51 protein-coding genes (2 of these 51 running past the window's edge) are annotated in these 57,088 nt (G+C 70.0%); 17 read left to right on the top strand and 34 right to left on the bottom strand.

The annotated features are described in order from the left end of the window. Both GA707_RS06615 and mobF read left to right on the top strand, forming a co-directional pair. Window positions 1-1,694, top strand: the 3' portion of a protein-coding gene (locus tag GA707_RS06615) for a tyrosine-type recombinase/integrase (RefSeq protein ID WP_152177591.1). The gene continues 349 nt to the left of window position 1, outside the view; 1,694 of the gene's 2,043 nt are visible here — the last part of the coding sequence; the start codon falls outside the window, past its left edge; its stop codon occupies window positions 1,692-1,694. A 332-nt stretch (window positions 1,695-2,026) separates the two neighbouring features. Then, a complete protein-coding gene (gene mobF, locus GA707_RS06620; protein ID WP_226963569.1) occupies window positions 2,027-4,648 on the top strand; it encodes a MobF family relaxase in 2,622 nt (873 codons plus the stop codon). A 427-nt stretch (window positions 4,649-5,075) separates the two neighbouring features. Here mobF and GA707_RS21750 read toward each other — a convergent pair whose 3' ends face one another. Then, window positions 5,076-5,300, bottom strand: a complete 225-nt coding sequence (locus tag GA707_RS21750; RefSeq protein WP_226963599.1) for a DapH/DapD/GlmU-related protein — start codon at window positions 5,298-5,300, stop codon at window positions 5,076-5,078. Window positions 5,301-5,405: 105 nt separating this feature from the next. On the opposite strand from GA707_RS21750, the gene GA707_RS21165 reads away from it, so the two are divergent. Then, the gene (locus GA707_RS21165) at window positions 5,406-5,690 is read left to right on the top strand and encodes a hypothetical protein (protein WP_226963605.1); all 285 of its coding nucleotides are present in this window, start codon (window positions 5,406-5,408) and stop codon (window positions 5,688-5,690) included. Between the two features lie 35 nt (window positions 5,691-5,725). On the opposite strand, the gene GA707_RS21755 is transcribed toward GA707_RS21165, so the two are convergent. The 4 genes from GA707_RS21755 to GA707_RS06645 all read right to left on the bottom strand — a co-directional run bounded on the left by GA707_RS21755 (window position 5,726) and on the right by GA707_RS06645 (window position 8,964). Beyond that, the gene (locus GA707_RS21755; protein ID WP_226963600.1) at window positions 5,726-6,316 is read right to left on the bottom strand and encodes a histidine phosphatase family protein; all 591 of its coding nucleotides are present in this window, start codon (window positions 6,314-6,316) and stop codon (window positions 5,726-5,728) included. Between the two features lie 131 nt (window positions 6,317-6,447). Further along, window positions 6,448-7,227, bottom strand: a complete 780-nt coding sequence (locus GA707_RS21760; RefSeq protein WP_152177594.1) for a class I SAM-dependent methyltransferase — start codon at window positions 7,225-7,227, stop codon at window positions 6,448-6,450. A 2-nt stretch (window positions 7,228-7,229) separates the two neighbouring features. After that, the gene (locus GA707_RS06640) at window positions 7,230-7,880 is read right to left on the bottom strand and encodes an NUDIX domain-containing protein (protein ID WP_152177595.1); all 651 of its coding nucleotides are present in this window, start codon (window positions 7,878-7,880) and stop codon (window positions 7,230-7,232) included. Window positions 7,881-7,896: 16 nt separating this feature from the next. Further along, window positions 7,897-8,964 (bottom strand): hypothetical protein, encoded by a 1,068-nt coding sequence (locus GA707_RS06645; protein WP_152177596.1) that lies wholly within the window; start codon window positions 8,962-8,964, stop codon window positions 7,897-7,899. Window positions 8,965-9,714: 750 nt separating this feature from the next. Here GA707_RS06645 and GA707_RS06650 point away from each other — a divergent pair. Together GA707_RS06650 and GA707_RS06655 are read left to right on the top strand one after the other, a co-directional pair. After that, on the top strand, window positions 9,715-9,945 hold the full coding sequence (locus GA707_RS06650) for a hypothetical protein (protein WP_152177597.1): 231 nt from the start codon (window positions 9,715-9,717) through the stop codon (window positions 9,943-9,945). After that, window positions 9,942-10,154: a helix-turn-helix domain-containing protein gene (locus GA707_RS06655; protein WP_152177598.1), complete on the top strand. Its 213-nt coding sequence runs from the start codon at window positions 9,942-9,944 to the stop codon at window positions 10,152-10,154. Before GA707_RS06650 ends, GA707_RS06655 begins: the two co-directional genes overlap by 4 nt. 38 nt (window positions 10,155-10,192) lie before the next feature. Here the strand turns inward: GA707_RS06655 and GA707_RS06660 are convergent, their stop codons facing one another. After that, window positions 10,193-11,374, bottom strand: a complete 1,182-nt coding sequence (locus GA707_RS06660) for a site-specific integrase (protein ID WP_152177599.1) — start codon at window positions 11,372-11,374, stop codon at window positions 10,193-10,195. Window positions 11,375-12,046: 672 nt separating this feature from the next. On the opposite strand from GA707_RS06660, the gene GA707_RS06665 reads away from it, so the two are divergent. Next, window positions 12,047-12,553: a hypothetical protein gene (locus tag GA707_RS06665; RefSeq protein ID WP_226963570.1), complete on the top strand. Its 507-nt coding sequence runs from the start codon at window positions 12,047-12,049 to the stop codon at window positions 12,551-12,553. Window positions 12,554-12,830: 277 nt separating this feature from the next. Here GA707_RS06665 and GA707_RS06670 read toward each other — a convergent pair whose 3' ends face one another. From GA707_RS06670 to GA707_RS20755, 4 genes are all read right to left on the bottom strand, one after another. After that, window positions 12,831-16,310 (bottom strand): S8 family serine peptidase, encoded by a 3,480-nt coding sequence (locus GA707_RS06670; protein ID WP_152177601.1) that lies wholly within the window; start codon window positions 16,308-16,310, stop codon window positions 12,831-12,833. 197 nt (window positions 16,311-16,507) lie between these two features. After that, window positions 16,508-17,308 carry a bifunctional 2-polyprenyl-6-hydroxyphenol methylase/3-demethylubiquinol 3-O-methyltransferase UbiG gene (locus tag GA707_RS06675; protein WP_152177602.1) on the bottom strand — a complete coding sequence of 267 codons (801 nt, stop codon included), beginning with the start codon at window positions 17,306-17,308 and terminating at the stop codon, window positions 16,508-16,510. Between the two features lie 20 nt (window positions 17,309-17,328). Further along, entirely contained in the window at window positions 17,329-19,950 is a 2,622-nt protein-coding gene (locus GA707_RS20750) for an MFS transporter (protein ID WP_193315198.1), read from the bottom strand. 3 nt (window positions 19,951-19,953) lie between these two features. Further along, a complete protein-coding gene (locus GA707_RS20755) occupies window positions 19,954-20,376 on the bottom strand; it encodes a Crp/Fnr family transcriptional regulator (RefSeq protein ID WP_193315199.1) in 423 nt (140 codons plus the stop codon). A 115-nt stretch (window positions 20,377-20,491) separates the two neighbouring features. Here GA707_RS20755 and GA707_RS20760 point away from each other — a divergent pair, with 115 nt between their 5' ends. Next, window positions 20,492-21,142 carry a VTT domain-containing protein gene (locus tag GA707_RS20760; RefSeq protein WP_193315200.1) on the top strand — a complete coding sequence of 217 codons (651 nt, stop codon included), beginning with the start codon at window positions 20,492-20,494 and terminating at the stop codon, window positions 21,140-21,142. A gap of 30 nt (window positions 21,143-21,172) precedes the next feature. On the opposite strand, the gene GA707_RS06690 is transcribed toward GA707_RS20760, so the two are convergent. The 4 genes from GA707_RS06690 to GA707_RS06705 are packed head-to-tail and all read right to left on the bottom strand — an operon-like array spanning window position 21,173 to window position 28,185. Further along, the gene (locus GA707_RS06690) at window positions 21,173-22,264 is read right to left on the bottom strand and encodes a DUF917 domain-containing protein (protein ID WP_152177604.1); all 1,092 of its coding nucleotides are present in this window, start codon (window positions 22,262-22,264) and stop codon (window positions 21,173-21,175) included. Window positions 22,265-22,302: 38 nt separating this feature from the next. Then, window positions 22,303-26,022, bottom strand: a complete 3,720-nt coding sequence (locus GA707_RS06695) for an AAA family ATPase (RefSeq protein WP_152177605.1) — start codon at window positions 26,020-26,022, stop codon at window positions 22,303-22,305. Next, window positions 26,015-26,887, bottom strand: coding sequence for a hypothetical protein (locus tag GA707_RS06700; protein ID WP_152177606.1), 873 nt, complete (start codon window positions 26,885-26,887; stop codon window positions 26,015-26,017). Before GA707_RS06700 ends, GA707_RS06695 begins: the two co-directional genes overlap by 8 nt. Beyond that, window positions 26,884-28,185 carry a ferritin-like domain-containing protein gene (locus GA707_RS06705; RefSeq protein ID WP_152177607.1) on the bottom strand — a complete coding sequence of 434 codons (1,302 nt, stop codon included), beginning with the start codon at window positions 28,183-28,185 and terminating at the stop codon, window positions 26,884-26,886. The genes GA707_RS06700 and GA707_RS06705 overlap by 4 nt, the downstream gene beginning before the upstream one ends. Window positions 28,186-28,353: 168 nt before the next feature. On the opposite strand from GA707_RS06705, the gene GA707_RS06710 reads away from it, so the two are divergent. Then, window positions 28,354-29,073: a metallophosphoesterase gene (locus GA707_RS06710; protein ID WP_193315201.1), complete on the top strand. Its 720-nt coding sequence runs from the start codon at window positions 28,354-28,356 to the stop codon at window positions 29,071-29,073. A gap of 20 nt (window positions 29,074-29,093) precedes the next feature. Here GA707_RS06710 and GA707_RS06715 read toward each other — a convergent pair whose 3' ends face one another. The 6 genes from GA707_RS06715 to GA707_RS06740 all read right to left on the bottom strand — a co-directional run bounded on the left by GA707_RS06715 (window position 29,094) and on the right by GA707_RS06740 (window position 34,557). After that, window positions 29,094-29,588, bottom strand: coding sequence for a cyclic nucleotide-binding domain-containing protein (locus GA707_RS06715; protein ID WP_193315202.1), 495 nt, complete (start codon window positions 29,586-29,588; stop codon window positions 29,094-29,096). Window positions 29,589-29,758: 170 nt separating this feature from the next. Continuing rightward, complete coding sequence (locus GA707_RS06720) at window positions 29,759-31,504, bottom strand: vWA domain-containing protein (RefSeq protein WP_152177610.1); 1,746 nt, start codon at window positions 31,502-31,504, stop codon at window positions 29,759-29,761. A 198-nt stretch (window positions 31,505-31,702) separates the two neighbouring features. Next, window positions 31,703-32,662, bottom strand: a complete 960-nt coding sequence (locus GA707_RS06725) for a RimK family alpha-L-glutamate ligase (RefSeq protein WP_152177611.1) — start codon at window positions 32,660-32,662, stop codon at window positions 31,703-31,705. 101 nt (window positions 32,663-32,763) lie between these two features. Then, window positions 32,764-33,042 (bottom strand): HU family DNA-binding protein, encoded by a 279-nt coding sequence (locus tag GA707_RS06730; protein WP_152177612.1) that lies wholly within the window; start codon window positions 33,040-33,042, stop codon window positions 32,764-32,766. A gap of 127 nt (window positions 33,043-33,169) precedes the next feature. Beyond that, entirely contained in the window at window positions 33,170-33,898 is a 729-nt protein-coding gene (locus GA707_RS06735; RefSeq protein ID WP_152177613.1) for a haloacid dehalogenase type II, read from the bottom strand. Then, window positions 33,895-34,557 (bottom strand): thioredoxin domain-containing protein, encoded by a 663-nt coding sequence (locus tag GA707_RS06740; RefSeq protein ID WP_152177614.1) that lies wholly within the window; start codon window positions 34,555-34,557, stop codon window positions 33,895-33,897. Before GA707_RS06740 ends, GA707_RS06735 begins: the two co-directional genes overlap by 4 nt. Window positions 34,558-34,730: 173 nt before the next feature. Between GA707_RS06740 and GA707_RS06745 the strand changes: the two genes are divergently transcribed. Continuing rightward, window positions 34,731-35,588 (top strand): cytochrome c biogenesis CcdA family protein, encoded by an 858-nt coding sequence (locus GA707_RS06745; RefSeq protein ID WP_193315203.1) that lies wholly within the window; start codon window positions 34,731-34,733, stop codon window positions 35,586-35,588. A gap of 13 nt (window positions 35,589-35,601) precedes the next feature. On the opposite strand, the gene GA707_RS06750 is transcribed toward GA707_RS06745, so the two are convergent. Further along, entirely contained in the window at window positions 35,602-36,960 is a 1,359-nt protein-coding gene (locus GA707_RS06750; protein ID WP_152177616.1) for an NAD(P)/FAD-dependent oxidoreductase, read from the bottom strand. Window positions 36,961-37,140: 180 nt separating this feature from the next. Here GA707_RS06750 and GA707_RS06755 point away from each other — a divergent pair, with 180 nt between their 5' ends. Beyond that, a complete protein-coding gene (locus tag GA707_RS06755; protein WP_226963571.1) occupies window positions 37,141-37,683 on the top strand; it encodes a sigma-70 family RNA polymerase sigma factor in 543 nt (180 codons plus the stop codon). Further along, the gene (locus GA707_RS06760; RefSeq protein ID WP_152177618.1) at window positions 37,680-37,958 is read left to right on the top strand and encodes a zf-HC2 domain-containing protein; all 279 of its coding nucleotides are present in this window, start codon (window positions 37,680-37,682) and stop codon (window positions 37,956-37,958) included. Before GA707_RS06755 ends, GA707_RS06760 begins: the two co-directional genes overlap by 4 nt. A 6-nt stretch (window positions 37,959-37,964) precedes the next feature. Here GA707_RS06760 and GA707_RS06765 read toward each other — a convergent pair whose 3' ends face one another. From GA707_RS06765 to GA707_RS06795, 7 genes are all read right to left on the bottom strand, one after another. Next, entirely contained in the window at window positions 37,965-39,506 is a 1,542-nt protein-coding gene (locus tag GA707_RS06765) for an MFS transporter (RefSeq protein WP_152177619.1), read from the bottom strand. A gap of 104 nt (window positions 39,507-39,610) precedes the next feature. Next, window positions 39,611-40,363 (bottom strand): SGNH/GDSL hydrolase family protein, encoded by a 753-nt coding sequence (locus tag GA707_RS06770; RefSeq protein ID WP_152177620.1) that lies wholly within the window; start codon window positions 40,361-40,363, stop codon window positions 39,611-39,613. Between the two features lie 26 nt (window positions 40,364-40,389). Further along, entirely contained in the window at window positions 40,390-40,764 is a 375-nt protein-coding gene (locus GA707_RS06775; RefSeq protein ID WP_152177621.1) for a hypothetical protein, read from the bottom strand. 497 nt (window positions 40,765-41,261) lie between these two features. Then, a complete protein-coding gene (locus GA707_RS20765; protein WP_193315204.1) occupies window positions 41,262-41,420 on the bottom strand; it encodes a hypothetical protein in 159 nt (52 codons plus the stop codon). Window positions 41,421-41,488: 68 nt separating this feature from the next. Next, window positions 41,489-42,334, bottom strand: a complete 846-nt coding sequence (locus tag GA707_RS06785; protein ID WP_370460012.1) for an NAD-dependent epimerase/dehydratase family protein — start codon at window positions 42,332-42,334, stop codon at window positions 41,489-41,491. Window positions 42,335-42,782: 448 nt separating this feature from the next. Next, a complete protein-coding gene (locus GA707_RS06790) occupies window positions 42,783-46,073 on the bottom strand; it encodes an MFS transporter (RefSeq protein WP_152177622.1) in 3,291 nt (1,096 codons plus the stop codon). A gap of 115 nt (window positions 46,074-46,188) precedes the next feature. After that, entirely contained in the window at window positions 46,189-46,869 is a 681-nt protein-coding gene (locus GA707_RS06795; protein WP_152177623.1) for a DedA family protein, read from the bottom strand. 193 nt (window positions 46,870-47,062) lie between these two features. Here GA707_RS06795 and GA707_RS06800 point away from each other — a divergent pair, with 193 nt between their 5' ends. Further along, window positions 47,063-48,364: an aspartate aminotransferase family protein gene (locus GA707_RS06800; RefSeq protein WP_152177624.1), complete on the top strand. Its 1,302-nt coding sequence runs from the start codon at window positions 47,063-47,065 to the stop codon at window positions 48,362-48,364. A 109-nt stretch (window positions 48,365-48,473) separates the two neighbouring features. Here GA707_RS06800 and GA707_RS06805 read toward each other — a convergent pair whose 3' ends face one another. The 5 genes from GA707_RS06805 to GA707_RS06820 all read right to left on the bottom strand — a co-directional run bounded on the left by GA707_RS06805 (window position 48,474) and on the right by GA707_RS06820 (window position 52,123). Then, window positions 48,474-49,322: a trypsin-like serine protease gene (locus tag GA707_RS06805; protein ID WP_226963572.1), complete on the bottom strand. Its 849-nt coding sequence runs from the start codon at window positions 49,320-49,322 to the stop codon at window positions 48,474-48,476. A 192-nt stretch (window positions 49,323-49,514) separates the two neighbouring features. Then, window positions 49,515-49,667 carry a hypothetical protein gene (locus tag GA707_RS20770; RefSeq protein ID WP_193315205.1) on the bottom strand — a complete coding sequence of 51 codons (153 nt, stop codon included), beginning with the start codon at window positions 49,665-49,667 and terminating at the stop codon, window positions 49,515-49,517. A gap of 112 nt (window positions 49,668-49,779) precedes the next feature. Beyond that, window positions 49,780-50,658: a biotin-dependent carboxyltransferase family protein gene (locus GA707_RS06810; RefSeq protein ID WP_152177625.1), complete on the bottom strand. Its 879-nt coding sequence runs from the start codon at window positions 50,656-50,658 to the stop codon at window positions 49,780-49,782. Then, complete coding sequence (pxpB, locus tag GA707_RS06815) at window positions 50,655-51,338, bottom strand: 5-oxoprolinase subunit PxpB (RefSeq protein ID WP_152177809.1); 684 nt, start codon at window positions 51,336-51,338, stop codon at window positions 50,655-50,657. Before pxpB ends, GA707_RS06810 begins: the two co-directional genes overlap by 4 nt. A gap of 20 nt (window positions 51,339-51,358) precedes the next feature. Next, on the bottom strand, window positions 51,359-52,123 hold the full coding sequence (locus GA707_RS06820) for a LamB/YcsF family protein (RefSeq protein ID WP_152177626.1): 765 nt from the start codon (window positions 52,121-52,123) through the stop codon (window positions 51,359-51,361). 69 nt (window positions 52,124-52,192) lie between these two features. Between GA707_RS06820 and GA707_RS06825 the strand changes: the two genes are divergently transcribed. The 3 genes from GA707_RS06825 (at window position 52,193) to GA707_RS06830 (ending at window position 54,334) form a co-directional block, all read left to right on the top strand. After that, window positions 52,193-53,782, top strand: a complete 1,590-nt coding sequence (locus GA707_RS06825) for an LLM class flavin-dependent oxidoreductase (RefSeq protein ID WP_152177627.1) — start codon at window positions 52,193-52,195, stop codon at window positions 53,780-53,782. Between the two features lie 138 nt (window positions 53,783-53,920). Further along, window positions 53,921-54,055, top strand: coding sequence for a DLW-39 family protein (locus tag GA707_RS21170; protein WP_226963573.1), 135 nt, complete (start codon window positions 53,921-53,923; stop codon window positions 54,053-54,055). A gap of 36 nt (window positions 54,056-54,091) precedes the next feature. Continuing rightward, complete coding sequence (locus tag GA707_RS06830) at window positions 54,092-54,334, top strand: hypothetical protein (protein WP_152177628.1); 243 nt, start codon at window positions 54,092-54,094, stop codon at window positions 54,332-54,334. Between the two features lie 305 nt (window positions 54,335-54,639). Here the strand turns inward: GA707_RS06830 and GA707_RS06835 are convergent, their stop codons facing one another. Then, a complete protein-coding gene (locus GA707_RS06835; RefSeq protein ID WP_152177629.1) occupies window positions 54,640-55,767 on the bottom strand; it encodes a hypothetical protein in 1,128 nt (375 codons plus the stop codon). A 271-nt stretch (window positions 55,768-56,038) separates the two neighbouring features. Between GA707_RS06835 and GA707_RS06840 the strand changes: the two genes are divergently transcribed. Next, a complete protein-coding gene (locus tag GA707_RS06840) occupies window positions 56,039-56,557 on the top strand; it encodes a peptidylprolyl isomerase (protein WP_152177630.1) in 519 nt (172 codons plus the stop codon). A 49-nt stretch (window positions 56,558-56,606) separates the two neighbouring features. Then, on the top strand, window positions 56,607-57,088 hold the 5' portion of the coding sequence (locus GA707_RS06845; protein WP_152177631.1) for a rhomboid family intramembrane serine protease. 388 nt of this gene lie beyond the right edge of the window; 482 of the gene's 870 nt are visible here — the first part of the coding sequence; its start codon is at window positions 56,607-56,609; its stop codon lies beyond the right edge, outside the window.

A 57,088-nucleotide genomic window follows, 5' to 3' on the forward strand; every position in this document is an offset into this window, starting at 1 on the left:
TGCTCGTCATCAAGGCCAAGGGCGCCCACTTCACGACCTGGGCGAGCCTGCACCAACGCGACGTCGACCGGGCGATGGCCGCGTCCCTGGCGCTGGGCTGGTGCGAAGAGTGGTGCCAGCAGGTCTCGGTCGCCGGGCTGGCGCTGGTGTGCATGACCCGCGGGATCGTCCTGGAGCAGCTCACCGAGGAAGACCTGCGGGCCGTGTGGGCCACGATCGAGGACTCGCCGATCCTGGCCGAGGTGACCCGCAAGCCACTGCGCGGCAGGCTTTATGGGCTGTCCATGCTCGGCTACCACCTCGGGCTCCTCCCGCACCCGCCGAGGCACCCGAACCGGCGCGCCACGACCCTGGCCGACCGTCTCGCGCCGGTGCCGCAGCCGCTGATCCGTGCCGCGATGCTGCGCTACCTGAACGTCCTGTCCACCACCCGCCGGCCCAAGACCGTCATCGAGCGGGCCGCGTGCTTCGTGGTCTTCGCCCAGTGGCTGGCCGAGCATGACCCGCAGGTGAACAGCCTGCGAGCCCTCACCCGCGTCCACCTCGAGGACTTCTTGGCCTGGCACGCCACCCGGGGCTGGCTCGGGCGAGTCGCCCGGGACCAGCACATCTCCAAGGCCAGGCACCTGTCCGCGGTGGTCAACCTGCGCGTCTTCTTCGACGACATCACCTTGTGGGGCTGGTCCGAACGGCCACCCACCCCGGTGCTGCTGCGCTCGGACCTGCCCCGCCTGCCCGCAGCCCTGCCTCGAGCACTCACCGCCGACCAGGACCGGGCCCTGATGGCCGCGGTGCACGAGCTGGAGGACATCCCGGCCCGGGTCGGGGTCATCCTGCTGCGCGGCAGCGGGATCCGCATCGGCGAGCTGCTCGACCTTGAACTCGACTGCCTGTGGGAACTTCCCGGGCACGGCACCTGGCTCAAGGTGCCCCTCGGCAAGCTCGACACCGAACGCGTCGTTCCGCTCGACGAACCCACCCTGGCCGCCCTCCACGAATGGCTCGCCGTACGCGGAGCCCACCGCAGCCTTCCCCACCCGCGCCAGCCGCGAGACGCCGACTTCCTCTTCGTCACCGGCGGCCACCGGATGGCCGCCGCCCGGATCCGCCGCGGCCTACTCGACGCCGTCACCGCCTCAGGACTGACCGGCATCGACGACACCCCCTTGACCGTGACCCCGCACCAGCTGCGGCACACCTACGCCACCGAGCTCATCAACGCTGGCATGAGCCTGCAATCGCTGATGATGCTTCTCGGACACGTCACCCCGGAGATGACGCTGCGCTACGCCCGCCTGGCCAACTCGACCCTGCGCACGGCCTACGACGACGCCCTGGCACGCATCCACACCAGCACGCCGCTGCCGCTGGTCATCGACTCCCGACCACCGCTGCCGGAGCCCGGTCAGTGGCTCCAAGCCGAGGCCATCAAGACCCGGCTGTCCGGCGGCTACTGCACCCGGCCCACCGCAGCCGGCGCGTGCCCCTACGCCAACATCTGTGAGCAGTGCGACAACTTCACCACCAGCGCCGCCCTGCTGCCCGTCCTCTCGGAACAGCTCCGCGACGAGCACGCCCTCCGCGACGACGCCCACCAGCGAGGCTGGACCAGCGAGGCCAAGCGACACGAGCTCGTCATCCAAGCCCTCAACGGACACCTCGACCGGGCACCCCACCTCCACCCGAACCCTTGACCCCGACGACGAGGGCCGGTTAATCGCCCGCGGCTTCCGCAACCGAGACAACTACCGACTCCGCATGCTCCTCATCGGCGGCGGACTCACCCTAAAGCCCCACACTCAACGGTGAAGAGCCCGTTAAGTTCTACGTGCGAAGCATCCAATGCGCCCCAAGTAGTCCGGGGCGCGGATCAGAGCAGTCCAGTGCCGACCGTTGACGAGTCCGCGAACGCATCCCCCGACATCGCCGAAAGCCCTTCAAACCCTGCGGCACGCATGCTACGAATTTCCGTAGGGATGTCCCCCTGTGGATGAAAAACACTGATCCACAGTGTAATTGACGAGTAGTGACGGGCGGTGACGAGGTGCACGGCGGGGTCAAGTTCTACCGTGGCAACGCCGCCGCAGCGCGCAACTACGTCGAAGCAGATCGCTCCCGGGTCGACGACTACTACCTCGCCGAGGGGACCGGCCTCGCCACCCACATAGTCGCCCTCAACAACGGCGACGGCGTCACGATTACGGACGCCGGCCAGCTCGACGGACCGGCCTACGAGCGATGGGTCGCCGGCTACGACGTCGCCACCGGCCTGAGGAAGGGCCGGCTCCGCCAGGACGACAACGCCCTGCGCTTCGTCGAGGTCGTCGTCAACGGACCCAAGAGCTGGTCCCTCGCCGCGGCGATGCACCCAGCAGTGGCCACCGCATACGACGCCGCTCAGGACCGCGCGGCTGGCGAGATCATCGCCTGGCTCGCCGGGCACGCCACCACCCGGATCGGCCCGCGCGGCCGCCAGGTCCAGATCCCAGTCGAGCGGCTCGAGGCCGCGATCGTGCGGCACCACACCTCCCGCGCCGGTGACCCGCATCGGCACCTGCACCTGCAGATCAACGCCCGCGTCTTCGCCGCCGGCACCTGGCGAGGACTGCACTCGGTCGGCGTCGTCGACTCCATCAACGCACTCAACGGGATGGGGCGGGCCGCGATGCAGTGCGACCCGCAGTTCCGACAGGTCCTCGCCGACCACGGCTACACCCTCGACCCGAGCACCGGCGAGGTGAAGCAGCTCGCCGACTACATCGGCCGGTTCAGCGCCCGCGCCGAACAGATCACCCGCAACGTCGACCGCTACGAGGCTGAGTGGCGAGCCGAGAACCCGGGCCGCGAGCCCGGACCGAAGCTGCGCGCTGCCTGGGACCGCCGCGCCTGGGCGCAGGCGCGCCCCGACAAAGTCGCCCCCCTCGACGGTGCCGACCTCACCCGCCGCTGGAACCAGGAGCTGGCCGACCTCGGCTACGCCCCCCCGAATGCCCCCACCCCCCTGAAGAGCGTGCCGATCGCGGCGCTCAACCGCGACGCCGTCGTCGAGGTCGCCATCTCCCGCCTGGGCGCGAAGCGCTCGAGCTGGAACGCCGCTGACATCCGCGGCGAGGTCGAACGCCTCATCGCCGACGTCAACGTCATCGCGTCCGGTCCGGTGCGTCGTGAGCTCGCCGAGGACCTCACCTCCCGTGCCCTCTCTGTATGCGTCCGCCTGCTCGAGCGGGACGACGTGCCTGAGCACGTGCGCGCATTGACCTCGAAGCGGGTCGTCGACGTCGAAGAGGCCATCACCGCCAAACTCATCGAACGGGGAGGTTGGATAGTCGCCCAGGCGGCCTACGGTGCGACCAACTTCCCTGAACTCGACCCGACCCAGCTCGACGTGGCCCGGGTGCTCGCCGGCTACGCGCAGTTGCTGGTGGTCGAGGGCGCAGCCGGGTCGGGCAAGACCACCACGTTGGCCGCGGCGCAACAGATGCTCACCTCTCACGGCACGCGGATGGTCGTAGTGACGCCGACCCTGCAGGCGGCCAGCGTCGCCGCCGCCCAGGTCGGCGCCGAGGCCCACTCGGCAGGATGGCTGATCCATCAACACGGCTTCCGTTGGGACGACGACGGGTTCGGGTGGCGGGTAGCCAGCGATCCCCAGCCGGAAGCGCAGCTCAGGAACGGCGACCTCCTTCTGATCGACGAGGCCGGCATGCTCGATCAGGACACCGCACTCGCCCTGCTGATGATTGCCGACGAGAACCACGCTCGGGTCGCGTTCGTCGGGGACCGCCACCAGCTCCCGGCGGTCGGACGCGGAGGTGTGCTCGACCTCGCCGCAACATGCGCGGGACCACGAGGTCGTTGGTCCCTGGAGACCGTGCACCGCTTCCGCGACCCTGAGTACGCGGACCTGTCTCTGCTGATGCGGTCAGGCGATCGTGCCGGCTACGTCTTCGACACGCTCCTGGACCGCGGTGAGGTCGTCATCCACTCCTCGATGGCTGAGGCGCTGCAGTCTCTCACCCGTGAGGACGGCCTGGTCGTCGCTGACCGACGCGACCTCGTGTCTCACCTCAACTCGACCATCCAGGACACCCGCCACTCCGCCTCCACGGGAGGACTGCAGCGAGTCGGCACCCGGGACGGCCGGATCTTCGGGATCGGTGATCCCATCAGCACCCGCCGCAACGACCGCGAGCTCGACGTCGCGAACCGGGACACCTGGGTCATCACCGGATTCGATGCCGACTTCACGGTCCACGTCACCGGCCGGCGCGGTCACCGGGCCCTGCCTCCCCGGTACGTCGATCAGCATGTCGAGCTCGCCTACGCGACCACCGCATACGGAGCTCAGGGACAGACGGTCGACACGGCCCACCTGCTCCTCACGGAGACCACCGGCGCTGCCAGCGCATACGTCGCGATGACCCGAGGGCGCCATCGCAACACGGCCCACCTCGTCGCCAAGGACGTCGCCACAGCGCGCCAGCAGTGGGTGCAGGCCTTCAGCCGCGATAGGGCCGACCTCGGCCCGAACCGCGCCGCCACGATCGCCGAGCGCGACATCGAGCGGTACGGCGGTGTGCGACGTCCTCGGCCCGAGGATCATCACTACATGCAACCGGATTCGCAGGGCTACGGGATAGGACGGTGAGGACATCTTGGAGCCCTCCGAAGTCGCTGAGGGGCGCCCCTTGACCTTCGCAGACGTAAGGTCCCTTCCCAACGTCCCGATACGCCACCGGGGACCATGCGCTTCGATCGGCCGATCAGTGGGGCTGGGGCAGTAGCTTCTCGCGACCGACTCTGCAGTAGCTTCGTTGTGTGCCGCAGCCGGTGTGGAGCCCACTGCCCCAGGAACTTACGACCTCCGCGTGGGTCAACGACCTCGTCGCCACCGTCACTGGGGTATCGCGCACCAACTAGACGGTGGAGCAGCGAACCGGCCCGAAGAGACGATGACGTTCTCCTTGAGTCCTCACGGGGGCTGACATCGCTTGGCTACGTCGTCGAATCAGGAAAGAGCAAGGTCGCTAAGCCTGAGACCTACCTCCGGTCTAAACAGCGACAGCGACAGGGCGCTACTCCCAACTCATCAGCCTGCCCATAGAGCCGCTCGGCGGCGGCATCGATGCCTCTCGGATCGGCCTCGCGGGACTCCCCGCGTACAGCGTGTGGGGCGCCAGCTCTCCACTCACAAAACTCTGGGCGGCGACGACCACTCCGTCACCAATGATGGATCCTGCCGAGACGACGACATTAGATCCTAACCAACAGTTCCGACCGATACGCACTTCCGAGAGCATGTGCTCAAGATGCTCGATTCCGCTCGGGCGCCAATATGCGAGTGTGGCGCTGGCTATCACGACATTCGGCGAAAGAACCGTGCCAGTTCCAATGACCACGCCACCGTGACCCTGCACCACAGTGGCCGGGCCAACAAGAACCCCGTCACCAAGGTCAATCGACCCACCATAAGAGACCAGCCACACGTTTCGCTTGAGCCGAACACCTTCGCCGATAGAGATCCGTTCACCGGGGTAGGAAAGCGTCTCAATCACCGTGCCCGACAAGGCTTCGAAGTTGCTTCCAACTTCGATGGCACTCCCAACGAACTGGACGTGTCTATCAACCCTGCTGCCGGACCGAATGCCGGACGCGCCAAGATTTCGTACATGACGCAGGCTAGTGATTAAAGCAGGCCTAGCCCTCGGACTCCGGGGTCGCTTGCTCAACGCGTACTCCTTCCCATCGGCAGTCTGTCCCTTCCGAAAAGTCCAGAGCAGTGTCCCCATTCCTCATGAAAGAACGTCTCCAAGTCGAAGATTCCTTCCGACCTAACAATGTTGGCGCAGAGGATCAGGATCGACCGCCCGACCACGAACAAGGGGTTGGGGTATCGTCGCAAGTCAGCCACGAGGCAGCCTAGGACCCTTTCGGCAAATGAAGTTCCCGACTCCTTGCCCGCAACAACGAACTCACTCATTGCGATCTCACGCCGATCCCAAGCTTGGAAAACAGCCCAGGCTCGAGGTTGCTGTATAGCCATCTCAGCCTCCGTCAACCCAGCAAGGACACCCAAGTCAATACCCGATAGGCAATCACTCACTATCGACCTGAGCGCCAATTGCTTCGAGACGATTTGACTCGTCGACACGACGTGTTCTCCGGGCCCAGTTATTACAACGTCCCAATGGTGTCCACTCACCAAGAGAACATGAGATACATCGAGTGCTTGAGCTTCCCCCCGCGCGGTCAATGGACGGCCTGGTCCACCTCGTTGAGAATCAATATTCTTGATTGATTCTGCGTGCCTAATCATTACGGGAGCAGGAGCCTCAGTCCAGCGCTCGTAAAAGCACCGCGCGAACTCATGGGCTGTCACGAGGGCCCCCTATTCTTCTCAACGTGGACATCTGACTACTCGCCGAGTAAACGTCAAGGTCTCCAGTATCAGGACCGGATCTTCCGAGCAAGGATATACGTGTGATGGTGCAGAAGCTCGTAGGTGTCTTGCCCTTCAAGGGCGGCAACGAGTCGTGCGTAGCCTTCTTCGAACTCAGTGTCCGCAACAAACGACAACATTGTGTTGCCGCGACCTTTTACGCGTTTAAGGTATTCGCTCGTCTGATAGAGGTCCCGTGTTTCTCTATACGTCACTTCGGAAGTGAATCCGCACTCAGTCAGAGTCTCAGTAAGGTCAGTAATGGAGTGGTATCGCTTCTCGTTAACGGCCCTGGTGCTCGGAAAGAATGGAATCAGAGGTCTGCGCTCCAAATCCCAGGAACTAGATGTCTTGACGAACAAGACACCTCCAGGTGTTAGGACGCGATGGGCCTCCAGAAGAAGTGCGGGTACATCGGGGCGTGGTACCTGATGAATCATCATGATCGCGAGGTAGGCTGCGAGTGAACCTGCTGCAATCGGGAGTTGAAGTGCTGTCCCGCAAGTCGCTGGCAGGAAGCCGCTGGGGCGATGACGAAGTTGGTCAATGTTGAGGTCAACGGCCACATATCGCCCCGGACGATTCAATTCAATTTCGGATATGTAGCGACAAGTTCCTGCACCCACCTCCGCCACCACGCTCTCGGTGGTCCACTCAAGATGATCCAAGAGCCATTCAACCGTGCTGGATACCTCATGGTCCGAGTCGAAGCGAAGCTCGTCGTACGACTGAGCATGAATAGAGTAGTAATCCTTATAGTGCCGCATTCTGGGTGCACCCGTCGTCATGATTAGCCCAGTGCAATCGGAGACTCCCCGGCCAGAACTCGAACGGCTGAGAGCAAACTGGCTAGATAGTAGCGTGGAATACGCGGAACGAAATCCGGTCGGGCTACTTCGATATCATGCCTATGGGTCCCCTTTCCGTCGACGATGACGGCCTCGCAAGTGGTCGAGCGGATGGCGTCGCTAAAGAGCTCGATACCCGAGGCAATCGGTAGCCAAAGCAACCCTTCAACCTCATTAAGGTCAGGTCGAAATTGCTCAATTGGAGAATCGTAGCGAAGAAAGAACACCGATTGGTACTCCCGATTGCGGATACCGCCCGGATCATCGGCTACCTCAATCCGCTCTCCCGCGAAGATTAGGGAATCTAAGTCGAATTGAATGCCCAATTCTTCCGAGATCTCGCGAGCCGAGTCCAGAATACTTTCTCCTGCCAAGACATGCCCTGCAGCGGAGACGTCCCATTGACCCGGGTAGTCACCCATTTTGGTCGAGCGCAACTGAAAGAGCATGGCAGGGTTTGGGCCGCCTCGCACAACCCAGCAGTGAAAAGTTCGGTGCCAGTCGCCGTCCAGATGTGCTTGACGGCGATTCTTACGGCCTAATGGCCGCAAGGAGGCGTCGTAGATGTCGATAAGCTCATCGTCGATTTCCATAGCTATTTTCTCCAAGCTATTGCTTCTTGCTCGGGCCCAGAATGCTCTGGATGCCGTCCGGTTCTGCCCAGGGTGAGGCCCTTAAGGATTGCTCGGCGAGGGCTTTCGAGGCCTTGGCATCGATTGAATCTCCGAGCGCTTCTAGGACTCGGGTCCTCAGCAAGTAGACCTTGGGCAGCCTTGAGTCGTCGCTTAGTTTCCGGAAGATCTTCTCAGCCTTTCTCAACGACTCAAGTGCGCCTGCCGCCCGGCTCCGGCCTTCTGTGTCGGTAGGGCTAATGGTGCCAGAGCGGTTCACCCCCAGGTAGGAAACTGTCGCGAACGCCCTAGAATGGTGGATCTGGGCAATTTCTTGTCTAATGATATTCTCGTGCTGCCAATCATCATTAGTTAGAAGCTTTTGCGCGTTGTCGAGATCTGATATCCACCGGTCAATGGGCCCATTGTTGCCAGCTGCGCCAATTACTGCTTGATGTCGAATGCCGCGCGCTTCAAGAATACTGGCGTCTTGGTAGTCTGGATGTCCGACTCGGGTTGTGCGCCGTACGTTCTCAGCGATTGAAGTACCTTTTGCCATGTTCGCGAGGGCGGTTTGGGTGTCGCCGAGCAGGTAGTTTGCCCACCCAAGGTCATCGATTAGGATCGCGGCTTTGTCTAGATCCCTGTTGAGGGCCCCAGCCGATTGGAGTGCGAGGTCTCCGAGTTCTCGGCGTTCCTCGTGCCTACCCAGGACATGAAGCCTCAGGCTCTCGTCGCCCCGTAGTCTAAGTAGAGCGGTATGGCGGTGGTCTCGGTGGAGACGCCGAGCATGTGCTAAGACTGCGTGTGCAAAAGCCTGCGCCTCGCCTTCTTCGTCATGACTGTGGCGATTTAGCAGTTCCCGCGTAAGCAGAGCGGCGAGGACGATCACCGCCGCGAGCGCCGCAGGTCCGAGCCACCTGTAATAGGTATAGGGCAGCGCTGCTTGAGTGGCATCTATGGAGTTCTGACAGATCTCGAAAGCGACGAGCGTTGCGCCGGCACTCAACACCCAAGCGACAAGTGTCGAGAGCCGGGCACGGAGCCACGACCAGAGTTTGCTCAAGTCCGTGGCCGCCTCGCGTCGCCCCGTTCGCCAATTCATTGCCGGGTAATCTAGCAGGTGTCGGACCTTCAGGCTGCTTGCTCTCGAGCGCAGCCACGCAGCCCTCCTCGACCTCGGCTTCGGTGCTGTTCATTAATCAACGGTGTGATCGGGCACTGACGCCGGCCAAGCCCGCGCGCAGCGATGCATCGGTATCGTCGTCCGTTCGCTGGCCTGCGTGGGCCACCAAGCGGGGCATGGGGGTGCAGGGTTCCGGACGGTTGATCCGCCACTCTCCGACAGTCATCACGAGGCAGCGGACACACCCTCGCCACGTCTCGTGCCGCAGGTTCGGTGGCGTCACGGGATGGAGGCCCGTTGTCAGGCGTCGTATTGGCGCTACGAGTCGCCTTTGGCCGAGCCGAATTCCGGGGGCGACCGTGCGTGTCGGTCGCTGGTGATCTAGTTGGAGGTTTTGACTGCACCCGACCCGGTCCGGCCTGGATGCCTTGGGGCTTTCGCCGGCCTGGATCTCCATTGAATCGCACATTCCCCGCACGTGCGGATTTCCGTTTGTCGGCCGGCAACGATGGAAGGCAGACCGGCCCCCTGTCGCGCCAGAGTCTCGGTCGAGGGTGAACCCCCAGAGCGAGTTGAGCGGCTTTAGAGATGTGACATCAGTTTCCTCTGATGTCGACCTGTGGCCGCGCTCGTGACTCCTCATCGGGTCATCGGGTGCGTATGGAGCACAGCACCGAACAGGAGGAACCCGTGAGACCCATTGAGATCCCTACCGACTGGAGTGACGACGCGCTCCTGCACTTCGAGGAGTTCTGCTCACTCATCCGCACGCCGCAGCGCACCGTGCGCGACTGGCGACGCCGAGGAGTGGGGCCGCGCTGGACCCGCATCACCGGCGTCGGCCGGCTCTACATCACTGTCGGCGAGGCCCGCCGGTTCCTTCGATCCGCAACCACCGAGCCCAGGAGGACCAACCCATGAGCGAGCAACCCACCACCCGCGCCATCTACGTCAGCCTCCCCGAGGCCGCCAAATCCCTATCGGTGTCGGTCAAGACCGTGCGCAGGCTCATCGCCGACGGCGTCATCGCCGGCTACCGCGTCGGACCGAAGAGCCTGCGCGTCAAGGTCGACGACCTCGAGAACGTCGGCCGACGCATCCCCTCGGCGAACTGGCACCTCCTCCGCTGACCATGCCGACCAACCCGGTACGGATGCGCGGGCTCGAGTTAGGACGTCGACCGGCCCTCCATCCACGCCTGGTAGGTGGCGCCGATCTGGTCGGCGAGCAGCTTGTCCCTGTCCAGGGTGGCGTGCTGGTAGATCGCCATCGCGGCCTGGGAGGCGTGACCGGCGCGGGCCTGCAGCTCGGCGGCGGTCGCGCCGTGCTGGCCGGCCATTGTCAGGGCCGTGTGCCGGAGATGGTGGATGGTCAGGTCCGGTCGACCGGCGGCCTCGCGCGCCTCGCGGAACCGGTCCATGAGGAAGCGCGTGCTCATGTGGTCGGTCCGGTCGCCCGGGAAGAGCAGACCGTCCTCGCCGGGGGCGGCGTACTCGAGCAGGTGCCGCTGGAGCATCGGGAGGAACGGTGGCGGGACGTGCACGACCCGGGTGCCGCTCCTCGTCTTCGGCGGGCCGACCCCCCGGCCGCAGTTCGGGCACGGGTTCGAGGCACCGGGAAGGGGCTCCTTGTCGACCTTGCGAGAGACCGAGACCCGCCCCGCGACGCCGTCGATGTCCGAGCGCCGCAGCTCGAGCAGCTCACCCTCGCGCAGCCCGACGAACGCCGCAAGCACGACGAACAGCCGCAGCCGCGGCGGCATCGCGTCGACGATCGTGCTGATCTCCTCCAGCGTCGCCGGCCTGACGATCCGCTTGACCCGCGACGAGCCGGCCCCGCGGATCTTCGGCGGAGCGCGGAAAATCAGCTCCTCCTCCTCGGCGGCGACGAGGATCGCGCGCAGCACCCGGTACGCGGCGGCGTTGCTCGACTCGGTTTCCGGGTCCAGCGCGGCGCGCCACCGTTTGATCTCCGAGAGGGTCACGTCGACCAGCGGCATGTCGGCGAACCACGGCAGGATCCGGGTCCTCAGCAGGATGCGGTAGCCCCTGACCGTCGTCGCCCGCAGGCCGCGCTCGGCGAGGAACCGTTCGGCGTACCCGCCGACGGTGTTGTACTCCGCCTCACGACGGCGCTTCTCCTCCGCCACCTTCCGAGCCGCGGGTGGTGTCCACTCGTCCTTGTCGATGAGCCACCGCTCAGACGCAAGCCACGCCTCGGCGTCCATCTTCGTCCAGAACGTGCGCGAGTGACGGGTGCCGTCCGGCATCGCGTAGCGGGCGCGGTAGCTCACCTTGCCCGTCGCGGCAACCCGTCGCTCGACCTCTCCAAATCCTCGTCGCCTGGCCATCTGGACCTCCGTTTCTATCCCCTTGCTGCGTTAGCATCGGGAGTCCCTGTGGGGGACTGGTGGGGGAAAGAATGTCATCTGATGGGCTATTCTGTCTATATCTGTCCCTCGAATCCCCTTGGTACACAACAAGTTTCGCATGTTTCGGGGCAGTTTGCAATCATAGGCCTTTGGGGGCTGGTCCCCCACAAAATGAATACGGTTCGCAAATGCCGTGGAGCGTCGTAGCAATGTACGAGCAACTTCCATTCTTTGTATTCTTCGCAATTGCACACGAGTAGCGTCAGACGTCCACCTCTTGGTGTGCCGGCATGCCCTTGGGGTTGCGCGACAGCCCGAGGCTCTGAGCGTTCACTCGCAGGACGAGGACGGGCCGGGCAAGGTCCTCACGGTTGGCTCGCCGATCCAGGACTCTGCTACTCCGCAGCCCTGTGCCATCTGCCGGACCGGGGCTCGAGTGGGGCGCCGACCAGACTGGCCCGTCGCCCGGCTGGAAGCGGTGCAGGTGCGAGTCGGTCCAGCCCACCACGGCTTGCACAGATGGAGCAGGCCGACAGGCATAAGGTCGTCGGCATGCATGTCGACCAACCGGGCCTTTTCGACGTGCCCGACCCCGTGACAAAGGTCCCTCCCGACCCGCCGAAGCGGGGGAGGAACAAGGAGGTGTGGTCCATGACCGCAACCGCCGAGGTCGTCATCACAGATGCCTCTGCTCTGCGGCAAGCCGCGGCGCGGCAGTACGAGGATGGGGCGATCAGCACCGTGGATGCAGACCCCGGCACCTCGGAGCCCCAGGACGAGGCGCCGGATGGGGCGCCTGTCGATGACCCTTTTGACGCACTGGCCTGGCTGATCTGGCCCACTGAGGGTCTGGAGGGGGCGCTGGAGGTGGGCGCCTTGCGCATCCTCTCTGTGGAGAGCGAGGCCGTGCCAGTCTCATCCGACCGCGGAAGGGCCACCTGGCGGGTCACCGCCAAGCTGACCAACGTCGATCGGTTGCGCCATGTGGCCACTCAGGCCCACCCGGACCAGGCGGCCGAGATCTCCAGCAGCCTCGCGATCGCGTGGCAGCGCGCGGCAGATCCGTTCTCCCCGCTTCGCTCGATCGACGGAATCGCCTGGATGCCCGGACCCGTTGTCGTCGAGCACATCCCCGCAAGAGCCGCTGGCAACCGCTGATGCAAGAACGAGTAGTCTTCGGCCACAGGCGGCGACCTCACATGCCGTGTCGTGCGCACGACAGAAGGACCTGACCGCAGCGCGGCTTCCACGTTCACGCCCAGATGACCGCGGCGCACGAGGAGCCCGATCACCAGAGGGCACTCGCCTTTCCTCCGACGATCAGGTATGCGTCGCCACCCGGGCGAGAACCGCATACGACTCCTCGACAGAGTCGACAGACGATCGCCGTTCTCGGTGTATGCGGTCGTCGACCCGGTCCTTCGGGTGCACCCGGCTACCGAAGGGCGAAGGCGTCGATGACCGTGTCTGTGACCCGGGCAGTGCGGGTCCATGCTTCTGCCTTGAGCGAGATCGAGGTGGCGCCCTTGGGTGCGACGACGTTGATCTTGCGGGTGACGCCGGATCGGGGCACCGTGACTTCCTGCCAGGTCCGGCCCTGGTCGCCGGAGATCCACAGCCGAATCCCACGAACACCCGCTGCGGGCTCGCCGGTTCCGTCGACGACGGAGAGCTCGAGCCGCGCGGTCCGCTTGGTGCTGTTGTAGTCGTCCAGCCCTGTGGCGCCGTAGCGGATGTTGACCACCTCGGCCTGGGCGATGCCGTCCTCGCCCGCCACCGGCGGGGCGAGGTAACGCCAGTCGGTGCTGTATGCGGACGAGCGCGCCCATTCGGGGTGCTGGAAGGCGGTCTCCACGAGGGCGCGAACCGGCGTGCCGGGCTCGGGAATCTCGGTCGTGACCGCGGCCGCCCCTGGCTCGTCCGCGACGAGCTGGCCGTCGAACCAGAGCCGAGTCCTGGACTGCGCGACGCTCTCGTCGAAGACGGCGAACATGCCGTGCCCATGGTCGTCGCTAGCCGTGGCGACAGCGTGCGCGAAGATCTCGCCGAAGAGGGCTCCGACGAAGCCGTCGACCGTGCTGTGGTGGTGAACCTGGTGCAGCCATCGCTCGGTGATGCGCCCGCCCGGCTCAGTCGTCCACGGCTGCGGGGTCTCGATCACCGCTGCCCCGCTGAGCACGTCGAGCAGCCCGAACCACTGGATGTCAGGGCTGCTGCTCACGTACTCGTCCCGCTCGATGGGCAGGCGCACGGGCAGGGCGGTCGCGAACGCCCACCCGCTGGGGTCCATCGCCAAGCGACCGGAGAAGGCCGTCGTCGAGGCGTCGCTCATCACGTTGTAGTCGGCCATGACCTGCGTGGTGGTCTTCTTCGTGGCCTCGTATCGGAGCCGGGCCGGCAGCCGATCACGCTCGACATAGGCGAGATCGTAGAGGTAGCGGTAGTCGCCGGAGTCCAGCGAGGCACTGGGAGGCAACCGTAGGTGACGGTGCATCCAGAAGAGCTCTCCGATCGTGACGGCCTCGCTCGGCACTGCGCCGACCGAGACCGGACCGAAAGCGCCGTAGCCGAGAGTGGTGCCGCTCTGCTCGCCGAGGCGGGTCAGCTGCTGGTCGACCATGGTCTGCTCGCTCGGTCGCTGGGTGCGCACCTGGACCGGCACGGCGCGCGTTGCGTCCAGGTGCACCGTGGTCTCGGCGGTCAGGTCCACCTCGGGCACGCTCACCGCATCGAGTGCGGAGATATCGAACGTCTCGAGATCGATCTGCGGCACGATGCCCGTCACGCCGTACGGCCCGACCGGCAGCCGGACGGTCGCGGTGCCGTCCTCGTCGAACACGGGGAAGAGCTGCTCGAAGGTGCTGGCCTCCTGGTCCGCGAGCGGGGTGACGGCCGCCGTGGCGGCGAAGCCCGGGTTGCTGCCGTCGCGGGAGGTGGCCCGGATCGTCAGGTTGTACATCTCCGGCTCGTTGACCGACATGACCGCGGTGCGCACCGTCTCGCCGCCGCCGTCCGTGGCGATGACCGTGCCGCCGATGCGTCCGGCTGCGACACCAGCGACGGCAGGATCGACCGTCACGGTCACCTCGGCGGAGCCTCCGCCGGGCACGGTGACGGAGTCGGCGCCGAGGGTCAGCGTGCCCGCCGGTGCCGGGGTGCCGTCCTGGAGGGCCGCGTCGGCGGTGAGCGAGAGAGTCACATCAGCGCTGGAGAGGTTGGTGTACACCAGTGTCTGGGTGACCGCCTCGGTCTCGGTCTGGGGGTAGGGGAAGATCCCGAACCCGAGTGCGGACGGGGTCGCGTAGACCTGCTGGTCCAGAGCCGACGGTGCGAACACCCGACCCGACCCGACGTCCAAGACGGAGGCCGCGACATCCTCGGCGGAGCCGACCAGCACAGCCTTCAGCTTCTGGCTGTCCAGCTGCGGCCTGGCCTGGGCGAGAAGCGCTGCGACGCCGGCCACATGCGGGGCGGCCATCGAGGTGCCGCTCGCCGACAGGTACGGCTCGGGAGCGTCCGGCCAGCCGACCCAGGGGGCGAGGATGTCCTCCCCGGGAGCGGCGATGTCGGGCTTGGCGCCTCCGTCGGAGCGGGGCCCGCGGCTGGTGAACCCGGTGGGCTCGTCGGCGGAGTTCACGGCGGAGACCGTGAGCGCGAGGGCAGAGCTGCCGGGGGTGGTGATGGTGCCGTAGCCGCCCTCGTTCCCGGCGGCGATGACGAAGAGCACGTCATGCGCAGCGGAGAGCTCGTCGACCGCCATGGCGAGAGGGTCGGTGCCGTCGGTGTATCCCCCCGGCAGGCCCAAGCTCATGTTGACCACGTCGGCCCCTTCTGCGGCGGCCCACTCCATGCCCGCGATGATCTGGCTGTCGGAGCCGAAGCCGGAGTCGTCGAGAACCTTGCCGTTCATGATCACCGCGTCCGGGGCGACGCCGACGATCTCGCCGTTGGAAGCAGCTCCGTTGCCGGTGATGATGCCGGCGACATGGGTGCCGTGACCGTAGATATCGTCGGGGTTGGGCTGGTCATCGGGGTTCTCGGGGTCGTCGACGAAGGAGAAGTCCTGCGCCGCGACGACCGCGTCGGCGAGATCCGGGTGCTCGGCGTCCACGCCGGTGTCCAGGACCGCGACCATCACACCGTCGCCGGTGGCTCCCGCGGCCCACGCCTGCGGTGCCCCGACCTGCGGGGTGCTGGTCGCATCCAGGGCGCGTACGGGTCCGTCGAGCCAGACCTTGCTCACCGCGGGCCGGTCGACGCGGCGGGCCGCCGGGCTCTCCGCGTTCTCGCGAACCGCCTCCACCAAAGCCTCGCCACCCTCGGCCTTGGGCACCTTCCCGGCCACCGAGCCGATGCTCTTCAGGCTCTTGCCGCGGGCGACGCCGAGCCCCCGCCAGTCCACACCGGCAGCGGGATCGGTGCTCGTGCCCGGCTCACTCGTCTGCACCAGGACCGGCACACTGTCCACCTCGGCGTCGTCGAAGCCGGCCGCGATCAGGCCGGTCACGTCGAACAACCTCCGGTCCAGCTGGGCAGGGACCAGGGCCGAGACGTCGTGCGGGATCACGTAGAAGTGGCCCTGCCACGCCATCCGGCTGAAGGTCGGCAGGCTGCCGTCGGCGCGCGCGGCAGGGGTCACGGCAACCGAGGTCTGCCCGTCCCTGGACCGTGTGACGGTCACCCGGTCGCCGGTGATGAGGGTGACGGTGTACGTGCCCTCGTCGATCTCGGGCGGTTCGCTCGCGGCGGCGGCACCGGGCCCCGGTTGCACCCACGGGGGAGGGGCCGAGAGCGAAGCCGTCCCAGATGGCCCGTCCTGTGGCGAGGGCGTTGGCAGGCCCTGCGCTGCGACGGGAGCCACCCCGGCAAGAACGAGTCCCAGACCGCCGCCGATGAACCTTCGAAGCCACCGCATCGCCCCACGCCCCTATCACCCGGACGTTCGTCGTCGACCGTCCTGCGCCTCAGGGTAGGGGTCAATCGCGCCAGCCGCTAGATGGATTCAGCCACGACTCTGGCCTAGGTCCCGTTGCCGGCGGTCGGGGCTGCGCAGGCACCCCACCCGCGCCTAGGGCGGCGAACGACGCGCCGGTCCGAGAAGGGCGGGCGACTTCAGGGCCGCCTGGCGAGATAGACGAGGAACGCGTCGTCCGCGGTCGGCGGTTGGTCGTTGTATGCGCCGCGCACCTCGACGTTCGCGAACCCTGCACCTTCGAGCATCATCACGATCTCGCCCATGAAGTACAGGTTCGACGTGAGCAGGTGGGTCTCCTCGGCGACGAGCTCACCGGCTCTCCACCGGTAGGCGTTGATCTCCCAGGACTCCTGCTGCAGGAGCGGATCCAGGCTGAGCAACCTGGACTGGAGCGCATACTCGTCACAGTCGGGACCGAGCCGGCGGTCACCGGGTGCCTGCACCGGCTCCGGCAGTGATCCACGCGTGCCGCTCGGCCACAGACCCCAGTGGGCCGAGTCGGAGTAGGGCACCTCGTTGTCCAGAACCAGCAGGCCCCCGGGCTCGAGGTGCTCGTACAGCCGACGCAGCGCCTCCTGGTCCTGTTCGCGCGTCGACCCCAGCCCCAGGCCACCGCATACATAGACGGTCCGGTAGCGACGCGGGAGGTCGAGCTCGTGCATCGCCTGACAGTGCAGGTCCGGCGACGCCCCAACCGCCTCCGCAGCCGCTGCGCAGAGCGCGATCATGTCCGCCGACACGTCGCACCCGTCGACGTCGAGGCCCGACTCGACGTACGGCACGAGCAGTCGCCCCGTCCCGCAGGCGACGTCGAGCGCCGGCCGCCCGGCCTCGACGAACCGCCTGAAGTACTCGACCTCCGGGCCGCCCACTCGGAACAGAGACCACCACCGGGCGACGAGACCTCGATGCCAGCTCTGCGGCTCGATCGGCATCATCCCCTCACCGTAGCCTCGCCTCAGCCGCGCGCCCAGTGCGCCGTCTGAGCGAGAACCGGATCGAGATCCGGTCGTCGTTCGAGCTCATCGGCCACCCGGTGCGCGACGTCGGGGGCGATGTCGGGCAGGGCTCGCAGCGCCGAGGCCTGCAGCCACGTGCTGCCCCACATCCCGGAGCCGTCGAGTGCCACGTCGCCGAGCCAGGTGGCCAGGTCCGCCCCGTCGGGTGCGCACGTCACACCAGCGGCCTCCAGCTCGGCGATGCGGGCCTCGTCCTCCAGGGTGGGGTCGAGGACGGCGACGACGAGCGGGCCGTGGCGACGCCCGAAGGTCGCCTCCGCGAGCTCGATCGCCGTCGCCCGCAAGGCCGAGTCCTCGCCGCGCAGGGCTCTGATGAACCAGGCCGTCCCCTGAGGAGCAGCGGTCGCGCCGAAGAGGGTCTCGACATGACGCTGGGCCTCGACCAGCTCGTCCCGGAACGCCTCCCGCGCGATCACCAGACCGAGAGGGCCGCCCGCCCCCTCACCACTTCGCACGGCAGGCTCGGGCCGGTCGAGCCGTCGGAGCCCACGCAGGGCGGCGAGCACGCGGGCGGCCTCGAGGTCGATGCGCCCGGACACCGCCGAGGTGGGGACGGCGGCGCTGGGTCGGCGCGTCCACGACGTCGGACGGAGGCCGTCGACGACGAGTCGCAGATCGGAGCGGGACAGGCGGGGGTCGTCGAGGCGGGCCAGGAGGGCCGCCCGGGCGGAGCTGCGTCCCGCGCCGGCGACGGCGCGCACGACGATGGCCCGACGGCGGCGGTCCGACTCCGACGCATCCCCTGGGAGCTCCCACAGCGACGCAAGGGTCGAGTCGAGCAGCGCTACGTGCGCCGCCAGTGCTTCGACGATCGACACCGGCGGGTCCGCGTGGCCCGCGACCTCGAGCAGGACGGGCAGGTGGGACGGGTGCGGCGCCCGCGCCGCCCCCGCGACGGCGGCCTCGGCGAGCGTCGGGTCCGGGCCCGTCACCGCCGCGGACCACAGCTCGCGGCTGCGCGGCCCCACGTCGTAGTCCCGACCCACGATCGCCGCCGCGGCACGCACCCCCGCCGGGGTCTCGCCGAGCAGGTCGACCAAGGAGTCGCGCACCGCCGGCCGGCGTCTCAGGTCGTCGGGACCGACGAGCTCGAGGGCCAGCAGACAGACGCGTTCGTCCTCGTCGTGCAGGGCGCGAGCCAGCTCGGTGTCGAGCGCCGTCGAGCGCGAGTCGGCGAGCGCCTCGAGGCCGGTCACCCTCTCCCGCGGATCCTCGCTCTGCAGCAGCCGGCGCACCGCCTCCTCGGTGGCCGGCCCGTCGACGCGCAGCGCCCGCGGGTCCCATTCGCGGTGGCGCAGCACGTCGGCCAGCCGGCTGGCGTAGGCGCGGTAGGTCGTCGTGGCGAGGACGACCCAGACGACCGACATGACGAGGACGAGCCAGGCGACGGCCAGGACGCTGAGATCCAGGGCCTGGATGACCAGGAGCAGCACTCCGGCGAGACCGATGGAGATCGGGGTGCCTGCCCCCTCCGCGATCGCTTGGGTCCGCAGCCGCCGGTCGGGCGGCAGAGCCTGGTACGTCGCCGCCACGGAGGTCCGGGTCAGCCCGTCCGTGGTCATGATGTCGGCGATCTGGGCGATGCAGGCGCCGGCGAGGAACGCATACCCCACGATTCCCGGTCCGGATCCGATCGCGACCAGGGCGACGCAGGCGACGACGATGAGGGCGGGGTTCGCCGCGAGCCCCACGCGAACGCCGTAGCGCCTTAACAGCCACGAGGCCACGAGGAAGACGAACAGGATGCTCGTGATGTTGAGAACGGCGCCGTAGAAGCCCTGGAAGCGCGCGAGCGGCTCCGGCTCGGGGAAGGCGGCGACCGCACGCTCCCAGACCATGTAGTCGAGCAGCTGGGTGACCGACCCGGACAGGATCTGGTAGCCGAGGACGCCGAGGACGAGTGTGTCCCGCAGCGAGCTCCACCGCGACGTCCGGTCGCCGGAGTCCTCCGGCTGCGACGCCACCGGGGTGGCCGGCTCGGGACGGGTGAGCAGCTCGGCCGGGAACTGCCGGGCCGTATAGAGGATCAGCCCGAGCATGCCGAGGGCGCACCCGGCCCCGACGAGCAGCAGGTGGGCGACGTCCGCGAACAGCCCGGTCAGCAGACCGGCGGTCAGGCCACCCAGCGCGAAGCCGGCCGGGAAGCCGGCCACCGCCTTGGGGAACTGGGCCTTCAGCTGTCGCACATCCCAGAGCCGAACCGCCTGCGAGCCCACGATGACGAAGCCGACGGGGATCGTCAGCGGGAAGAGCACGACGAGGGCGAAGGTCGTGCCGAGGGCGTCCCAGACCTGGATGGCCAGCCAGCAGACGACGACGATCACGATGTATGCGGTGACCAGGACCGCGCCGAGGCGCCCCAGGGATATGGTGCGGCTCAGGCGACCGACCAACGCCGAGACGAAGACCCCCGCGATCGCAACGACGATGTAGGCCCACGGAAGGAGCCCGGCGCCGTAGGTGCTGAGGAACAGCGCGCTCGCGGGCACGACGAGGAAGGCGGTCAGCAGACCCAGCGCGACGGCCTGTCCGCCGAGGAGTACCAACCGCGACCGCAGCATGGGCTACCTCTGACGCATGTCGCGCAGCCGCCGGGCCAGAGCGGTGACGATCCCCGCGGCGATCTCGGGTCGCAGCCGGAGCGCCTCGTCGAAGTCGTCCTTCACGAGCTTCAGTGCCCACCCGTCGGTGGTGGCGACGACGTCGGCGATGCGGGGTGCGGGATCGAGCACGGACAGCTCACCGATCGTGTCGACCGGACCTACCCGCACCCGGCCGTCGGGACGGACGATCTCGACTTCGCCCTCGACGAGCACGAGCAGCCACTCCTCGACGGCTCCGGCGGTGATGAGCACCTCGCCCGCTGTGAACGGAACCTCCTCCAGCCGGGAGGCGACTCCGGCGAGGACCCGGGCGGGCGTCGTGGCGAACAGGCCCGTCCGACGCAGGATGGCGACCCGGTCGACGATGAGGTGGGGTGACCACATGGGTGTGGGCTCCGGCACATCGCGAGTATTGCAGAAACGCCCCAGGCCCCGGAGGACGAGCGCCCGCCCGACCCGTCGGTTGACGCCCCCTGAGCCCACCCTCGACGATGGAGCGATGCGGCTGCGGCGGGTGCGGGCATGGACGGTCGTCGCCGGCCTCGCGTCCGTGCTCCTCGCGCTGTTCGCCGTCGTCGAGTGGGCGGGCGTGCCGGTCCTCGTCGACCCCACCCCCTGGCTGCGGTCGGTCTCCCTGGTCGCGGGTGTGGTCGGCGTCGGCCTGCTCGTCGTCGACGCCTTCGTCCCCGTCCCGTCGAGCGTCGTCATGGTCGCCCTGGGCGCGACCTTCGGCCTCGTCGGCGGGATCGCCCTGTCCGTCCTGGGCAGCGTCGGCGGCTTCGCGCTCGCCTACGCCGTCGGCCGCCGCTCCCGGAGCACGCTCGAGTCGGCCGTGGTCCTCGGCGACGTCGAGCGCGGGTCCGGACTGGTCCGGCGCTGGGGACTGCTCGCCATCGTCGCGAGCCGGCCGGTGCCGCTCGTCGCCGAGACGGTCGCGATCTCCGCAGGCGCGTTCGGCCTGCGCCCGACACCGGCGTTCGCGGCCGCGCTCGCGGGCGCCGTCGCGCCGGCGACCGTGTTCTCCTACGCCGGCTGGCGTGGGGCGACCACCGGCGACGGCGTCGCGCTCTTCGCCGCCGTCGTCGGTGCCTCGGTCCTCCTGTGGGTCGCCGGCCGCCGGTGGTCGGCCCGGACCGAGGGGTATGCGTGACGCACCCCGCTCACGATCCTCACCGATGTCTCATGCAGGGGCAGGCATCAGCTGCAGCGGCCCGTAGTAGCCGACCGACCTGAGCACCGCCTCGAACCCGTCGAGGAGGTAGTCCGAGCGCATCTGCGGTGACGACGGCACGAGGATCAGGGCCACCTCGGCCTTGGAGTCGGCGTAGGTCTGGGCCTCGGCGTTCGAGAACGCCTGTCCGTCGGTCGTCATGAAGCAGAGCAGGTCCGGGGCAGTCGCGAGAACCGTCGCCGACTGGCCGGAGTACGCGATGAGGTTCTCGTTGACGTTGACCACGGTGACCGAGTCACCGCCCGACCCGGACGCGGTGATCGTCACGTGCCCGGTGTCGAACCCTCCGCCGGTCACCTCACCGATCTCGGTGATCGTCCCGCGGATCAGAACCGACCCGCCGAGATAGCTCACCACCGCCTGGACGGGGTCGGTCGGGTCCTTGAGGAGCTTCCCGACCTGGAGGGCACGGCTCGTCGTCCCCCGGATGGCACCGGCACCGATCTGCTGTCCGTCCATCGCCCAGAGGGCCGAGCCGGCGTCCTCGTCGAAGACCCCCCCGCCGAGCAGCGCCCGCATCGCGCCGTCGGCCACCGCCGGGTCCTGCGTCGCGAAGCTCAGGACGAGGTCGCTGTTGCCGAGGACGACGGTGCCGAGGGGGACACCGGCCGCCGCATACGTGCACAGCTGCAGCGCCGGGACGGCCCGGTCCGCCCCCGCGCCGTCGATGACCGGCAGCCGCGTCTGGGCGGAGAGCAGGAACGGGATGAACGTGTTGCCGGCGCCGATCTCGGCGGGGACGAGGTAGCCGAGGGAGTGGCCGACGATCCGCTCGAGCTCCTTCCACGCGACACCCGGCGCGTCGGAGGGGAAGCCGGACGCTGCCGCGGTCGGCGACCCGACACCGGCTGCGATGGCACCCGTCGCGTCCGCCGGCACGCTGGCCACGTCGACGACCCGCACGGGGTTGCCGGTCTTGGCGATGTCGTCGATGAACTGACGCCCGAGGTCGAGCGGGCCGCCGCCGCCGGAGCCGAGGAAGCAGGCGCCCTGGAGGATCGACTCGAGGTCGTCGGAGGACAGGGTCAGAGGGTCCGGCATGGTGGTGCTCCTTCGAATCGATGTGTTCTCTAGGTGATTCAGTCCTGGTGGTTCAGTCCGTGCGACTCACGGTCCAGCTCGGCTCGACGACTCGTCCGCCCGGCGTCCCGGCCCGCTCGAGCCTCCGAGTCGACGAGCGCGACGACGTGGCGCTGTCCCATCCCCTCCGCCAGCGAACGCGCCTGCCGGAGCTCGTCCTCACGCTCGGCACCGCTCGATGCCCGGGCCCGCAGCAGGTGGAGCATGGGTGTCATGACCGCCTCGCCGGTGCGCTCGGCCCGCCGCAGGCCGGAGTCGGTGGCGCGCAGCGCGTGGGCCGGGTCGCCCGCGGCCAGCGCGGCGTCGGCGTGGAAGCACTCCATGAGCGTCTGTCCGAGGATCACCCGCATGCCCGCAAGCTCGTGCACGGCGCGGCCGACGTCGTCCGCCGCACCGGGGGAGCGGTCCGAGCTGCATCCCTCCCAGCCGAGGACCGCCCGCGCCATCTGCGCATAGACCGGGAAGGGCTCGGACTCGGCGAGGTCGAGCAGCTCCGTGCCGTGCCGCCGCGCCCGGACGACGTCCCCGTCCAGCACCGCCAGGAACGCCGCCGTCTCGAGCGTGATCGCCTCGCTGAACCGGTGGGCGAGAGCGCGCGCCTCCGCAACGCCCTGCTCGGCGACCTCGACCAGGCCCGGGTCGCCGGTGACCAGCCACTGCGAGAGCAGCAGTGGGAACAGCGCCGTCAGCCGGCGCTGCTGGACGAACTCGCCGTGGCTGGCGGCGACCTCTGCCTGCCGCACCTGACGCAGGGCGTCGATCGCCTCGTCGAGCCGGCCGTGCCAGAACGCCGTGTTGCCGATCATCAGGGTCGCCTCGAGGATCAGGTCCTCGTCCCCGATCTCCTTGGCCATTGCGAGGGCATGCTGCCCGAGCGCGCCCGCGCCCCGAAGGTCGCCGCGGAAGGCGGCGGCCATCCGCAGGCCGAACACGGCCTGGAAGCTCTGCCGGGTCGGCGGGAGCGACTCGGTGATGCGGCGTGCTCGCTCGTAGGCCTCGTACGTCTCCGGCGCCGACTGCCCTCGCGTGATCATTCGGCCCGAGCCCAGGGCGAGGAGGAGGGTGAGCTCGAGATCGGCCGGACGGTCGGCACCGGACTTCGCCATGGTCTCCAGGTCGTGCAGTCCAAGCTCGGCATGACGCTCGGCGTCGGCGTAGGCGCCGAGCAGCAGCGCCTGCTCGGACGCCCGGCTCTCGTAGCGTGCGCTCTCGCCGAGGTGCCCGGCCTCGCGGTGGTGCACAGCCAGCCGCCCGACGTATCGCCCGGTTCCCTCGTCGGAGACGTCCTCGAGCGCGGTGGCCGCCGCGGCGTGCAGCGACCGCAGGGTCGACGTGAGCGGCATGTCCGTCGCCGCCGTCCACAGGAACTGGTGGGTGAACGCGACGTTGTCCTGGTCCGCGGTCCACAGCCCCGCGGCGAGCACCTCCTCCTCGGCCTGCCGGGTCGCCTCGACCCCGACGACTGCCAGGGTGCGGCGCAGAACGTGCCGCTCGAACCGGCGGCCGAGCACCGCCCCGGTCTCCAGCGCCGAGCGGGCCGGGCTCGACAGCCGGTCGAAGCGGGCGACGATGATCCCGCGCAGGTCGGGCGGGACCGCGACGTCCGCGGCCGGCTCCGGGGCGTCAGGGGCGAGCAGTCCCTCGCCCGCCAGGTAGGTGACGAGCTGCTCCGCGAACAGCGGGTTGCCCTCGGTGCGCCGGGCGAGCCAGCCGCCGAGCCAGGGCGGGGGCGCGTGCCCGAGGAGGGACCGGGCGAGCTGGTCGAGCTCCTCGACGCCCAGCGACCCGATCCGCACGACGAGCCCGTCGCCGTCCACGGGCGACGGAACCTGCTCGCCCTCCTGACATGTCGCGATGACGGTCACCGGCGAGTCGGCCAGCGCCTCGAGCACCCGGTCGAGCAGCTCCCGCGACGTCGGGTCGAGCCACTGAACGTCCTCGAGGACGACGACGAGCGGGCCCGTCGCGACGAGCCCGACGAGGAGGGTGGAGACGGCGTCGACCATGCCCTCGAACCGGTCCTCGGGCGGGGTGGCCGCCCACGTCGAGCCCGGGACCGGCAGGTCGAGCAGGGCAGCGAGGAACGAGGCACGGTCGCGCAGCCGGTCGCCGAGGTCGGTGGAGAGGGCGTCGGCGAGCTCGTCCAGCCGCGCCGTGAAGCGCGCGGAGTTCGCGGCGACGCCGTCGACCCCCGAGACCCCCGACCACCGGCCCACGAGGTCCCGCACCGGTTGCAGCCACCGCACGCCGTGGCTCTCGCTGCGGCACACGAGCCAGTGCAGGCCCTGAACGCCCTCCTCCCGCCGGCGCAGGAGGTCGAGCAGCGCGGACTTCCCGCACCCGGGCTCTCCGACCAGCGAAACCCGATGCAGGCGCCCCACTGCGGCGGTCCGCGCCACGGCCTCGTGCAGGGTCGCCAGCTCCGCGTCGCGTCCGACGATCCGGTGTTCGCGGGCGACGACCCCGCCGCCGAGCGCCGCGAGCTCGAAGACCTCGACCGGTGCCCCGACCCCCTTGAGCTCGCGCATCCCGAGGGAGGTGCACGTCGCGACGCCGGCCGCGTTGCCGAGGACACTCCCGTCGACGAGAACCGAGCCGGCGGTGGCGAGCCCCATGAGCCGCGCGGCCAGGTTGATGTGCGAGCCGTAGCAGGTGAACCCGACCTGCACGGGCGCACCGACGAACCCGCTGAACGCGGTGCCCACGGTCGCTCCGGCCCGAAAGCGCACCGGACTCTGCGCCCGGAGCGCGAGCAGCAGGCTCAACGCGCGTTCGACGTCCCCCGGGAAGGACACCGGAGTCCCCCAGTACAGCAGGATGACCCAGCCCTTCTCCGCCCGCTCGATCTGGTGCAGGACGCCGCCGTAGGTCTCCGTCAGCCGGAAGATGTCGCTCACGAGCCGGCGGACGTCCTCGATCGGCGCATCGTGGGCCATGCCGAGGAAGGCCGTGAGGACCGGGCGCAGCTCACCCCGGCGGTCCCAGGTGAGCAGCCGGTCCGGGGCGAACCGCGCGGCGAGCGGGTGCTGCGGCTGCGGCAGGGCCGGCAGCGGCCGGGCCGGCCGGGCCAGGTCGGTGGTGAGGAACAGGTGCCGGCCGTCGCGGTCCTCGATCGGGAGCGACTGCCGGAGCAGGTATGCGGTGGCCGGGTCGACGAGCACCTCACCCGGCCTGCCGGTGGCGGCGAGCTCGGCCGCCTCCTCGACCGCCCGGCCCCAGGCGACGTAGGTCGACCTCGAGCCAGAGTCGTCGTCGAGGACGTCCCACCGGACCTCCCCCGCGACGAGGGCCACCTTCACGCCCACCTCGAACCGGCCGAACCGGGTGTGGATCGGACCGCGCTCGCCGGCCGCATCCGAGATCGCCAGCGCCGCGGCGGCGGCGTCGAGCACGGTGCCGTGGTCCGGCTCCGGGTCGGTGTCAGGGTCGGCGTGGTGGGCCATCTCGTTCGGCCCGGGCGGGAAGATCGCGAGGATGGCGTCCCCACCGAACTCGGCGACGTAGCCGCCGTAGGTGTGCACGGCCTCGACGATCGGGCCGAACACGGCGTCGGCGATGTCGGCCAGCGCCTCGGCGCCACGGTCGCCATTGGCGGCGAGCGTCCACGCCATCGAGGTGAAGCCGACGAGGTCGATGCTCAGGACCGGTCCGACGGACCGCCACGAGTCGGCCCCGGCGGCGACCGCGTCGAGGAGTGGGCGTGGGACGAGCTCATGCACGCGGAGGTTCCGGATCCGCGACGAAGGGCACCGTCAACGTCCCCCGCACGTATCCGCAGAGCGTGTCGACGTCGTAGCCGCCCCACCACATGGTCAGTCCCCAGGGCTGCGACGTGCCGACCGTCCCGCCGAGGACGTCGGTGCCGTCGACGACCTCGGGTGTCCCGTTGAGGAGGAAGTCGTAGGTCACCTGCATCCCGAGGAACTGCTCGGACGCCAGCCGCACCCCGGTGAGGATGGCGTCGTCGTCGAGGGCGGTGATCCGGCGCTCGAGTGCGGCCTGCTCGACCGGGTTGGTGACGGTCCGTCGTCGCTCGGTCAGGGCTGCGAGGCGCTCGCGCCGGTATCCCGGGTAGTCGAGGATGCCGGTCGCCTCGGCGACCTCGGCGGACTGGATCGCGACGGTGTTCATCCGCGGCGTGATGAGCGCCTCGTCGAGGAAGACGTCCTCGATCGTGAGGTCCGGCCGGGTGAGGTCCCAGAGAGCGGCGCGGCGCAGCAGGACAGACTCCGGCGTGCCCACCTGCAGGTCGAAGGGGTCGATGAGCACCTGGAACGGCTGGTCCACGAGGACGAGGTTGCGCTGGGTGAACTGCGGGCCGCCGAGCAGGTCGACGGGGCGGCCGATGAGGGCGCTCTCCCGATGGTCGACACCGGCGATCGTCACCGCCCGGACCGTCACCCCGATCTTCTCGTCGAAGGGCCACCGGGGTGCGACGGGGTCCTGGAACCGGATGACCCGGTCGAACACCGGCTCGCCGGGCGTGATGAAGGTCGGTCCGCTCACGCCGCGCGGGTCGTCGGTGGGGTCCGGGTCCGTGGCGAACCGGCACTGCCACCAGCCCTCGAAGTGGATGTCCATCATGAGCCGGCCCCCGCAGCCGAGGACGACCCCGACGGTGACCCAGCACCAGCGTTCGCGATCCGAGCGGAGAACCGCAGGCCGACGAGCTCGATGGTCCGGGCGATGTAGCCGAGCCGCGCGGGTGCGCCCGGCATACCGGCGACGTCGTGTGCGAGGCGTGCGAGCTCCGAGAGCTCCTGCTCGAGCACGGCCCAGGCGGCTTCGCGGTGGGGCAGGAAGCCGACCGAGCCGTCGAGCGCGAACGGTGGGCCGGCCCGCCACCCGTCGTCCGGACTGTGAGCGGGCAGTGCGGTCAGGACCTCGGCGAGCGGCCGGATGACCATGGTCATGAGCGGGAAGAACGCGACCGCGGTCAGCGCACTGGACTCCTCGGGCGACTCGTCCGTCGACATGAGCAGGCGCAGCAGGAAGCGGAGCATGCTCCGGTAGGACGCGTCGAAGAGCCCGGCGCACGCGACCGCCATCGGGTCGGTCAGCGTGCTGACCCCCTGGCCGGCGTCGGTCGTCGGGTTGTCGACGACCTTTCGGGCGGGCTCGAACGTCGGGTCCTCCGCGCGCAGCGTGGAGTACTCGTCGAGAATGCCCTTGAAGGCGAAGAAGTGCCCCTCGTCGCCTTCGGTCGTGGCGGCCTCCCCCTGCTCGATGATGAGGTCGACGGCCGCCAGGGCGCTGGGGAGGTCCGTCACCGTGGACATGAACACGTCGTAGCCGCCACCCATCGCCCCGACGCGCGGGAAGTCTGTGCCGAGCGCCCTGCCGCCGAGCTGGTGGTCGGCGCCGACGAGGAAGAGCGGCTCCGGCTGGGCGGCCAGGGTGCAGAAGCCGTCCCGGATCGCGGTGTAGAGCTCGACGATGCTCGCCGGTCCCGGATCCGACGGGTCCGGCGGAGAGGGGCACGTGATGACGTCGTCGCCCTTCTGCGGCATCTCGAAGCAGGCGAACTTGTGCACCGCCTCCTGCGAGAAGCGGGTCAGCGCCATACGGTGGCCGTACAGCGACGTCGCGTAGGGGAAGTTCGGTCGCGTGAGGCTCGGTGCGGCGCCGATCGCCGTGAGGAGGTTGGCCACGAGGCCGAGGTGCTCCATCTCCTGGCGGGCGACGGCGAGCACCTGCTTCTCCCAGTGCGCGACCCGGATGAGCTGGTGCTCGGTCAGACCCTCATCCACGCCCTCATCGGTGCTCTGCTTCATCGTCAGCGCGGCGAACAGGTACTGCACCATGAGCGAGTGCTCGATCTCGGCCGCGGTGGTGAGCAGCGAGACGAGGTCGGCTCGCGTGCGCACGGTCTCCTCGGACATCGGGGTCCTTCCGTCGAGGTCCGGACGGTCCACTGCCGCAGACACCGGATGAGGCCCGATTATCGCGGAGATCGGCTCCCGTGTCCCCCCCGGACACCTCGGATCGCGTTCCCGCGATTCCGTGGATACGCGCCCGGGCCGTCCCTGCCGGTCCCGTACATTCACCCTGTGCGGATCCTGTCGGTGTCGGACCTGCACTACCGGCTGCCCCACTACGACTGGCTCGTCAAGGCCGCCGACGACGTCGACGTCGTCGTCCTCGCCGGGGACCTCGCGGACGTGGTGAGCCCCGTCCCCCTGGACGTGCAGTCGGTCGTGCTCACCGCATACCTCACCTCTCTCGCGGACAAGGCGCTCGTTGTCGCCTCCTCGGGCAACCACGACCTCGACGGCCCCGGTGCCACCGGTGAGCAGGAGGCGGGCTGGCTGCAGCGGGTCGAGCACGAGCGGGTGGTCGTCGACCGGGCGAGCGTGGACACCGGCGGCGTCCGGTTCACGGTCTGCCCCTGGTGGGACGGTCCACTGACCCGAGACGAGGTCGGCGCGCAGCTGGCCGAGGCCGCGGCCGACCGCCCGGACCTGTGGGTGTGGGTGTACCACTCACCGCCGGCGGGGACGGTGCTCGTGCGCGACGGGCGGCGGGAGTTCCCCGACCACGACCTCGCCGCCTGGATCGAGGAGCTCCAGCCCGACGTGGTCATCTCCGGCCACATCCACCAGGCGCCGTGGGCCAAGGGCGGCTCCTGGCACGCCCGGCTCGGCCGGACCCAGGTGTTCAACGCAGGCAAGCAGATCGGACCCGTGCCGCCGCACATCACGTTCGACACCGAGGCACGCACGGCGCACTGGTTCGGCGTCTTCGACAGCGAGACGATCGCCCTGGGCTGACCCGCGCGGGTCAGTCCGGCTCAGTGGTCGTCGTGGTCGCCCTCGGGGTCACGGGCCGAGCCGGTGCGCGGACGCGGTGCCTGGTGGTGGACGAGGGAGTCGACGATCTGCCCGATCATGCCGGAGTGGTCGTCGTTGCCGGCGAACTGGCGCTTGACGTCGACGAGGTACTGGGTGAGGCCGTCGAGCCGCGCCGACGTCATCCGCAGGACGCTGACCGCCGCGTCGGGCCGCTCACGGAAGAACGCGCCGGGGTCGGCGATCCGGTGGACGACGATGTCCTCGGTGGCGCGTGCGGTCGCCGTCGCGGGCCGGTCCAGGACCCAGGACATCTCCCCGAATATCGCGCCGGGGTGGTCGATCTGGGCGAAGGGCGTTCCGTCCCGCTCGACGACGACCGTCCCGGACACGAGGACGAACATGTGCCCCGGAGCGGAGCCTTCGGCGATGAGGACCTCGCCGGCGGCCAGGCGCTCCTGCGGCAGGTCGGCGCAGAGCTCGAGCAGGTCGTCCACGGGAGCCATTATCGACGGTGAGGAACCCGCTGCGGGACGTGTGCTCGCTAACCGCGGGAGCCGAGCGGCCGATCCGCTCGCACACCTGACCCCGCTCGGGTGCGACGCTCGCGCGAGGGGCCCAGCCGGTGGCTGGGCCCCTCGAGGCTAGGCAGGGAGAACGGCGCGGTCTACTGCGGTGCGGGCGGCACCAGGCAGTCGACCGGGTCGCTGACGTTGCCGGATCCGTCCTCAGCGGTCAGGACGGCGTCGCCCTTGCCCTTGAGGTTCCAGTCGACGGCGCCCGAACCCGCCTTCTGGGCGGGCTCCGCTCCCGGCGCCTGGGTGTACTTGATGTTGGACGGGTTGTCGAAGGCGCCGAACACGTGTCCTGAACCGTCATCCGTCACGAAGAGGTCGACGTCGACCGCTCCCCAGACGTCGTCGACGGCGCTGATCGTGTAGAAGCCGTCCGGGTTCTGGGCCCGTCCGCCCGATCCGGGGGCGGCCGGGATCTGCCCGCCCGGGTTCGGACCCGGGACGCACATCGCCACCGGCGGTGTGGTGTCGTCCCAGATCTTCTCGACCTCGAGGCTGCCGGTCTCGTCGTCGATCGTCACGGTCGCACCGATCATGTCCGTGCCGAGGCTGGACGGAGCGACCGGGACCTCGTAGGTGAAGGTGACCTCACCGTTGGCGTCCGTGGTGCAGTCCGCCGGCGAGCAGGTGCCGGTCGCGCCCGCATTGTTCCCGGTCACCGCGAAGTCGACCGGCCAACCCGCGAGCATCCCCGCAGGGCCGTCGACCGTCGCCGTCACCGTGTGCTCGTTGTCCACGCCGAGCTCGTTCGTCGCCGTGGCGGGAGCAAGCGAGAAGGCGAAGACGTGGACGTCCTCGCAGGCCTCGACGGTCTGCTCGGAGGTCGCGTCGCTCTTCGGGCCGAGGCCGGTGGCCTCTGCGCAGACCTCGTGGGTCCCCGGTGTCAGGTCCGCCGCGGTCGCCGAGAAGTTGGCCGTCACGGGACCGTCCACGGGAGGGACCGGCGCGATCGAGTCGAGCGTGGCACCCGTCAAGGTGACCGACGACAGTTCGGTGGCCGTGACATTCTGCACGATGTCGGGCAGGTTGGCCGGGTTGGCCACGTTGGTGCATGTGCCGCCGGTTGCGTCGGCCATCGCCTGGAGCGTGCCGTCCGATCCGGTGTTGCATGCCGCGCCTGCCCCGACCGCAAACGAGAAGATCGTCGCGTCGGCGTTGACCAGGCTCGTCACTGCAGCGTTGAACCCGCCGCCGCCGGTGTTGGAGGCACCGTCCGAGAGGAAGACGACGTTCTTGCTGACCGCCGCAGAGGCGTTCACACTCGTCGACGCCGCAGTGAGCCCGGCCGTGTAGTTGGTCGAACCGCTGCCGACGGCCCGTGGCATGAACAGGTTGACCCCGCCGATGACGACGGAGCCGATGACCGTGTTCACGTCCGGGCTGCTCGGGGCGTTGATCGGTTGGTCTCCGCCAGCCGAGGACATGTCGGCGCTGGCGCCATTCGTGCCGAAGACCGCCAGCCCGACGTCGAGTGCGGACCCGTCCGACACGATCGTGGTGTTGAGATTGGTGACGGCGGCCTTCTCACAGTCGAGGATGGTGCCCAGCCCGCCGCCGCACGCGTTTCCGGCGCTGCCGCTGACGTCGATGACATAGGTCCAGTGGACGTTCGGTTGGCCCTCGCCGACGGACGCGCTGCCCGTGAACGGGACATCGACGTCGGTGTCGCCGACCGGGATGAGGAAGGTGCCACCCGATCCGGCGGGATCGAGGGTGACGGACAGCTCCGCGCCGTTGGACAGGGTGGCGGAGTCGGTGGCGGCGATCGCCGGGGGGGCGACCGCCACGAGTAGAGCGAGGGTTGCGACGCCGAGGCGCGCGGCCCGTGAAGAATTCATGACAGGTCTCCTAGCGTGGTTGATGCGCAGGCCCTGCTAGCCCTTTCCCGACGGGAAGCATCGTTACGCTACTGCGACCAATTTCACGTTGGATAGTGATACCAGCGGTTCTCAGCCGTTCGGCTTGATCTGCGAAAACGTCGTCAGGTTGACGTATCAGGCACCGCCGACTCACCTCGCACCGGCTCCGAGCGCGGGTCAGAGTTGGCCGGCCACCGACGCCAGGTAGCGCACGAGGGCACGGGCGGCCGACCGCGGCGCCGCCTGCTCGACCACTGCGTTGTAGTTCGTGTTCGTGTTCACGTCGTAGGTGAGCAGTCGTCCGTCGACGGACTCGATGAACTCGATGCCGCAGACCTCGATCCCGTTGTCCCGGGCGAAGGCGATATAGCGGTCGACGATGGGGTGCGCGAACCCCTCGCGCAGCGAGAAGAGCTGCTGGTCCGGCTCGGGCTCCACCGTCGCGCCGGGCGGCATGAGCGGCCGTCCGGTCTCCGGGTCGATCGCACACGCGTCGGCCGGGCAGAGCTGGAAGCCGCCGCGCGCCGTGTCGGCGTCGATCGCATAGACGAACTCACCGCCGACGATCTCGACGCGAGTGATCCGCGGCTCGGCGGCCACGACGTACTCCTGGACGAGCGTGATGCCGTCCTGCGGCTCCTCGAACTCGTCCGACTGCACGTAGTCCGCGAGCTCCGCGTGGTCGTCGAAGCGCCGCACCCCGAGGCCCTTGCCGCCCTGGTTGTGCTTGGTGACGAACGGTGCCGGGATCGAGGCGGCGGCCGCGACGACGTGCTCGCGTCCGACCGCCGCCACGGTCCGCGGCGTCTCGATCCCGGCCGCCCGCAGCCGGGCGAGCTGGTCGACCTTGCTCATCTCGAGCTCGAGCACCCGCCGGCCGTTGACCGTGCGCCGCCCGTGCGACTCGAGCCACGACAGCACCGCCCGGCTGTAGTCCTTGGACAGGTGGTGCTCCCGGGTGTGCGCCGACGCGCTGATCCGCGACCAGAACACCCCCTCGGGCGGCGTGGAGCCGAGGTCGAGCACCCCGTCGGTCAGCAGCCACTCCTCGACCGCGACGCCCTCGGCCTCGAACGCCGCCGCGAACGGCGGGAACCACTCCGGGTTCTCGTGCAGCGCATAGACGGTCGTGGTCATGGCGGGTGCCTTTCGATCCGGTATGCGCGCGAGACTCGCGCACGACCGCCCGGTTCGGGTCGTGGTGGGTGCGTCAGTCCGAGCGGACTGCGTGGCGGGGATCAGGCGTCGGAGACGGCCCGCTTGAAGGCGGTCGCGGGCTTGAACGCCGGCGACGTGCTGGCCGCGATGTCGATGCTCTCACCGGTCTGCGGGTTGCGGCCCTGACGTGCGGCGCGGTGCCGCGTCTCGAACGTGCCGAAGCCGGAGAGCGAGACCTTCTCGCCCTTGGCGAGGGTGTCGATGATGCCGGAGATGACTGCGCCCACGGCTGCATCCGCCTGGGCGTTCGACAGGTCGGTCTCGCGCGCGACGACGTCCACGAGGTCCTTGCGATTCATGTGTATTGCCTCTCTTGTCCTGAGCGACCCTCCACCTGGAGGATCCGATCGCGGCCTTCGCCGCGTTCCCCGCCACGATAGGTGCTCCCGGCCCCGAGTGCGGCCCGACACGGAGCGGGGCCGTCGATCAGTCCCCGACGGCGTCGAGCCCGTCCAGCCGTGCCAGCTGTGCGGCCAGCTCGGTCATCGACGCGACCTCGAGGTCTGCGGAACTGAAGTGGTCGGGGTAGCGGCCACCGCCGCGGTTGACCCAGGCCGTCCTCAGACCGGCTCGGTGGGCGCCGTCGATGTCCCACGGGTGCACCGCGACGAGCATGCACTCGGCCGGGGTGAGCGCGGCGGTCTCCACCGCATACGCATAGGCGGAGGGAGCCGGTTTCCACAGCGGCGCGTCCTCGACCGAGAGCAGCGCCTCGAAGGAGTCGCGGATCCCGGCCCGGCTCAGCAGCCCTTCCGCGACCGTCGCGCTGCCGTTGCTCAACGTGAGCAGGCGGATCCGCAGACCGGCCAGCCGACGGATGCCCGGCACGACGTCCGGGTGGGTCGACAGCCCACCGAAGCCCGTCATGACGTGCTCGACCGCGCCCTCGACGTCCTCGACCTGCCCGCGCAGCCGCGCCGCCAGCAGGGTGCGGCCGAGGTCGGCGAAGCGTGGGTTGACGCCGACCGCGGTCAGCGCGAAGCCGTCCCGCAGCAGCGAGGCGAACCACGTCGCCGACAGGTGCCCGGGTGCCCCGACGTCGGTGAACCGCTGCGCGAGCGGAGCCATGTCGGACAACGTCTCGTTGACGTCGAAGACCAGGGCCTTCGGTCTCACCGCTCCGCCGCCCGGCCCGGCTCCGGCGACCCGGCTCATCCGTCCGCCAGCTGAGCCACGGCGTCCCGCAGGCCGTCCCCGCCGAGGGCGCCGTTGACGACCTCGACCTCGCCGTCGGTGCCGAGCAGCGCGAAGGCCGGCTGGTAGACGACCCCGAAGTCACGCCACAGGACGCCTTCGACGTCGACGAGGTGGGTCATCTCGCCGGTTCCGGTGTCGGCGACGAAGTCCTCCATCTCGGGCACCTGACCCCGGCCCGGCACACCGAGGAGGACGACGGGCGAGCCGGACGCCTCCAGCTCCGCAGCCACCTCGGCGACCTCCGGCGCCTCGCCCCGGCAGATGGTGCACCACGGAGCCCAGAACCACAGGATGACGCCCTTGTCCTGGGTCACGGCCGGGTCGAACTGCGCCCCGTCGAGGGTCTCGACCGCGAGGAACTCGCGGGAGACCTGCTCCGACGCCTCGGCCGTCGAGTCATCCGACCCCTCGGCCGCGTCGGCGCCCTCGGTCGCGTCGGCGCCGTCGGAGGCGTCGGCTGCGTCGGAGTCATCCGATCCGGTGTCGACGGTTGGCGCGGCAGCCTGCGTCGTTGCCGCGCCGGACGCGTCGTCGTCGGCGGCCGACGAGCAGCCGGCCAGGGCGAGCGCGACGCCGAGAGTGGCAGCGGCGACCGTCGTGCGTGCGGACATCATCATGAGAGGGCCCTCCTGGGGTTTGTTGCGCGTGGAACCCGGTGGCCGACCGGTTCCATTCCCGTGAGCGGGATCGTTCTCGACGTATTCGGAGCCGGCGGGAATCGGGGATGGGGGTCACCGGGTTCCCGGGTGCGAAGGACCCGCCCCCCTGCCACCGACCCCTTGGGACGACGATGGACCTCCTGCCCGCCGTGGCGCTCGCCGTTTCGGCGGGCGCGATCGCCGCCTTCAACCCGTGCGGCTTCGCGCTCCTGCCCGCCTATCTCGCGCTCTTCCTCGGCGAGCCGACCGGGCGCCGGGCCGCGGTCGGTCGCGCACTGGGTGTGGGGCTGGCGGTCACGGTCGGCTTCGTCCTCGTCTTCGGAGTCGCCGGCCTTCTCGTGACGGTGCTGGCCATCGGGCTCGGTGACTGGCTCAGCTTCGTGACCATCGCCTCGGGCATTCTCCTCCTCGCCGTCGGCGTCCTCCTGCTGAGCGGGCGCGAGTTCGCGATGAACGCCGCACGGATCCGGCTCGCCGTCGACGGCACGCCTCGCGGGATGGTGGCCTACGGCGTCGTGTATGCGGTGGTCTCGCTCTCCTGCACGCTCCCCGTGTTCCTGGCGGCGGTCATCACCGCCTTCACCGCAGGATCCGCCACGGCGGGGGTGCTAGCCCTCCTCGGCTACGCCGTCGGCATGGGTGCCGTCCTCGTCGTTCTCTCCCTCGTCACCGCCCTCTTCGGAGCGAGCGCGATGCGGCGGACGCGGGGTGTGGCGCCGCACCTGAAGCGCATCTCGGGAGCCTTCCTCGTGCTCGCCGGCGCCTACGTGACCTGGTACGGCTGGGTCGAGTACCGCGCCTTCCAGGGCGACCTGATCTCCGGGGGGCCGGTGGAGTGGGTGACGAGCCTGTCGAGCCAGATCTCCTCATTCCTTGCACAGACCGGTCCATGGCTCGCCGTCGGAGCACTCGCACTCGTTGCGGCGGCCGTCGCACTGGCCGAGGTCCGGCGCCGGCGCGCCAGGCCGCGTGTCGACCGGGTCCCCTGACCCGGCGACACGCTCAGCCGAGATCCTCCAGGGCCACCCCTATGCCGCGGTGGAACGTCGGGAAGGCGAGGATCATCGACCTCAGCTTCTCGACCGGGACCTCGGCGTGGACGGCCACTGCGAGCGCTCCCATGATCTCGCCGCCGGCCGGCCCCATCGTCGTCGCACCGACGAGCACGCCGCGGTCTGCGTCCTCGATGATCTTGATCAGGCCGTCGTTGCCCTTCGCGTGGATCCAGGCGCGGCTGGCGCCGGACAGCGGGGTGCAGCCGACCCGCACGTTGGCGTAGCGCTCGCGGGCCGTGGCCTCGGTCAGACCGACCGCGCCGACCTCCGGGTCGGTGAAAGTCACCCGGGGCAGCGCGGCGTAGGACGCCGGAGGGCCGTCCTCACCGAGGATGTCCCGGATGACGATGCCGGCCTGGTACATCGCGATGTGGGTGAACGCACCTTCGCCCGTCACGTCGCCGACCGCCCAGACCCCGGGCGCCACCCGGCACCGTTCGTCGACGGGGGCCACCCGGGCGTTCTGGTCGACGCCGACGGCCGTCAGTCCGACGGCGGCCGGGTCGGCCCGCCGGCCCGTCGAGACGAGCAGCCGATCGCCGGTGACCGCGGAGCCGTCGTCGAGGTGGACGGTGATGCCGGCACCGTCGGAGGAGACCCGCTCGGCGCGCACTCCCGTGTGCACGGTGATCCCGTCCCGCCGCAGGACCTCGACGACGAGGTCGCCCGCCTCGGGCTCCTCGGCGGACAGCAGTCGCGGGGCGCCTTCGATGATCGTCACGTCGACGCCGAAGCGGGCGAAGACCTGGCCCAGCTCGCACCCGATCGCCCCGCCGCCGAGCACGACGATCGATTGCGGGAGCTCTGCGGTCTCGACGGCCTGCCGGTTGGTCCAGTAGTCCACCTCCGAGAGGCCCGGGACCGGCGGGATCGCCGCCGTGCTGCCGGTGGCCACGACGATGCCGGTGCGCACCGCATACCGGGTGTCGCCGACGGCCACCTCGGTCGGCGAGACGATCCGCCCCTCGCCCCGCGCGAAAGTCCCGCCCTTGCCGGTGAAGCGCTCCACGGCGACCGTGTCGTCCCAGGAGTCGGTGGCCTCCTCGCGGATGCGGGCGGCCACGGTGCTCCAGTCCGGCGTCACCCCGCTGACGTGGCCCGCGAGGCCGTCCACGCGGCGGGCCTCGGCGAGCGAGTATGCGGCCCGCACCATCATCTTCGTCGGGATGCATCCCCAGTACGGGCACTCGCCACCGACGAGCCGATGCTCGATGCCGAGCACGCTCAGCCCTCGCTCGGCGAGCGTATTGGCCACGTGCTCTCCTCCGGGGCCCAGCCCGATGACCGCGACGTCGAATGTCTGCATGCTGATCCTCTCGCTCGGCGCGCTGGCCACGACCCTACGCCGCGCGGAATGCCACGTCCCGTCAGCGGGTTGCCCCACCATCACACCGCCGCCTGCGAGCGGAACGGCAGTGGCGGACGGGCCGGGAATCGGACGCACCTGTCACCGGGTTCCGAGGGTGTGCACGAGGGACAATCGACCGTGGACGATGCGCGCGCCCGGGCGTTCCGGGAGCACGTGGAGCCCGAGATCGAGGTCATGCTGCGGGTGGCGCTCAGCCTGACCCGCGAGCGCGCCGACGCAGAGGACCTCGTGCAGGAGTCCCTGATCCGCGCGCTCCGTGCGCTCGACTCCTTCGACGGCCGACATCCTCGGGCCTGGCTCTTGACCATCGTCCGACGCACCCACCTCAACATGAACCGACGCCGTCGGCCCGACCCGGTCGGCGACTGGGACGTCCTCGGCGACCAGCGGCCGGCCTTCGGCGCCGGCACCGCACCGAGCGCCGAGCAGGCGCATCTCGACGCCACCCTGAGCTCCCGCCTCACCGACGCCCTCGAGGACCTGGACCCGAAGTTCCGCTCCGTCGTCGTCCTCGTCGACGTCCACGACCTGTCCTACGCCGAGGCGGCCGCCGTCCTCGACGTCCCCGTCGGCACGGTCATGTCCCGGCTCAGCCGGGCCCGCAACCGACTCCGCGCCGCGCTCGGCCCCGAGTTCCTGACCCCTGGGAGGCCCGCATGAAGCAGTCACTTCGGCAGATGATCACCTGTCACTGGACCGCAAAGCGCATCCAGAGGTACCTCGACGCCGACCCGTCGGCGCCGCTCACCGCGGAGGAGGTCGCGCGCCTCGAGGCCCACCTCGCGGAGTGCGAGCGGTGCACCCGGGTCACCGAGGAGCACCGGGTGCTCCATCGCGCCCTCTCGCTGTGGCCCGGTGCCGCGGTGCCCGACCAGCGGTCGGTCGAGCGGGTCCGGTCCTTCCTCGACGAGCTGACCGACGGCTCGCGGAGCTGAGGGCGGTCAGGCAGAGGCGCTCGACGTCGCCGCGGTGGCCGAGGTCGGCAGGGTGTGAGTGTGGGCTGCGGCAGCTGCGGCCGAGTCCTCCAACGTGCCCTCGGCGGCCTTGTGCCGACCCATGACGACGGCCATGACGACTCCGGCTGCGCTGATGGCGGCCATCACCCACGCCGCCGTGCCGAGTCCCGCGGCGAGGGCGTCGGCCGTCGAGGCCCCCTCCGCGGTCCGGCCGGCGATGACGGAGCCGTAGATCGTCGCGGCCAGGGCGGTTGCCACGGCGGCGCCGACATACCGCGCCATGTTGGAGACACCCGATGCCGAACCGACCTGCTCCTCCGGCACGCACGCCGTCGACGCCGAGGAGGACGGCCCGTTGCTCAGGCCCATTCCGACGGCGACCGCGATGAGGGGCAGGACGAAGGCGGTGTACTTCCACTCAGCCTCGACGAGGCCGACCAGGGCGAAGCCGATGGCTGTGATGAGGAACCCGATGCCGATGACCTGCCGCCCACCGAACTTCTTGGCCAGGCGTGGCACGAGTGGAGCGACGGCGACCAGTCCCGCCGTCGCGGGCAACGTCGCCAAACCGGCCTGCAGTGGCGAGAAGCCGAGGGTCGACGGATCCTGGAAGTACAGGCTGACGAGGTACATGAGGGCGTTGATCGTGCCCGCTCCGATGAGGATGGCGATCGTCGAGCCGACGAGGACCCGGTTGCGGAGCAGTCCGAGGTCGAGCATCGGCACCGCGACCCGCTTCTCCACCATGACGAAGGCGAACCCGGCGGCGATGCCGACCGCGATGGAGGCGAGGGTCGCCAGGGACGCCCAGCCCCAGTCGCTGCCCTTGCTCAGGGCGAGGATGACCGGGCCGAGGGTGAGGGCGATCAGGGCCGACCCGGCGAAGTCGATCGAGCGTGACCGCGTCGGGTCGTTGGACTCCGCGACGGTGCGCCAGGTGAGGACCATGCAGATCAGGGCGATGGCTGCGCCGACCCAGAACAGGCCCTGCCAGCCGGTGACCTCGACGAGCACTCCGCCGAGCAGCGGTCCGGCCGCCGCTCCCACGGCCGCGGCGGCACCCCACAGGGAGACGGCACGCAGCTGCGCCTGTCCGCTGTTGGCGACCGACAGCAGGCTCAGGCCGCACGCGAGGATCGTCGCCCCCGCGGCGCCCTGGATGAACCGGCCGAGGATGACCGCGCCACCGGAGGACGACAAGCCGATGAGGATGCACGACACGACGAAGAGGAGCAGTCCGAGTTGGAAGATCTTCTTGCGGCCGAAGACGTCACCGAGGGAGCCCGAGGTGACGATGACCGCGGCCCCGACGAGCGAGTAGCCGGTCACGGCCCACTGCAGGGTCGTGACGCTGGTGCCTGTGTCGGCGCTGATCGCCGGTAGGAGGATGCTCACCGCGGAGGTGTTGGCGTTGACGACGAACGTCGACAGGCAGGTGGCGGCCAGGACCCCACCCGCCGCGGCGCTGGCACCGGAGACTCCTGCGGACGAGGGCGAGCCCGCTGAACCGGAGACTGAGTTCGACATGGGCGGCTTCCCTTCATCGACGGATCGACCAGCCGACTCGACCGTATGCGCGCCGCAGCGGCGTCGCCTCACCCCCGAGGGGTGACCGGACCCGGTCCCGGCAGTCAGCCCTCCGTCGCCGACTCAGCGGTCTCGAACCCGGCCATGACCGCGTCCGCGAAGGCGGCGTGGAGAACCGGGCTCGGGTGGAAGCCGTCCTCGGCGAACATCTCCGCCCTGAGCGGCTCGGTCGTCTCGATCCGGAACATCCGCTCCCGCGCGCGCACCGCCTCGGCGCCGATCGCGTCGAAGACCCGGCCACGCCAGCCCAGCGCGTCGGCGAGCGGCCTTGGGAAGGCCGGGAAGTGGTCGAGCGGCGGGATGCCGAGCAGGCAGACCCGCGCACGGGGAGCCGCCTCGAGGATGGCGTCGAACAGCGTGCTGACCTCGCGGCGGAAACGGGTGGTGCTGTGCAGGTTCTTCAGGTCGTTGACGCCGATGGACACGAAGACGAGGTCCGCCTCGGCGAGCGCCTCCTGCGAGACCAACTCGAGCGCCAGGCCGGCCGTCGCGCCCGTCCGCGCGCACGCCTCCCACATGACGGTCGCGTCATATCGTTCCGCCAACCGGACCGCGAGCTGCCCGGCCACCGACGAGCGATGGTGGCCCACCGCATACCCGGCGGTCACGCTGTCGCCCAGGGTGACCACCTTCATCCGGCGCTCGCCCTCGCCGACCTGCCCGGTGACGCCGTCGGCGTCGGGGAAGCGCGGGATCGAGCGGGCCAGCCGGTAGCCCTGGACCGGCACGACCGGCAGCCCCAGCCACCAGAGCCGGCCCGGGGCCGCTCCACGGATGCGACCGTATGCGGTGCGCACCTGCTCGCCCCGCCCCACCTGCGCGCTCAGGGCCGTGCCCCCTGCGTCGATGCCGGGTCGTGGGAGCGCGTCGCGAAGCCGTACGCCGCGGCGGCGAGCATGAGGACGTTCACGGCGGTGCCGGCGCGAGCGTCGGTCCAGCTCGTGAGGATCGCGACCTGGGACACGACGGCTGCGACCCCGGTCACGAGCCACCAGCCGCGGCTCCGAAGCACCGTCATGACGGCGGCCGCGATCACCAGGAGGCCCGCGACCAACCAGAGCACCGCCTCACCGCCGCTCACCGGCTCGGTGAGCTGATCGACGTCGGCCACCCCGAACCCCTCGACCACGCCCATGACATGGATGAGGCCGTGGACGAAAACGACCACCGCATACACCCACCACAGGACCCGCTTCACGGGCTCACCTCTCGACCTCTCGTGACGTTTCCGACCACGATCGTGGCACGCGGTGTTCTCGGGCGTCTCGGTGCAGGTGTGACTCATCGGTCACACCGCGACGGCCTCGCCGACCGTCGCTAGCCTGAGGAGATGGACATCGCCTTCGTCGCCGGCTTCGGCCCGATCGGGCGCGACCCCGACGCCACGCTGAGTGGCCGTCGGACCGACCGGTCCCGCAGGCCTGGCTCGAGCTCGAGGTCGCGTCTCCGGAGAAGGTGGCCGAGGCGGTGGTAGAGCTGCGGGGCAGGGGCCAGGAGATCCTCGTCGAGGCCCACGAGGAGCCGTGGGGTCAGACGACGGCCCGATTGATGAGCCCTGAAGGTCTGCTCGTCGGGATCTCCTACTTGCCGTCCTTCCACGAGGACACCGCCCCCGACCCGACCGCCCAGATTCGAGGCTTGGGGCGCGGTCGGCCTTCATCTCCTGAGGTGAGAGCCCGGATGCTCGGGACCGGGCTAGCGGCTCGTGCCACGCATCGAGAACCACCCCCAGGCCGCCGTCGCGAGGAACGCCACCACGCCGATGACGAGCAGCCAGAACAGCCCCTCCAGGACCGCACCGAGCAGTGCGAAGACGAGCCAGAGGACGAGCAGGGCGATGATGAGCGTCTTCATCCACCCAGCCTGTCACGCCTACCCGGCGATTGTGCCCTTGACCTGCGGTTATCCTCCGTCGCAGCCGCTCAGCCGTCGACGTAGTCGCGCCAGGAGTGCTCCGGCTCGTAGCCGAGCTCGGCGCGGGCGCGCTCGATGGACAGCAGCGTCGTGTGCCCCTCGACGCCTCCCCGCACGGGCACGTCCGGGTACACCTCTGCCAGCAGGTCTGCACTCGGCCTGGTCATGCACGTGTCCGCCGCCGCGACGAGGTATGCGCGGGCACCTGAGACGTCCGCGGTCAGTGAGCGTCGCACGGCCTGGGCGACGTCCCGAGCGTCGACGTAGCCCCACAGGTTCCAGGCGCGCACGGTCGGGTCGTCCCAGAATCCGGGGAAGCGGGCGTAGTCGTGCTCCTCCATGATGTTGGAGATCCGCAGCGCCACGAACGGGATGCCGGACCACCGGGCGAACTGCTCGGCGATCGCCTCGCCCGCAAGCTTCGAGAGCGCGTAGTGCGACTCCGGCAGCAGCGTGTGGTCCTCGTCGATCGGGGCGTAGCGGGGCTGCTCGCGCTCGAACGGAAGCCCGATGAGGGTCTCCGACGAGGCCCACACCACGCGTCGGAGCCCGAGACGGGTTGCCGCGGTGAAGACGTTGTAGGTCGACATCATGTTGTTCTCGAAGGTCGCCCCGTCCGGGCGGATACCGGGCGCCGGCACAGCGGCCAGGTGCACCACGGCGTCGGCGTCGGCGAGGGTCTCGAGCGTCTCGCCGAGGTCGGTAAGGTCGACCGCGAGGGTGGGTGCATCGGGATCGAGAGAAGCGTTGAGGTCGACGGACAGGACGTCGTGGCCATGATCGGTGAGATCGGCGACAACCGCCCTCCCCGCCTTGCCGCTGCCCCCGGTGACGACGATGCGGCTCATGCTCATGACGGCTCCTTCGGTCGGTGCTGGCTGTGTTCGTGGTGATCAATCTGTTTGGACGGCTCTCGTGGCCACGTTATCGGCGCGTTCGAGCGCCCGCGCGTGCGGTTGCGCGGTTGGCATGCTCGTGAGATCGGCCTCTGTCAGCGGCATGCCGAAGGGGCGCTATGTCGCGCGGTTGGCATGCTCGTGAGATCGGCCTCTGTCAGCGGCATGCCGAAGGGGCGCTATGTCGCGCGGTTGGCAGGCTCGTGAGATCGGCCTCTGTCAGCGGCATGCCGGAGCGGGGCTATGTCGCGCGGTTGGCAGGCTCGTGAGATCGGCCTCTGTCAGCGGCATGCCGGAGCGGGGCTATGTCGCGCGGTTGGCATGCTCGTGAGACCGCCCACCTCACAGCGGCATGCCGAAGCGGGGCTATGTCGCGCGGTTGGCATGCTCGTGAGATCGGCCCCTGTCAGCGGTGTGTCGCGTCGACGTCATGTCGCTGATCCGGCACACCGCCAGCGGCGTCTTCGGCGGTCCCGTTGATGCGCCTCGTCTCCCTATCGCCATCGACCGGAGGCGGCGCGGCGAACAGGTCGCCGTTCGCCTCGGCCAGCAACTGCCGGACCGCCGCTCGCCCGGACTGCACCATCCGGTCGAACTGGTGGAACTCGAGCAGCCCCACACCCATGGACGACGGAACGACGACCCACGCACCGCGCGAGCGCGCGGACTCCACCGCGCCGGCGCTGCCGATCATCATCGTGCGCATCAGCGTGTCGCCCAGGGCCGGCACCTTGGGGCGTCCGCTGCGCGGCTTGCCTTCGCCGCCGGAGCCGATGCTCACGGCGACCACGGGGCCCTCGTCCCGCTCGACGAGCAGGTCGGTCGGCATGTTGTCCAGCACTCCGCCGTCGAGCAGGAGTCGGCCGTCGTCCGTGGGTAGGGGCGCGAACAACACGGGTAGCCGCGAGCTGGCCAGGGCCGCGTCGACGACGCGACCGCGGCGATGCACCTGACGGGTCCGGCTGACGAGGTCGACGCTGACGACGGACAACTGGCGGGGCAGCCCCTCGATGACGTTGTCCCGACCGTAGGTCCGCTCCATCGCCGCCTTGACGCGATGGCCCCGGGCGATCGACTGGCTCGGCAGCCGGTAGTCGCTGAACGGCCGCCGCCGCACGAACTCCGCGTAGCAGATCTCCTCCAGGGTCTCCCCGTCGACGCCCAGCGCGTGGGCCGCCGCGATGATCCCGCCGACACTCGCGCCCGCGACCCGGTCGACGTGGATCCCGGAGTCCTCGAGCTCGCGGAGGATCCCCACGTGGGTGAAGGCGCGGGCGCCGCCACCGGCCAGCACGAGCCCGAGGGACCGGCCGGCGAGCCGGTCGGCGAGGGCGCGCAGCCCCGTCGAGCCGGCAGGGTCTCCGTCGACGACCGTCAGCTGCCAGGCGTCGGTCGCGGCCACCCAACCAGCCCGCACGTCGGGCTCAGGGGCCGCGCCGAGCAGGACGAGCTCGGGTCGACGCGACGGGACGGGCGCCGGTGGCCCGGTGGGGACCGCGTCGTCACTGCGGGCGACGAGCACGACGGAGTCGGCCTCGCGCACGCAGAACTCCCGCCAGGCGACGTCGTCGGGCCCATCGGCATCCGCGCCCCGGTGCCCGGCACCGGCAACGAGCAGCACGCGGTCGTAGTCCAGTTCGGCGCGCGCGAGTCCGTCGGCCGACAGCGCACCTGGGCGGCGGACGGCGAGGAGCCGAACGTGATGGTCCAGGCGTCTCTCGAGAGCGTCGCCGACGGACTGCACCTCGTCGGTCGACACCGAGGGCCCGAGGCCGACGACGGCGATGACCGACACCCGCTCCGGCGGCGGCGGTCCCGGAGGCCCACCGGCGGTGCGCAGCCGGTCGGCGACCTGGGTCAGCACGTACCGCGCAGCCGCCGGGTCGCTCTCGAGCACCTCGTCGAATGCCTCCCGCGGAATCTCCGTCAGCGTCGTGTCCCGCCGCGCCCGCACGGTCGCCGACCGCGGCTCACCGCTCAGCAGCGCGAGCTCGCCGAGCACCTGGCCGGCGCCGAGCTCGCGCACGACGGTGTCTCCGAGCGTCACCTCGAGCCGTCCGGTCCGCACGATGTAGGCCGACCCGGGCGGATCGCCCTCCTGCATCAGGTATGCGCCGGCCGGGACATGCGTCAGCCTCGCCGCTTGTTCGAGCCGGGTCCGCGCCCGGTCAGGGAGCGCCGCGAACATCGGCAGCGCGGACAGGTCGGTGGCGGCATGGTCGGCCTCCGATCCGGCCGCGGCCGGCACCGCCCAGTCTGCCGGCGCGGCGGGGCGATGGATGACGGCCGGCCGCTCCTCGGTGGTGTCGTCCTCGTCGATCGCCTCGATCCGTCCGAGCGGGAGCGCGAGGAGGGCGACGAGCAGGAAGGCGGCCACCGACAGGAGCCACCCGTCGCGGAGACTGTCGATGACGGTCGCGGGTGCGAGCTCGCCGATGAGGACGACGATGACCGCGATGCCGAGAACGCCGCCGACCTGGCGCGCGGCTGACACGACCGCCGAGGCGGTGGCGTAGCGGCCTCCTGGGACAGCCGCGAGCGATGCACTACCGAGCAGCGGGAGCGTCGCACCGACGCCGAGGCCGCTGAGGATCTGACCGGGCAGCCACTCGGCCCAGAAGGCGGGCTCGGGTCCGACCATCTGGTGGTACCAGAGGAACGCGGCCGCCCAGATCAGCGCTCCCGGGACCACGAACGGGCGATACCCGTAACGCTCGGCGAGCGGCCCGAGACGGGAGGCGACGACGGCCGCGACGAGAGGCCCCGGCACGAGCGCGAGGCCGGTGACGATGACGCTGTAGCCCCAGACGTACTGCAGCCACAGCACATTGGTGAGCAGGTAGGCGTAGAAGCCGAGGCCCGCCACGATGGTCGCGACCGAGCCCACGTTGAACGAGTGCAGGCGCAGCAGCAGCGGGTCAAGCATGGGCGCCCGGTGTCGACGCGAGCTGATGACGAACAGCCCGGTGAGGACGATCGCCGCGGCGAAGCAGGCGATCGTCTCCGGTCCGGTCCAGCCCCAGTCCTCGCTGCGGATGATCCCGAGGTTGAGTGCGCCCAGGGCCAGCACCAGCAGCGCCGCCCCGACCAGGTCGGGCACCATCCGCCGCCCGGGGGCGCGGCTCTCGACGAGCTCGTGCCGCGCGGCCCAGACCGCGACGAGACCGAAGGGGAGGTTGACGAGGAAGGCGGCGCGCCAGTCCCACAGCTGGACCAGGACGCCGCCGATGGGCGGGCCGAGCCCGGCGGCGATGGCGGCCGAGGCCCCCCAGATGCCGACGGCGTGCGCGCGCCGATCACTCGGGAAGGCGGCGATCACAAGGGCCAACGAGGCGGGCACGAGCATGGCCGCTCCGAGGGCCTGCAGCACACGGGCGCCGATGAGGAACTCGACCGAGGGCGCCAGGCCGCACAGCACGGACGCGATCGTGAAGACCGCGACGCCGGTCACGAACGAGCGACGTCGTCCCAGCAGGTCGGTCAGCCGGCCGAAGAGGATGAGGAACGCCGCGAAGACGATGTTGTAGGCGTTGAGCACCCACGACAGCGCCCCGATGTCGGCCTCGGCGAACGACTCGCGGATCGAGGGGAAGGCGACGTTGACGATCGTCGCGTCGAGGAAGGCGAGGAAAGCGCCGAAGCTGGCGACGAGGAGCACGCGGGAGGCAGGGACCCGCGCCGAGCTGGTTGATGACATCACACCTCCGATGGCTGCCCGCCAAACCTAATGGTCACTGGCCTGCGATGTGCGGATAGCGGCGTGGGGAATGGCGATAACCGACGGTTTCCTGCGTGGGTGGAGGCATCGGCCGTCACATTCCGCCGCGGGTGTCCTCCCCGGATGCGACCCGGCGCCGGTACTCGCGGATCCGGCGGACCCGCTTGCCGACGAAGACCAGGAGCGCACCGACCACGGCCGCGATGACGACGTACTCGAACCCCTGCGCGTAGGGCTCGATGCGGCGCCAGTTCTCGCCGAGGGCGTATCCGGCGAGGATGAAGATGGTGTTCCAGATCAGGCTGCCGGTCACGGTCAGCAGGAGGAACAGCGGCAGGCGCATCCGGGTCACCCCGGCCGGCACCGAGATCAGACTGCGGAACAGCGGCACCATCCGGCCGAAGAACACCGCCTTCTTGCCATGCCGTTCGAACCACGCCTCGGTGCGGTCCGCGTCGGCCACGTCCACGAGGGGCATCGCCTTGATCAGTGCGCGCATCCTGTCCCGGCCGAGGACACGACCGACCCAGTACAGCGCCACCGCGCCGACGACCGACCCGGCGGTGGTCCAGAACAGCGCCGAGGCGAGCGTGAAGGTCCCCTGCGCAGCGGCGAACCCAGCCAGTGGCAGGACCACCTCGCTCGGCAGCGGCGGGAATAGGTTCTCCAGCGCGATCGCCACGCCCGCACCAGGCGCGCCGAGCGTCTCCATGAGGTCGACCGCCCAGCCGGCGACGCCGCTCAGCTCGGGCTCGGCGGCCAGGGGGAACAGCATCCCTCGAGGGTATGCGGTGCTCACCCTGACCTCGCTCGTCCCGACTCCCTCCCCTCCTCCGCGACGGACGGTTTGGCGGTGGCTACAGACGTCGAATAGCCGACGCCGAACCGTCCGTCGCGGAGTGGGCGGAGTAGGTTGTGCGCGACCACCGCATACCGAATCCGACTGACGCGGCACGGAGGGAGCACCGATGGACGAGAGCGGCTTCTGGCAGGCGGCGCAGGACCACCTGATCCGCTACGGCGGCGGGTTCACGCCGCGGCGCATCGAGCGGGCCGCGGGCAGCTATGTCTACGACAGCGAGGGGCGGGCGATCCTCGACTTCACGTCCGGGCAGATGAGCGCCGTCCTCGGGCACGGGCACCCCGACATCGTGCGGACCGTGACGGAGTCGGTGACGAACCTCGACCACCTCTACTCGGGGATGCTCAGCGGACCGGTGGTGGACCTCGCGGTGCGCCTCACCGGCACGCTGCCCGACCCGCTCGAGCGGATGATGCTGCTCACCACGGGTGCCGAGTCGAACGAGGCGGCGGTCAAGCTCGCCAAGCTCTACACCGGGCGGCACGAGATCGTCGCGTTCGACCAGTCATGGCACGGTATGACGTCCGGCGCGGCGGCGGCGACGTTCTCCGCCGGCCGCCGCGGCTACGGCCCCGCGATGCCCGGCAACCTGACGCTGCCGACGCCCAACGCATACCGCTCGCCCTTCCGTCGGGCCGACGGTGGCTATGACTGGGAGGCGGAACTCGAGTACGGCTTCGCGACGCTCGACCGGCAGTCGACCGGGTCGCTCGCCGCGTGCATCGTCGAGCCCATCCTGTCCTCCGGCGGGATCATCGAGCTGCCCGAGGGCTACCTGGCGCGGCTGCAGCAGGAGTGCCGGGCGCGCGGGATGCTGCTCATTCTCGACGAGGCGCAGACGGGGGTGGGGCGGACCGGGCACATGTACGCGTTCGAGCGCGACGGCGTGGTGCCGGACATCCTCACCCTGTCGAAGACGCTCGGCGCCGGGCTGCCGGTCGCGGCGACCGTGACGTCCGCGGAGATCGAGACCGTGTGCCACGAGCGCGGCTTCCTGTTCTTCACGACGCACGTGTCCGACCCGCTCGCGGCGTCCGTCGCGCTGACGGTGCTCGAGGTGGTGGAGCGCGACGGGCTCGTGGATCGGGCGCGACTGGTCGGCAAGGCGCTGTCCGAGCGGCTCGCGGAACTGAAGGACCGGCACGAGAACGTCGGCGACGTCCGGGGGCGCGGGCTGCTGCAGGGCATCGAGCTCGTGCAGGACAAGGCGAGCCGGGCGCCGGCGGACCGGCTCGGACAGGCCGTGACGTCTGCGTGCCTCGAGCGCGGGCTGCACCTCAACATCGTCCAGCTCCCAGGCATGGGCGGCATCTTCCGCATCGCACCGCCGCTGACGGTGACCGAGGACGAGCTGCACGCCGGCCTCGACATCCTCGACTCCGCACTGGCCGAGGTGACCGGCGCCTGACGCTCGGCGCTGGTGGCTCTGACGCCGCGACGGACGGTTCAGCGGTGGCTACCTGGGGTGGTGGCCACCGCTGCGCCGTCCGTCATGTGGGGCGCTCAGGCCCTCGCGGTCACCAGTTGGCGCCGGGGAGCAGGCCGAAGTCCTCCGCGAGCCAGTCGAGGTCGTCCGCGGTGTCGACCCGGTAGCCGCCGCCGGTTCCGGCGCAGATGGAGTTCAGGCCGTAGGAGGTCACGGCCGCGATGGTGGTCGACCCCTCGACGAAGATCGGCCCGCCGGAGTCGCCGCTGCAGGTGCCGCCGGTCGCCGCATTGTTGGTGAACAGGACGGAGTTGCCCGCCTTCTTCTCGCCGAACGCCGCATCCTGGTTGATGATCTTCAGCGTCGCCTGGCGACGTTCGAGGGAGGACTCGGTCAGGCCGGTCTGCTCCGGCATGCTCCGCTGCAGGCCGTAGCCGACCGCAGTGAACAGCTGCTTGTTCTTGCCGCGCTTGACGAAGAAGTCGTCGAAGTAGCCGAGCTCGGGGAGCTCCCCGTACTCGTCCAGGGTGACCGCCTCGTCGAGGACGACCATGCCGAGGTCGTTGAGGTAGAACGCCGCGTCGTCGTAGTCGGGGTGGGTGTACGGGGTGCCGGAGATCGACGTCTCGCCACCACCCGGGTAGTCCCCGCCTCGGAGATCGTTGATGTCCTCGTCGAACCACACCTCGACGGCCTCCGCGCCGAAGGTGCAGTGCCCGGCCGTGAGGAAGTGCGTCGGGTCGACGAGGGTGCCCGAGCAGCGCCAGAGCGGCTCGAACGCACCCGTCGTGTCGTTGAGGTTGCCCGCGACCATGATGCCGACGAAAGGGTGCTCGTTGTTGTCCGGCTCGCCGTATCGGATGGCATTGGCGGGCGCCGCCACGGCCACGGTGAGGGTCGCGGCGGCGGCGAGGACGGTGAGTGGCTTGGCGATGCGCAAGGTCGTCTCCTTCGACGAATGGGCAGGACCGGCCAACTATAGGCACAGACCCGCCGACCTCGCAGAAGTTCCGCAGATCGAACAGACCCGCGCTGACCTGCGAAGATGTCAGGCCGCCACGCCTTCGCCGACCTCGCGACCCCCCTTCCGGTGCATGACGCGAAGACGTGGGGCAGCGTCGAGGATCGGGAGTCAGACTCCGCCGAGCCCCGAGTCGCCGCGGCTCCGCAGGGCCCGGTACTCCGGCGTGTCCGGGTGGACCTCACCTTCGATGCGGCCTCTCCGGGCGATCACCAGCGTCAGCACGATGACGACCGCCGCGATGATGACCACATACCACCACATGCTTCGCAGTGTGAACCCCCAATCCCGCAGCCGCAACCATCGCGACGGACGGTGTAGCGGTGGCTATCCACCTGGTTAGCCACCGCTGAACCGTCCGTCGCGGCGAGGCCGCCTAACGCCGGCCCTCCCACCGCAGCCGCACCCGCTGACCAGGCGCGAGCTGAGCGACCCGGTCGATGTCGGGAGTGCGGACGACGCCGATGACCGGGTAGCCGCCGGTCACCGGGTGGTCGTTGAGGAAGATCACCGGTTCTCCGTTCGGGGGCACCTGGATCGCGCCGCGCACCATGCCCTCGCTCGGCAGCTCCACGTCGACGACATCGGGATGCCGCTCCACCGAGCCTCCAATGAGACGCACCCCCTTGCGGTCGCTCTTCGGCGAGACCGCCCACTCCACCGAGCCCAGCTGGTGCGGGTCGGCGAACCAGTCGCGTCGCGGTCCCGGGGTCACGCGCACGGTGACGACGTCGCGTTCGGGCGTGGAGACCGGCGCATGGTTGATCCGCGGCAGCGGCCCGCACGCGTCCCCGACCGGCAGCACCATCCCCTCGGCGAGGCACGGCGGCCCGAGGCCCGACATCGTGTCGGTCGATCTCGACCCGAGGACCGGGTCGACGTCGAAGCCGCCGCGGACGGCGAGATAGGTGCGCAGCCCCGCCTCGGGCAGACCGAGCACCAGCTCGGCGCCGGCCCGCAGCCGCAGCAGGGCGCAGTGCGCGACCGGGCGACCGTCGACGCGGGCGGCGGTCGGGGCGCCGGTGAGCGCCGCATACAGGTCGGTATGCGCGCGCACCCGCAGGCCGCCCAAGGTCACCTCGAGCGCAGCCTGGCCGGGCAGGTTGCCGACGAGGCGGTTGGCCAGCTCGTACGCTCCATGGTCGACCGCGCCCGCACGGCCGACGCCGACGGACATGTGCCCGACCCGCCCGTCGTCCTGGAGCAACGCCAGCACCCCCGGCTGGATCACCTCGAGGGCGCGCTCGCCGCTCATGGCACTTCCACGAAACGCACCGTGCTCCCCGGCTGCAGCAGTGCCGGCGGGTCGCGGTCGGCGTCCCACAGCACGACGTCGGTCGTGCCGATGAGCTGCCAGCCGCCCGGCGAGGACCGCGGGTAGATCCCGCTGAACTCGCCCGCCAGACCGACCGCGCCGACCGGGACGGCCGTCCGAGGCGAGGACCGGCGCGGCACGGCGAGGCGGCTGTCGCCGCCGACGAGGTAGGCGAATCCCGGTGCGAACCCGCCGAACCCGACCCGCCACAGCGTTCCGGTATGCGCGACGACCACCTCCTGCGGGCTCAGCATGGTCAGGCTCGCGACCTCGTCGAGGTCGGGGCCGTCGTAGCGGACCGGGATCTCCACGACCCGCTCCTCGGAGCGACTCGCGCCGCGGTCGATATCCGCCGCCAGCCGGCGGACCCGGGCGGCGATGCGGGCCAGGTCGGCCGTCGGGCCCGCGACGAGTAGGACGGTGCGCGCCGCCGGGACGATGTCCGTGACCTCGGCGAGCTCGGGGTCGCCGGAGCGGGCGAGGTCGTCGAGTGCGGGTGCCAGGACGAGGACGTCGTCGATGCCACCGGTCTCGACGAGGATCGCCGCGTCGCCCATCTCGAGCAGGCGCACCGGGACTGCATCGCTGCGGCGACCGCTCGGGGCGTAGCCGCGGTCCATCCCGCCGGCCGGGGCGAGCATCACACGTCCCCGGCGAAGGGCGCGATGACGGCGCCGGCCCGCTCCAGCGACTCGCGCACGGCGCGGGCCATCGCCACCGCACCCGGCGAGTCGCCGTGGACGCAGACCGAGTCGGCGCGGACCTCGACGTCGGTGCCGTCGACCGCCTCGACCCTGCCCTCGGTGACGAGCCGCACCATCCGCTCGGCGACGAGGTCGGGCTCGTGCAGGACCGCCCCCGGCTCCCGCCGCGAGACGAGTCGGCCCTCCGGGGTGTAGGCCCGGTCGGCGAAGGCCTCGGCCACCGTCCGCAGCCCGGCCTCGCGCGCCGCGTCCAGGAGCACCGAGCCCGACAGGCCCATGAGCGGCAGGCCGGCGTCATAGGCCAGCACCGCCTCCACGACCGCCTCGGCCTGGCGCCGGTCGACCGCGGCGGTGTTGTAGAGCGCACCGTGCGGCTTGACGTAGGACACCCTGGTGCCGGCGACGCGACACAGTCCGTCGAGGGCGCCGATCTGGTAGATCACGTCGGCGGTCAGTTCGGGAGACGGCATGTCGATGTGCCAGCGGCCGAAGCCGGCGAGGTGGTTGTAGCCGACCTGTGCCCCGACGACGACGCCGCGCTCGGCGGCGATCCGGCACGTCTCCTGCAGGGTGAGCGCATCCCCCGCGTGGAAACCGCACGCGACGTTGGCCGAGGTGACGATGTCGAGCATGGCCTCGTCGTCACCCAGGCGCCACTGGCCATAGGACTCGCCCAGGTCGGAGTTCAGGTCGATGCGCATGATCCCTCGATCATCCCCCGCCGGGCGCACCGGAGCCAGGTCGGCCGGACATCACGGCAGGATGGGGCCATGACCGACTACGGCCACGACCTGCAGTTCGGCATCTTCCCCAGCCCGGACGCCGCCGCGGCCGACCGGGTCGTGGAGCTCACCCGGACCGCCGACGTCGAGGGCCTCGACCTCGTCTCGATCCAGGACCACCCGTACCAGCGGCGCCACCTCGACACGTGGACGCTGTTGTCCTACCTCGGCGCAGTGACGACCAATGTCCGTCTCGCCCCGAACGTCGCGTGCCTGCCGCTGCGACCCCCCGCCGTCCTCGCCAAGTCGGCGGCGTCCCTGGACGTCCTCACCGGCGGCCGGGTCGAGCTCGGTCTCGGCACCGGCGCGCTCTGGGACGGCATCGTCGCCGCCGGCGGACCGCGCCGGAGCCCCGGCGAGTCGGTCGAGGCGCTCGAGGAGGCCATCGCGATCTGCCGCGACTTCTGGGGCGGCGGCGGGGTCCGGGTGCGTGGGACGCACTACCAGGTCGAAGGTCTGCAGGCCGGGCCGCGCCCGGTGCACGACATCCCGATCTGGGTGGGCGCCTACAAGCCGCGGATGATCCGGCTGACCGCACGCCTCGCCGACGCCTGGATCCCGTCCATGGGGTATGCGGAACCCGCCTCCCTGCCCGCGCTCAACTCGGCGCTGGACGAGGCAGCCGAAAAGGCCGGCCGAGCGCCGGTGCTCATCCGCCGGATGTACAACGTCTCCGGCCGGTTCGGCACCGGCTCCGGGTTCCTCGAGGGAACACCGGAGAACTGGGCCGAGCAGCTCGCCGGTCTGACTCTCCAGCAGGGCATGAGCACTTTCATCCTCGGCACCGATGACCCCGACATCGTTCGACGCTACGCCGTCGAGGTCGCGCCCCGGGTGCGTGAGCACGTCGCCGCCGAGCGGGAGCGCCGGGCCGGTTCCGGTGACGAACCGCACTCTGCGACAGGAGATCCCGCCGCGTCGGTCTCATTGGAAGAGCGCGTCACGGCGACGGTCGAGGCGGGCCTGACGGTGCGGCCAACACCCGACGACGGCACCCGCCTGACGGACGCGGTGCCGTGGGACGAGGGCAGGCGACCGGCGCATACCCAGATCTCCGGCCGCACCTATGGCGAGACCGACAACGCCGCGCCGCAGCACCTCGTGGACATCCACAACGGTCTGCGGTCCGAGCTCGCTCAGCTGCGCGAGATCCTCGCCCAGGTGCGCAGCGGGCACGCGACCGTCGGGCAGGCGCGATTGGTCCTCAACACCATGACGATGCGGCAGAACAACTGGACGCTGGGGGCGTACTGCGAGTCGTACTGCCGGATCGTCACCGGGCACCACACCCTCGAGGACCGCAGCATCTTCCCGCACCTGCGCGCGAGCGAGCCGGACCTGGCCGGTGTCATCGACCAGCTCGAGACCGAGCACCACGAGATCCACGGCCTGGTCGACGGCCTCGACCGCGCCCTTGTGGCTCTCGTCGGCACCGACGGAACCGGCACCCCGGGGCAGGAGGCGCTCGACGGGGTCCAGCGCGCGCTGGACGTGCTCACCGACGGGCTGCTCTCGCACCTGGCGTACGAGGAGCGTGAGCTGATCGGGCCGCTGGCCCGACACGGCTTCTACGGGTGACGGCTTCTCGAGGTGATGGTGTGATCCGCGGCAGGCGGCGGTGATCCGGCGACTCCATCGCGCGTTGGTAGGGTCGAACGATCGAGCTCCACCCGAGTTCGTCGAGACCATCGACCTCGAGACCGAGAAGGCACCCTCATGAAGAAGCTGCTCATGCTCATCGCCACCGCCGTCGGCGTGACCCTCGTGAAGAGGAAGCTCGACGAGCAGCAGGCCGAGCGCGACCTGTGGGCGGAGGCAACCGACTCCTCGACGCCGCCGTCGACGAGCTGAGCGCACTGGACACACACGCTTCTGCATCATCCGTCGATGTCGTCTGCCCGTGAGCCTGAGCCGGACGGGTCGCCCGAGCCGGACGCGCCGGACACCCTCATCGAGGCGATCCGATGGGACGTCATCGTTCTGCTCGCCGCCGTCGTCGCCTTCGGCGCCAACCTGATCTTCCCCGACGAGCTGAGCTCGGCCCTCCTGGTGTTCCTCGGCCTGGCCGTGCTGTGGGTGGGCTTCCGCATCGTCGTCAAGGTTCGCGCCTTCCGGTCCCGGGGCGCGTGAGCCGAGTCCGGGGGCACTGTCCGGCTATGGGCCGGTGGCCTGCCAGGTGCGTCGTATGGCGCGCGGTGGGCATGCTGCTGATCCGGCGCTGGCGTACGGGCCTGCCGGGCGCGCGATATGGCGCGCGGTGGGCATGCTGCTGATCCGGCGCTGACGTACGGGCATGCCGGGCGCGCGATATGGCGCGCGGTGGGCATGCTGCTGATGGAGTGGTGACACGGGGGGATGTCAGGCGCGCGGCCCCCCGAACGCGGCGACGCCCCGGGTCGGATGACCCGGGGCGTCGTTCGTCGGAGTCGAGACGGCTACTTCTTGGCGTCGTCCGTCTTCTCGTCGCTCCAGTTCTTCGCGTCGGTCCAGGCGTCGGACGCAGCGTCTCCGGCCGAGTCGCCGGCGTCGGCGAGCTTGTCCCCGGCATCCTTGCCGCGGACATCGTCGGCCACATCGCTCACGGCGTCGCCCGTCGCATCGGCCGCACTCGACAGCTCGCCCTCCTTGAGGGCGGTCGCCGCATCGCCGGCCTTGTCGCCGGCGTCCTTGCCGCGAACCTTGTCGGCTGCGTCGCCGGCCGCGTCCTTGGCCGAGGCGGCCGCGTCCTCGGCCTTGCCCTTCGGGTCGGTCTTGGCGTCCTGTGCCTTGGTCGCCACGGTCTCCTTGACCTCACCCGCCTTGGCGGCCACCGCCGCACCCGCTGCCGCGGCCTTCTCCTTGGCGGCGTCGATCTTGCTGGCGGCCGTCCCGCTCGACGTCGTGCTCGAGGCTTGCGGGCTCTCGTAGCGCGGCGTGGCCCAGGGGTCCTCCTTGGCCTTCCTGCTGTTCATCACGGCGTAGGCAGCGACACCGGCGGCGGCCAGACCCAGCAGGATCAGCCACTTGCCGCTCTTCTTCGGGCTCTTCTCGACCCCGGGGATGAGGTCGACGACCTCCTGCGGAGCGTGGTCGACCCAGTCCTGGGCCTTGACCGCGGCGACGTCCTTGACCTGGTGCGCGTTCTCGCGCGCCGCCTCCGCGCCCGCCTTGGCGCTCTCCTTCGCCGCCATCGCGGTGGCTGCGACGGCCGCGACCGTCTCCGCCAGCTTGGGCAGGACGTCCTCGACGAAGCTCTCCTTCGCCGCCTCGACCTTCGGGCCGACGGTCTCCTTCGCGGCCTCGACGCGAGGTGCGGCAGCCGCCATCGCTGCCTCCACACGAGGCGTCACGGCGTCGACTCCGTGCTGCCACTTCTCCCCCGCGACCGCCGCCTTCTCGACGACGCTCTCGCGCATGTGCGAGGCGTGCTCACCCGCCGATCCGGCTGCTCCGGTCGAGGCTGCCCGCGCGTGCTCCGCCTGGTTCATGACCTCGGCAAAGCGCTCCTTCGCCGCCACCTTCGCCTCTGCCAGCGCGGCGGCGGCGTTCTCGGCGGCCTTCTGTTCGTGGCTCTTGTCGAACATGGGCTACTCCTTCGGTTGTTCCGACGCCGCCGCTCATGTCGATCATGACGACGGCGTCCGAAATGGAAAGTACTTCCGATAGACATCCTGCCCGATGAGGGCCCGACGCGTGTACCGGTCGCCTCCAATCTGGTGCATGTGCAGACGTCCGTGCAGGTCGCCCCACCGGAGGGTATGCCGCCCCGATCACCACGCTCGCCGCCTGCGCCGGCGTCGCCCTGCACCGGACAGCCGTCCAGGAGCCACGCATACGGCATGAAAGAATGGCTGGATGAAGGCAACCCTGCACACGAACCACGGCGACATCGCCATCACCCTCTTCCCGGACCACGCGCCGAAGACCGTCGACAACTTCGTCGGGCTCGCAAAGGGAACGCGCGACTACTCGGATGACGCGGGCCGCACCAACGCCGGCCCGTACTACGACGGCCTGGTCTTCCACCGCATCATCCCCGGCTTCATGATCCAGGGCGGCTGCCCGACCGGCACCGGCATGGGCGGGCCCGGCTACACCTTCGACGACGAGATCAGCCCCGACAAGGACTTCACCAAGCCCTACATCCTCGCCATGGCCAACGCCGGCAAGCGGATGGGCCGCGGAACCAACGGCAGCCAGTTCTTCATCACCGTGGCTCCGACCACCTGGCTCCAGGGCAAGCACACGATCTTCGGTGAGGTCGCCGACGGCCCGTCCCGTGAGGTCGTCGACCGGATCGCCGGCGTCCAGACCGGTGCCATGGACCGCCCGGTCGACGACGTCGTCATCGAGCGCGTCACCGTCGAGGACTGACCGTTCCCCCAGCAGGCCTCCTCCGAGCACTGATGATCGACCGACGCCGATGACCGAGCCGTACCCCACGCAGCCGCCCGAGGCGCCGCCGGTCTGCCCACGGCATCCGGAGACCGTGAGCTATGTGCGCTGCCAGCGCTGCCAGCGTCCGGTCTGCCCGACGTGTCAGCGTCAGGCGGCGGTCGGCGTGCAGTGCGTCGACTGCGTCGCCGAGGGTGCGAAGACGGTGCGTCAGGGCAGGACGGTGTTCGGTGGGCGCGTCACCGACGGCCGGCCGCGGCTCTCGTTCGGGATCATCGGCGTCACGGTCGCGGTCTTCGTGCTCCAGCTCGCCCTCGGTCGGGTGGTCGTCGAGTGGCTCGCGTTCGTGCCGATCCTCGGGGAGACCGAGCCGTGGCGCTTCTTCACCGTCGCGCTGGTGCACAGCTCGAGCTTCTTCCACATCGCGTTCAACATGTACGCGCTGTACATCATCGGCCAGTACCTCGAGCCGGCGCTCGGTCGGGCACGGTTCGCGGCGCTGTATGCGCT

The sequence above is a fragment of the Nostocoides sp. F2B08 genome, assembly GCF_009184895.1.
Classification (GTDB): Bacteria; Actinomycetota; Actinomycetes; order Actinomycetales; family Dermatophilaceae; genus F2B08.

Excerpts from the sequence above, each read along its gene's own strand:
- GA707_RS06785 (WP_370460012.1), bottom strand. The coding sequence starts at position 42,334 with ATGAGCATGAGCCGCATCGTCGTCACCGGGGGCAGCGGCAAGGCGGGG.
- GA707_RS06655 (WP_152177598.1), top strand. The coding sequence starts at position 9,942 with ATGAGCGAGCAACCCACCACCCGCGCCATCTACGTCAGCCTCCCCGAG.
- GA707_RS06840 (WP_152177630.1), top strand. The coding sequence starts at position 56,039 with ATGAAGGCAACCCTGCACACGAACCACGGCGACATCGCCATCACCCTC.
- GA707_RS06750 (WP_152177616.1), bottom strand. The coding sequence starts at position 36,960 with ATGCAGACATTCGACGTCGCGGTCATCGGGCTGGGCCCCGGAGGAGAG.
- GA707_RS06830 (WP_152177628.1), top strand. The coding sequence starts at position 54,092 with ATGTCGTCTGCCCGTGAGCCTGAGCCGGACGGGTCGCCCGAGCCGGAC.
- GA707_RS06835 (WP_152177629.1), bottom strand. The coding sequence starts at position 55,767 with ATGTTCGACAAGAGCCACGAACAGAAGGCCGCCGAGAACGCCGCCGCC.
- GA707_RS06705 (WP_152177607.1), bottom strand. The coding sequence starts at position 28,185 with ATGTCCGAGGAGACCGTGCGCACGCGAGCCGACCTCGTCTCGCTGCTC.
- GA707_RS21760 (WP_152177594.1), bottom strand. The coding sequence starts at position 7,227 with ATGACGACGGGTGCACCCAGAATGCGGCACTATAAGGATTACTACTCT.
- pxpB (WP_152177809.1), bottom strand. The coding sequence starts at position 51,338 with ATGGACCGCGGCTACGCCCCGAGCGGTCGCCGCAGCGATGCAGTCCCG.
- GA707_RS06640 (WP_152177595.1), bottom strand. The coding sequence starts at position 7,880 with ATGGAAATCGACGATGAGCTTATCGACATCTACGACGCCTCCTTGCGG.
- GA707_RS06735 (WP_152177613.1), bottom strand. The coding sequence starts at position 33,898 with ATGAGCCGGGTCGCCGGAGCCGGGCCGGGCGGCGGAGCGGTGAGACCG.
- GA707_RS06730 (WP_152177612.1), bottom strand. The coding sequence starts at position 33,042 with ATGAATCGCAAGGACCTCGTGGACGTCGTCGCGCGCGAGACCGACCTG.
- GA707_RS06690 (WP_152177604.1), bottom strand. The coding sequence starts at position 22,264 with ATGCCGGACCCTCTGACCCTGTCCTCCGACGACCTCGAGTCGATCCTC.
- GA707_RS06810 (WP_152177625.1), bottom strand. The coding sequence starts at position 50,658 with ATGAGCGGCGAGCGCGCCCTCGAGGTGATCCAGCCGGGGGTGCTGGCG.
- GA707_RS06765 (WP_152177619.1), bottom strand. The coding sequence starts at position 39,506 with ATGTCGAACTCAGTCTCCGGTTCAGCGGGCTCGCCCTCGTCCGCAGGA.
- GA707_RS06820 (WP_152177626.1), bottom strand. The coding sequence starts at position 52,123 with ATGCGCATCGACCTGAACTCCGACCTGGGCGAGTCCTATGGCCAGTGG.
- GA707_RS06790 (WP_152177622.1), bottom strand. The coding sequence starts at position 46,073 with ATGTCATCAACCAGCTCGGCGCGGGTCCCTGCCTCCCGCGTGCTCCTC.
- GA707_RS20750 (WP_193315198.1), bottom strand. The coding sequence starts at position 19,950 with ATGCTGCGGTCGCGGTTGGTACTCCTCGGCGGACAGGCCGTCGCGCTG.
- GA707_RS20755 (WP_193315199.1), bottom strand. The coding sequence starts at position 20,376 with ATGTGGTCACCCCACCTCATCGTCGACCGGGTCGCCATCCTGCGTCGG.
- GA707_RS21750 (WP_226963599.1), bottom strand. The coding sequence starts at position 5,300 with ATGCTCTCGGAAGTGCGTATCGGTCGGAACTGTTGGTTAGGATCTAAT.
- GA707_RS20765 (WP_193315204.1), bottom strand. The coding sequence starts at position 41,420 with ATGAAGACGCTCATCATCGCCCTGCTCGTCCTCTGGCTCGTCTTCGCA.
- GA707_RS06760 (WP_152177618.1), top strand. The coding sequence starts at position 37,680 with ATGAAGCAGTCACTTCGGCAGATGATCACCTGTCACTGGACCGCAAAG.
- GA707_RS06725 (WP_152177611.1), bottom strand. The coding sequence starts at position 32,662 with ATGACCACGACCGTCTATGCGCTGCACGAGAACCCGGAGTGGTTCCCG.
- GA707_RS06700 (WP_152177606.1), bottom strand. The coding sequence starts at position 26,887 with ATGATGGACATCCACTTCGAGGGCTGGTGGCAGTGCCGGTTCGCCACG.
- GA707_RS06665 (WP_226963570.1), top strand. The coding sequence starts at position 12,047 with ATGACCGCAACCGCCGAGGTCGTCATCACAGATGCCTCTGCTCTGCGG.
- GA707_RS06720 (WP_152177610.1), bottom strand. The coding sequence starts at position 31,504 with ATGAATTCTTCACGGGCCGCGCGCCTCGGCGTCGCAACCCTCGCTCTA.
- GA707_RS06825 (WP_152177627.1), top strand. The coding sequence starts at position 52,193 with ATGACCGACTACGGCCACGACCTGCAGTTCGGCATCTTCCCCAGCCCG.
- GA707_RS06670 (WP_152177601.1), bottom strand. The coding sequence starts at position 16,310 with ATGCGGTGGCTTCGAAGGTTCATCGGCGGCGGTCTGGGACTCGTTCTT.
- GA707_RS06800 (WP_152177624.1), top strand. The coding sequence starts at position 47,063 with ATGGACGAGAGCGGCTTCTGGCAGGCGGCGCAGGACCACCTGATCCGC.
- GA707_RS06795 (WP_152177623.1), bottom strand. The coding sequence starts at position 46,869 with ATGCTGTTCCCCCTGGCCGCCGAGCCCGAGCTGAGCGGCGTCGCCGGC.
- GA707_RS20760 (WP_193315200.1), top strand. The coding sequence starts at position 20,492 with ATGCGGCTGCGGCGGGTGCGGGCATGGACGGTCGTCGCCGGCCTCGCG.
- GA707_RS06740 (WP_152177614.1), bottom strand. The coding sequence starts at position 34,557 with ATGATGATGTCCGCACGCACGACGGTCGCCGCTGCCACTCTCGGCGTC.
- GA707_RS06675 (WP_152177602.1), bottom strand. The coding sequence starts at position 17,308 with ATGATGCCGATCGAGCCGCAGAGCTGGCATCGAGGTCTCGTCGCCCGG.
- GA707_RS06745 (WP_193315203.1), top strand. The coding sequence starts at position 34,731 with ATGGACCTCCTGCCCGCCGTGGCGCTCGCCGTTTCGGCGGGCGCGATC.
- GA707_RS06660 (WP_152177599.1), bottom strand. The coding sequence starts at position 11,374 with ATGGCCAGGCGACGAGGATTTGGAGAGGTCGAGCGACGGGTTGCCGCG.
- GA707_RS20770 (WP_193315205.1), bottom strand. The coding sequence starts at position 49,667 with ATGTGGTGGTATGTGGTCATCATCGCGGCGGTCGTCATCGTGCTGACG.
- GA707_RS21755 (WP_226963600.1), bottom strand. The coding sequence starts at position 6,316 with ATGATTAGGCACGCAGAATCAATCAAGAATATTGATTCTCAACGAGGT.
- GA707_RS21170 (WP_226963573.1), top strand. The coding sequence starts at position 53,921 with ATGAAGAAGCTGCTCATGCTCATCGCCACCGCCGTCGGCGTGACCCTC.